This window comes from Streptomyces silvisoli (genome assembly GCF_029269905.1).
Taxonomy (GTDB): Bacteria; Actinomycetota; Actinomycetes; order Streptomycetales; family Streptomycetaceae; genus Streptantibioticus_A; species Streptantibioticus_A silvisoli_A.
Map to the genome: position 1 here is coordinate 113,110 of NZ_JARJBC010000015.1, position 56,515 is coordinate 169,624.

The 56,515-nt window shown below is 70.0% G+C and carries 55 protein-coding genes and 3 pseudogenes (2 of these 58 running past the window's edge); 29 read left to right on the plus strand and 29 right to left on the minus strand.

Translation table 11 applies throughout. From position 1 onward, the window contains the following. Positions 1-64: the end of a toxin glutamine deamidase domain-containing protein gene (locus tag P3G67_RS22975; RefSeq protein ID WP_276095154.1), read on the plus strand. It extends 458 nt beyond the left edge of the window; the window shows 64 of its 522 coding nt (coding positions 459-522); its start codon lies beyond the left edge, outside the window; it ends in the stop codon at positions 62-64. Between the two features lie 514 nt (positions 65-578). On the opposite strand, the gene P3G67_RS22980 is transcribed toward P3G67_RS22975, so the two are convergent. From P3G67_RS22980 to P3G67_RS22990, 3 genes are read right to left on the minus strand one after another with little or no spacing between them, the layout of a single operon-like run. Then, complete coding sequence (locus P3G67_RS22980; protein WP_276095155.1) at positions 579-1,796, minus strand: S8 family serine peptidase; 1,218 nt, start codon at positions 1,794-1,796, stop codon at positions 579-581. Between the two features lie 14 nt (positions 1,797-1,810). Next, complete coding sequence (locus P3G67_RS22985; RefSeq protein ID WP_276095156.1) at positions 1,811-3,244, minus strand: WXG100 family type VII secretion target; 1,434 nt, start codon at positions 3,242-3,244, stop codon at positions 1,811-1,813. A gap of 18 nt (positions 3,245-3,262) precedes the next feature. Further along, positions 3,263-3,724, minus strand: a complete 462-nt coding sequence (locus tag P3G67_RS22990; protein ID WP_276095157.1) for a hypothetical protein — start codon at positions 3,722-3,724, stop codon at positions 3,263-3,265. Positions 3,725-4,312: 588 nt separating this feature from the next. Between P3G67_RS22990 and P3G67_RS22995 the strand changes: the two genes are divergently transcribed. From P3G67_RS22995 to P3G67_RS23020, 6 genes and pseudogenes are all read left to right on the plus strand, one after another. Continuing rightward, positions 4,313-4,633 carry an SAV_915 family protein gene (locus P3G67_RS22995; protein ID WP_276095158.1) on the plus strand — a complete coding sequence of 107 codons (321 nt, stop codon included), beginning with the start codon at positions 4,313-4,315 and terminating at the stop codon, positions 4,631-4,633. Further along, on the plus strand, positions 4,630-4,932 hold the full coding sequence (locus P3G67_RS23000) for a DUF6317 family protein (RefSeq protein ID WP_276095159.1): 303 nt from the start codon (positions 4,630-4,632) through the stop codon (positions 4,930-4,932). Before P3G67_RS22995 ends, P3G67_RS23000 begins: the two co-directional genes overlap by 4 nt. Further along, positions 4,929-6,155, plus strand: a complete 1,227-nt coding sequence (locus P3G67_RS23005; protein ID WP_276095160.1) for a WXG100 family type VII secretion target — start codon at positions 4,929-4,931, stop codon at positions 6,153-6,155. Before P3G67_RS23000 ends, P3G67_RS23005 begins: the two co-directional genes overlap by 4 nt. 4 nt (positions 6,156-6,159) lie before the next feature. Then, positions 6,160-6,873: a hypothetical protein gene (locus tag P3G67_RS23010; RefSeq protein WP_276095161.1), complete on the plus strand. Its 714-nt coding sequence runs from the start codon at positions 6,160-6,162 to the stop codon at positions 6,871-6,873. A gap of 142 nt (positions 6,874-7,015) precedes the next feature. Beyond that, positions 7,016-7,896, plus strand: a pseudogene (locus P3G67_RS23015) (transposase); the annotation flags it as partial. A 366-nt stretch (positions 7,897-8,262) separates the two neighbouring features. After that, positions 8,263-8,577, plus strand: coding sequence for a hypothetical protein (locus P3G67_RS23020; protein ID WP_276095162.1), 315 nt, complete (start codon positions 8,263-8,265; stop codon positions 8,575-8,577). Between the two features lie 154 nt (positions 8,578-8,731). Here P3G67_RS23020 and P3G67_RS36350 read toward each other — a convergent pair. Next, positions 8,732-8,836, minus strand: a pseudogene (locus P3G67_RS36350) (IS982 family transposase); the annotation flags it as partial. A 678-nt stretch (positions 8,837-9,514) separates the two neighbouring features. On the opposite strand from P3G67_RS36350, the gene P3G67_RS23030 reads away from it, so the two are divergent. Then, entirely contained in the window at positions 9,515-10,141 is a 627-nt protein-coding gene (locus P3G67_RS23030; RefSeq protein ID WP_276095163.1) for a hypothetical protein, read from the plus strand. A gap of 277 nt (positions 10,142-10,418) precedes the next feature. On the opposite strand, the gene ychF is transcribed toward P3G67_RS23030, so the two are convergent. Then, the gene (gene ychF / locus P3G67_RS23035; protein WP_276095164.1) at positions 10,419-11,507 is read right to left on the minus strand and encodes a redox-regulated ATPase YchF; all 1,089 of its coding nucleotides are present in this window, start codon (positions 11,505-11,507) and stop codon (positions 10,419-10,421) included. A gap of 60 nt (positions 11,508-11,567) precedes the next feature. Further along, positions 11,568-12,917, minus strand: a complete 1,350-nt coding sequence (locus tag P3G67_RS23040; protein ID WP_276095165.1) for an APC family permease — start codon at positions 12,915-12,917, stop codon at positions 11,568-11,570. A 156-nt stretch (positions 12,918-13,073) separates the two neighbouring features. On the opposite strand from P3G67_RS23040, the pseudogene P3G67_RS23045 reads away from it, so the two are divergent. Both P3G67_RS23045 and ppgK read left to right on the plus strand, forming a co-directional pair. Continuing rightward, a pseudogene (locus P3G67_RS23045) lies at positions 13,074-14,127 on the plus strand (4-hydroxy-3-methylbut-2-enyl diphosphate reductase). A gap of 10 nt (positions 14,128-14,137) precedes the next feature. Continuing rightward, complete coding sequence (gene ppgK, locus P3G67_RS23050; RefSeq protein WP_276095166.1) at positions 14,138-14,872, plus strand: polyphosphate--glucose phosphotransferase; 735 nt, start codon at positions 14,138-14,140, stop codon at positions 14,870-14,872. Positions 14,873-15,039: 167 nt separating this feature from the next. Here ppgK and P3G67_RS23055 read toward each other — a convergent pair whose 3' ends face one another. Then, positions 15,040-15,507 (minus strand): DUF6542 domain-containing protein, encoded by a 468-nt coding sequence (locus tag P3G67_RS23055; RefSeq protein WP_276095167.1) that lies wholly within the window; start codon positions 15,505-15,507, stop codon positions 15,040-15,042. A 192-nt stretch (positions 15,508-15,699) separates the two neighbouring features. On the opposite strand from P3G67_RS23055, the gene xseA reads away from it, so the two are divergent. From xseA to P3G67_RS23070, 3 genes are read left to right on the plus strand one after another with little or no spacing between them, the layout of a single operon-like run. Then, positions 15,700-16,917: an exodeoxyribonuclease VII large subunit gene (xseA, locus tag P3G67_RS23060; RefSeq protein ID WP_276095168.1), complete on the plus strand. Its 1,218-nt coding sequence runs from the start codon at positions 15,700-15,702 to the stop codon at positions 16,915-16,917. A 55-nt stretch (positions 16,918-16,972) separates the two neighbouring features. Continuing rightward, on the plus strand, positions 16,973-17,233 hold the full coding sequence (locus P3G67_RS23065) for an exodeoxyribonuclease VII small subunit (protein ID WP_269853470.1): 261 nt from the start codon (positions 16,973-16,975) through the stop codon (positions 17,231-17,233). Then, on the plus strand, positions 17,226-17,840 hold the full coding sequence (locus P3G67_RS23070) for a malonic semialdehyde reductase (protein ID WP_276095169.1): 615 nt from the start codon (positions 17,226-17,228) through the stop codon (positions 17,838-17,840). Before P3G67_RS23065 ends, P3G67_RS23070 begins: the two co-directional genes overlap by 8 nt. Positions 17,841-17,880: 40 nt before the next feature. Here the strand turns inward: P3G67_RS23070 and P3G67_RS23075 are convergent, their stop codons facing one another. Continuing rightward, positions 17,881-18,390 carry a DUF4245 domain-containing protein gene (locus tag P3G67_RS23075; protein ID WP_276095227.1) on the minus strand — a complete coding sequence of 170 codons (510 nt, stop codon included), beginning with the start codon at positions 18,388-18,390 and terminating at the stop codon, positions 17,881-17,883. Positions 18,391-18,604: 214 nt separating this feature from the next. On the opposite strand from P3G67_RS23075, the gene glpX reads away from it, so the two are divergent. After that, the gene (glpX, locus tag P3G67_RS23080) at positions 18,605-19,636 is read left to right on the plus strand and encodes a class II fructose-bisphosphatase (protein WP_269853472.1); all 1,032 of its coding nucleotides are present in this window, start codon (positions 18,605-18,607) and stop codon (positions 19,634-19,636) included. A 72-nt stretch (positions 19,637-19,708) separates the two neighbouring features. On the opposite strand, the gene P3G67_RS23085 is transcribed toward glpX, so the two are convergent. Together P3G67_RS23085 and P3G67_RS23090 are read right to left on the minus strand one after the other, a co-directional pair. After that, complete coding sequence (locus tag P3G67_RS23085) at positions 19,709-20,062, minus strand: WhiB family transcriptional regulator (protein WP_391858322.1); 354 nt, start codon at positions 20,060-20,062, stop codon at positions 19,709-19,711. A 516-nt stretch (positions 20,063-20,578) separates the two neighbouring features. Next, complete coding sequence (locus tag P3G67_RS23090; protein WP_276095170.1) at positions 20,579-21,226, minus strand: DUF1707 SHOCT-like domain-containing protein; 648 nt, start codon at positions 21,224-21,226, stop codon at positions 20,579-20,581. Between the two features lie 208 nt (positions 21,227-21,434). Between P3G67_RS23090 and P3G67_RS23095 the strand changes: the two genes are divergently transcribed. The 6 genes from P3G67_RS23095 (at position 21,435) to P3G67_RS23120 (ending at position 30,112) form a co-directional block, all read left to right on the plus strand. Further along, on the plus strand, positions 21,435-23,135 hold the full coding sequence (locus tag P3G67_RS23095; protein WP_269853475.1) for a fumarate hydratase: 1,701 nt from the start codon (positions 21,435-21,437) through the stop codon (positions 23,133-23,135). Positions 23,136-23,211: 76 nt separating this feature from the next. Continuing rightward, on the plus strand, positions 23,212-24,606 hold the full coding sequence (locus tag P3G67_RS23100; protein WP_276095229.1) for a class II fumarate hydratase: 1,395 nt from the start codon (positions 23,212-23,214) through the stop codon (positions 24,604-24,606). 35 nt (positions 24,607-24,641) lie between these two features. Beyond that, entirely contained in the window at positions 24,642-25,352 is a 711-nt protein-coding gene (fomD, locus tag P3G67_RS23105) for a cytidylyl-2-hydroxypropylphosphonate hydrolase (protein ID WP_276095171.1), read from the plus strand. A gap of 207 nt (positions 25,353-25,559) precedes the next feature. Beyond that, the gene (locus tag P3G67_RS23110; RefSeq protein ID WP_276095230.1) at positions 25,560-26,243 is read left to right on the plus strand and encodes a class I SAM-dependent DNA methyltransferase; all 684 of its coding nucleotides are present in this window, start codon (positions 25,560-25,562) and stop codon (positions 26,241-26,243) included. A gap of 45 nt (positions 26,244-26,288) precedes the next feature. Further along, on the plus strand, positions 26,289-28,493 hold the full coding sequence (locus P3G67_RS23115; protein ID WP_276095172.1) for a SpoIIE family protein phosphatase: 2,205 nt from the start codon (positions 26,289-26,291) through the stop codon (positions 28,491-28,493). Positions 28,494-28,663: 170 nt separating this feature from the next. After that, on the plus strand, positions 28,664-30,112 hold the full coding sequence (locus tag P3G67_RS23120) for a catalase (protein ID WP_276095173.1): 1,449 nt from the start codon (positions 28,664-28,666) through the stop codon (positions 30,110-30,112). 165 nt (positions 30,113-30,277) lie between these two features. Here the strand turns inward: P3G67_RS23120 and P3G67_RS23125 are convergent, their stop codons facing one another. After that, positions 30,278-32,521: a transglycosylase domain-containing protein gene (locus P3G67_RS23125; protein ID WP_276095174.1), complete on the minus strand. Its 2,244-nt coding sequence runs from the start codon at positions 32,519-32,521 to the stop codon at positions 30,278-30,280. A gap of 276 nt (positions 32,522-32,797) precedes the next feature. Here P3G67_RS23125 and P3G67_RS23130 point away from each other — a divergent pair, with 276 nt between their 5' ends. From P3G67_RS23130 to P3G67_RS23150, 5 genes are all read left to right on the plus strand, one after another. Next, positions 32,798-33,754: an SPFH domain-containing protein gene (locus P3G67_RS23130; protein WP_276095175.1), complete on the plus strand. Its 957-nt coding sequence runs from the start codon at positions 32,798-32,800 to the stop codon at positions 33,752-33,754. Beyond that, entirely contained in the window at positions 33,751-33,999 is a 249-nt protein-coding gene (locus P3G67_RS23135) for a hypothetical protein (RefSeq protein ID WP_276095176.1), read from the plus strand. Before P3G67_RS23130 ends, P3G67_RS23135 begins: the two co-directional genes overlap by 4 nt. 89 nt (positions 34,000-34,088) lie before the next feature. After that, on the plus strand, positions 34,089-34,613 hold the full coding sequence (locus P3G67_RS23140; protein WP_269853481.1) for a PadR family transcriptional regulator: 525 nt from the start codon (positions 34,089-34,091) through the stop codon (positions 34,611-34,613). Continuing rightward, entirely contained in the window at positions 34,610-35,290 is a 681-nt protein-coding gene (locus P3G67_RS23145; RefSeq protein WP_276095177.1) for an ABC transporter ATP-binding protein, read from the plus strand. Before P3G67_RS23140 ends, P3G67_RS23145 begins: the two co-directional genes overlap by 4 nt. Further along, complete coding sequence (locus P3G67_RS23150; protein WP_276095178.1) at positions 35,287-37,647, plus strand: FtsX-like permease family protein; 2,361 nt, start codon at positions 35,287-35,289, stop codon at positions 37,645-37,647. The genes P3G67_RS23145 and P3G67_RS23150 overlap by 4 nt, the downstream gene beginning before the upstream one ends. Before the next feature lie 2 nt (positions 37,648-37,649). Here the strand turns inward: P3G67_RS23150 and P3G67_RS23155 are convergent, their stop codons facing one another. Continuing rightward, positions 37,650-38,603 carry a hydrogen peroxide-inducible genes activator gene (locus tag P3G67_RS23155; protein ID WP_276095231.1) on the minus strand — a complete coding sequence of 318 codons (954 nt, stop codon included), beginning with the start codon at positions 38,601-38,603 and terminating at the stop codon, positions 37,650-37,652. A gap of 132 nt (positions 38,604-38,735) precedes the next feature. Here P3G67_RS23155 and P3G67_RS23160 point away from each other — a divergent pair, with 132 nt between their 5' ends. Continuing rightward, a complete protein-coding gene (locus P3G67_RS23160) occupies positions 38,736-39,290 on the plus strand; it encodes a peroxiredoxin (RefSeq protein WP_276095179.1) in 555 nt (184 codons plus the stop codon). Positions 39,291-39,292: 2 nt separating this feature from the next. Continuing rightward, on the plus strand, positions 39,293-39,826 hold the full coding sequence (locus P3G67_RS23165; protein WP_269853502.1) for an alkyl hydroperoxide reductase: 534 nt from the start codon (positions 39,293-39,295) through the stop codon (positions 39,824-39,826). Between the two features lie 90 nt (positions 39,827-39,916). Here P3G67_RS23165 and P3G67_RS23170 read toward each other — a convergent pair whose 3' ends face one another. The 4 genes from P3G67_RS23170 to P3G67_RS23185 form a co-directional block, all read right to left on the minus strand. Beyond that, positions 39,917-41,263 carry an AI-2E family transporter gene (locus tag P3G67_RS23170; RefSeq protein WP_391858327.1) on the minus strand — a complete coding sequence of 449 codons (1,347 nt, stop codon included), beginning with the start codon at positions 41,261-41,263 and terminating at the stop codon, positions 39,917-39,919. Between the two features lie 203 nt (positions 41,264-41,466). Further along, entirely contained in the window at positions 41,467-42,162 is a 696-nt protein-coding gene (locus tag P3G67_RS23175; RefSeq protein WP_449343258.1) for an aggregation-promoting factor C-terminal-like domain-containing protein, read from the minus strand. A 452-nt stretch (positions 42,163-42,614) separates the two neighbouring features. Continuing rightward, entirely contained in the window at positions 42,615-43,955 is a 1,341-nt protein-coding gene (locus P3G67_RS23180) for a PhoH family protein (protein ID WP_276095182.1), read from the minus strand. Positions 43,956-44,361: 406 nt separating this feature from the next. Beyond that, positions 44,362-45,123, minus strand: a complete 762-nt coding sequence (locus tag P3G67_RS23185) for an isoprenyl transferase (protein ID WP_269853900.1) — start codon at positions 45,121-45,123, stop codon at positions 44,362-44,364. Positions 45,124-45,321: 198 nt separating this feature from the next. Between P3G67_RS23185 and mgrA the strand changes: the two genes are divergently transcribed. Further along, positions 45,322-46,365, plus strand: a complete 1,044-nt coding sequence (gene mgrA / locus P3G67_RS23190; protein WP_276095183.1) for an L-glyceraldehyde 3-phosphate reductase — start codon at positions 45,322-45,324, stop codon at positions 46,363-46,365. A 43-nt stretch (positions 46,366-46,408) separates the two neighbouring features. Here mgrA and P3G67_RS23195 read toward each other — a convergent pair whose 3' ends face one another. Continuing rightward, the gene (locus P3G67_RS23195) at positions 46,409-47,095 is read right to left on the minus strand and encodes a prepilin peptidase (RefSeq protein WP_269853506.1); all 687 of its coding nucleotides are present in this window, start codon (positions 47,093-47,095) and stop codon (positions 46,409-46,411) included. A 19-nt stretch (positions 47,096-47,114) separates the two neighbouring features. Next, positions 47,115-47,666 (minus strand): hypothetical protein, encoded by a 552-nt coding sequence (locus P3G67_RS23200; protein WP_276095184.1) that lies wholly within the window; start codon positions 47,664-47,666, stop codon positions 47,115-47,117. A gap of 535 nt (positions 47,667-48,201) precedes the next feature. Here P3G67_RS23200 and P3G67_RS23205 point away from each other — a divergent pair. Then, entirely contained in the window at positions 48,202-48,561 is a 360-nt protein-coding gene (locus tag P3G67_RS23205) for a DUF192 domain-containing protein (protein WP_269853508.1), read from the plus strand. 3 nt (positions 48,562-48,564) lie between these two features. On the opposite strand, the gene P3G67_RS23210 is transcribed toward P3G67_RS23205, so the two are convergent. The 11 genes from P3G67_RS23210 to P3G67_RS23260 form a co-directional block, all read right to left on the minus strand. Then, the gene (locus P3G67_RS23210; protein ID WP_276095185.1) at positions 48,565-49,185 is read right to left on the minus strand and encodes an OmpA family protein; all 621 of its coding nucleotides are present in this window, start codon (positions 49,183-49,185) and stop codon (positions 48,565-48,567) included. Between the two features lie 11 nt (positions 49,186-49,196). Then, a complete protein-coding gene (locus tag P3G67_RS23215) occupies positions 49,197-49,781 on the minus strand; it encodes a hypothetical protein (protein ID WP_269853510.1) in 585 nt (194 codons plus the stop codon). A 34-nt stretch (positions 49,782-49,815) separates the two neighbouring features. Further along, on the minus strand, positions 49,816-50,523 hold the full coding sequence (locus P3G67_RS23220; protein WP_276095186.1) for a pilus assembly protein TadG-related protein: 708 nt from the start codon (positions 50,521-50,523) through the stop codon (positions 49,816-49,818). A gap of 2 nt (positions 50,524-50,525) precedes the next feature. Then, complete coding sequence (locus tag P3G67_RS23225) at positions 50,526-50,759, minus strand: hypothetical protein (protein WP_276095187.1); 234 nt, start codon at positions 50,757-50,759, stop codon at positions 50,526-50,528. Positions 50,760-50,875: 116 nt separating this feature from the next. Next, positions 50,876-51,595 carry a response regulator transcription factor gene (locus tag P3G67_RS23230; RefSeq protein ID WP_276095188.1) on the minus strand — a complete coding sequence of 240 codons (720 nt, stop codon included), beginning with the start codon at positions 51,593-51,595 and terminating at the stop codon, positions 50,876-50,878. Continuing rightward, positions 51,592-52,938 carry a sensor histidine kinase gene (locus P3G67_RS23235; protein ID WP_313881066.1) on the minus strand — a complete coding sequence of 449 codons (1,347 nt, stop codon included), beginning with the start codon at positions 52,936-52,938 and terminating at the stop codon, positions 51,592-51,594. Before P3G67_RS23235 ends, P3G67_RS23230 begins: the two co-directional genes overlap by 4 nt. Continuing rightward, positions 52,935-53,825, minus strand: a complete 891-nt coding sequence (locus P3G67_RS23240) for a DUF5936 domain-containing protein (RefSeq protein WP_276095189.1) — start codon at positions 53,823-53,825, stop codon at positions 52,935-52,937. The genes P3G67_RS23235 and P3G67_RS23240 overlap by 4 nt, the downstream gene beginning before the upstream one ends. Positions 53,826-53,855: 30 nt before the next feature. Next, entirely contained in the window at positions 53,856-54,827 is a 972-nt protein-coding gene (locus P3G67_RS23245; RefSeq protein ID WP_276095190.1) for a type II secretion system F family protein, read from the minus strand. After that, on the minus strand, positions 54,824-56,167 hold the full coding sequence (locus tag P3G67_RS23250; protein ID WP_276095191.1) for a CpaF family protein: 1,344 nt from the start codon (positions 56,165-56,167) through the stop codon (positions 54,824-54,826). The genes P3G67_RS23245 and P3G67_RS23250 overlap by 4 nt, the downstream gene beginning before the upstream one ends. Then, positions 56,164-56,508 (minus strand): TadE/TadG family type IV pilus assembly protein, encoded by a 345-nt coding sequence (locus P3G67_RS23255; RefSeq protein ID WP_276095192.1) that lies wholly within the window; start codon positions 56,506-56,508, stop codon positions 56,164-56,166. Before P3G67_RS23255 ends, P3G67_RS23250 begins: the two co-directional genes overlap by 4 nt. Beyond that, a protein-coding gene (locus tag P3G67_RS23260; RefSeq protein WP_276095193.1) for a TadE/TadG family type IV pilus assembly protein crosses the window boundary here: on the minus strand, positions 56,505-56,515 show its 3' end. The gene runs 364 nt beyond the window's last position; 11 of the gene's 375 nt are visible here — the last part of the coding sequence; its start codon lies beyond the right edge, outside the window; it ends in the stop codon at positions 56,505-56,507. Before P3G67_RS23260 ends, P3G67_RS23255 begins: the two co-directional genes overlap by 4 nt.

Here is a 56,515-nt window from a genome sequence, read left to right on the forward strand (position 1 = left end):
GCTCGAACAGCATGGAATCAAGCAGCTGACACTGGCACGCTTCTACGGCGCTCCTTCAGAATGAGTCGGAGTTTCGGGCAGTGCGCGTATGAGGGCCAGGTCGCGCACCAGGGAGGTGTCGAGGCGCGCCAGTGACGACCTCAGGCCGTCCAGTAGGGCCACTTGGCCCTTGTCGTGTGCGCGTAGATCACGTTGCCGGTGGCCTCCTGGCCTGCGACTCGCGCCGCACCCACACCAGGCCTCGGGTGTCCGGATTCGGCTCGATGCCGGCCTTCACCATGTCGTTCCCCTCGCCGACCCGGACCCGCTCGATGTTGGGGAGGTAGCGCCGGTTCAGCCGGGCCCAGCAGCGGGGGCCTCGTCGGACGGGCGCCAAGACAGGGGGCGGACGGCGCGCCGCTTATCGCGAAGTGCAGGGCGACTACGCAGCCACGGGCGTGGATGCGTCGGGGCCAGCCTCAGCTCTGACGGCCGCCTCCTGCGGCGGGGCTGGCTCCAGATCCGCGAGCGGGGCGCTCGGTACCGGATGGGGCGCGGCTGGCTCGACGACGCCGCTGTGCTGTGTTGAGCGGCGACGCTCAAGTGGTTTGGGCGGTACGCCGCCGGACGAGGAACCCGACAATGGCTCCCGCGGCGACGATCACTCCCAAGCCGCCCAGCGCCCAAGGCATCACGCTGCTACCGCCATGGCTTCCGGCATCTGCCTCGACCTTCCCCTTATGCGCCGCGCTCTCAGGCTTGGGTGCCGCAGAGGCCGAGGAGTTGCCTCGGGCAGGGTTGGGCAGGGGGAAGACGTTGGCAGGCCCAGGATCCCCTTCATGGTCCAGGAGAACCATTCGGGGCCGTACGATCCCGTAGCCGAGGTACTCGCTGGGTACCTTGCCGTCCTGCGGCTTACCGGCGGTCTCGATCAGTGCGCGCAGCACCTGGTCGCCCGTCCAGTCCGGGTGAGCAGACCAGACGAGGGCAGCGGATGCGGAGGCGATGGCGGTGGCTTGGCTCGTGCCCCAACTGGAGCAATACCCTTGCCCGTTGGCGCAGCGCATGGGGATGTCGTCCCCGGGTGCCGCGAGGGCCACCTGCGGACCGTGGTTGGACCACTTCGTAACGCTGAGGTTCTTGTCCACAGCGCCGACGGCCACCACGCCGTACATAGAGGCGGGCGCGGTGATCACATTGTCCTTGTCGCCATGGTTCCCTGAGCCCGCGAACATCAAAACGCCTTTGGAGTTGGCGTAATCGACCGCCGACCGCATATCAGAGGTCTCACCTTTGAAGATGTACCCGAAGGACATGTTGATGATCCGAGCCCCGTGATCCACGGCGTAGCGAATGTACTTGGGGATCACCTCGCCACCAAACGGCACCTCGTAATACTTGAGAGGTAGGATCTTTGCCCGAGGCGCGAGGCCTTGGATACCGCCTCCCGCGCCCGTTCCCGCGATCAAAGCCGCCATCTCCGTGCCGTGGCCGTCGTCGCTCCCCCCAGGAGGCTTGCCCGTGTTCAGATCCGCGCTGGGCAGCAACTGACCCTGCAACTCCGGCCTTGACGCGTCGACCTCGCCATCGATAACGGCAACCGTCACCCCTTGCCCTGCGCTCACCTTCCACATGCTGTCGGCTTGCATGCGGTCCAGGTACCACTGATGAGAGCGAGCACCATCAGCAAACGCAGCTGGCGCGACAGCGCTTGAGAAGACCGTGAAGCCGCCGAGGACTACCAACAATGACGCCAGGCGATAACCCGCCTTCGCTGACGACGTTCGCATGGCGCCGTAGCCTCCCACCAGTCTCATGGCTTCCTTGTGGCTTACTCAATGACACGTGGCACGACGCCCTGTCGGCTCGCCTTCCACGTCTCTTCGTCTTCTTCGAGATAGTCCGGGCGAGCACGGGAGGTGCGTCGAGCAGAGCCTGTCGACCCTACGCCAGCCGATGGCATCATTCCGACACCCTGGCCTTCCCTCACCAGGCCGGCACCGCCAGGGGTGAACTCCCTCGCGGCCGGGCCCAGCTCGTGGGCCTCGCCCACGACTCCACCTACTTCGGAAGCCAGGCGGCGACCAGGACTCGTAGGAGCGCCTGGCGCTCGACCACCGACGTTCGCTACCGCGCCGGCGCCCATCGGCCCACGGAACATCGAGCCTGCAGCAGACGGCTCGCCTTCTCCGCCGATGACGGTTCCCCGAGGGAGTCGAGGCGAGGACATGGAGGCTCCGTTACGGCTGGGCATGCCCCCGACGATCCCGTCGCCACCCCCTTCGCTCGGCAAGCCGCCACTCGCCGGGACACGGTATCCGCCCAACCCACCGAGGCCTTTGGGTGCCTCGACAGCTCTCTCTGGGATAGGTGGAGTTATGTCGCCAAGGCCAACTCCGGGGGTGGTGGCCACGTGAGGAATGCCGATGCTCCTCGGCGGGGTGACCGAAGGTTCCAGCGGTGCATTACTGCCATGCGGCGCCAAGGGCGGCGCGGTGGGGGCATGAGCCACCGAGTCAATTGACGTATGCGGGCCAGCATCTCCCCGTGGCTCGCGCTGACGGACCTGTTCTGCCGTAGCCGCCGAGCCATTGCTCGACCTCATCGCCCCTGCCGGAGTATCGCCACTAACACCTTGGGCTATCGATGGCTCGTACGCTTCACCATACGGTGTGGTAGCGCTGGTCGTCGCGTCGGGCGAGGCGTAAGGGTGGTCGCTGAGTCCTCCACCGAATTTACCTGGCATCATGTTTGTCGGCATCGGCTGAAAGACCGGCTCCTCCTGCTGCGAGATCGTCTCAGTAGACGTCACGTAGTAAGAGGTCAGCTTGTTCATCTGGTTGATGGCCTCTTGGCGGTCCGACTCGCTCGCCTTGCCACCGCCCTTGGACAGTGAGTACATGGTCCCCGTCACCTCGGAGAGCGCCTGACCCGCCGCGAGGATGTGGTCGCCCGCTGTCCCCGTGTAGTTGGCCAACGTGAAGCTCTGCTTGGACAGTTGGTCGACCCACTCGTGAAAGGCGTCGGCGGCATTACTCTGCCACTCAACCCCTTGTCCGTACGTCTTGAGGTCGTTGGCGATGGACTCGACCTGCTTCTGAGCGGCCAGGAGGGCGTGGCCCGTGCTGGTGAGATCGCTCGGCATGGCGTTCGCCACCATGGCATGCATGTCCTCGAAGGACTTGCCCTCGAAGTCGGTCTTACCGCGATAGCACGCGGTGACATTCATCTGGCCAGCGGTGATGCCGTCGTTGCCCTGCCCCATCTGCTCCCCCCCCGGTGCCTAAATGCTGCCCGGAGCGGCGGTCTTACCCTGGCCCTCGGTCGACTGGTGGGTCGACGAAGCGGGCGACTGCGCACCGGATGCGCTTGACTTCGGGTTCTGGTAGAGCTGCTCGGTGCTCTGCTGGATCGCGATGAGCCGCTCCATCTGTTCCTGGTCGACGCCGCTGTAGCCGTCCTTGGCCATCTGGACGGCGATGCCAAGGGCCTCTATCTGGTCCCCAAACGCCTGCGACAGAGCGACGAGCCGACTGTGGACCTTGTCGTACAGGCCCGCCAGATCGCTTGCCTCAGCAAAGCCTTCGCCGTACGACGAGTGCGAGATCCCCTGCGTCCCGACGTTGGTGTGCGACGCCTGAGACTTCTCCAAGTCGCTGAGCATCTTGTCGACACGGCCCTTGAACACCGCAAGCGACTCGGCCTTGACTGCAAGAACCTTCGCATCATTGCTGGGCGCGACCACGGTGCCCTCCCCCTAACACCACCCTTACACCTGGCATCACTCTATCGACCCCCTCTGACAACGCCCAACCAAGTTGGCGACCGAGCAGCCCTCCAAGGCGCCAACCCTGGCGGCTGCCAGGCCACCTGATCGTCCGGGCCAGGGGAGCCGCTGATGCACGCACGCTTCGATCCCTCGCTGTGCCGCTTCGAAGGCCGACGCGAACCGCGTCGCGTGACCTACAGCAGATAGCTGCCAGTCGAAGCGATCAAACACTTCCGCGGCGACGGCATCGTTGAGAAGCCGTTGTCGTACCCGAATGCGACGGGTGCGTTGCCGCTGGTCGGGCGTGAGACCGCATGCGGTCCGGGAGGGACGGCGCGTCGCGTCGTCTTGCTGGAGGAGGTTGGCGGTGGCGTCGGTAGGGGGACTGCTGAAGGAGCGGGAGCTAGCTGCCCGGCAGCGGGTGGACGAACCGCGCGAGGAAGCGGAGCGGTTCACCCAACGTCCCGGTCGTACCGGGCACTAGCTGCTCTGACAGGCCTCGCCGCTCACTCGCCAGCGCCTCGTGTACGGTCCCATGACAGACAGGGGACGGGGGCGAGGGTAGTGACGCAACTGCCATGCGACACCGACATTTTGTGTGTACCTGCTCATCCGGTGCGCGAGGGTGACCTGCGAGGCGTGAACCTCGAGCTGCGGGTGATCCCTGGCCAGGGAAAGGTGGGCATCGCCTTCACCAGCCCCGACGCCCTGGTGACAGCACTGGGCGAGCATCAGCCGTGGATCGGGCTCCCGGCGATCGGCTTCAGCAAGTTGGCTCAACTCCATGGCGCGCAGCGGATCCTTATCGATCCCGTTATGGATCCGGACACTCCCCGTTGGAGCGCCGAGAACGTCCAAGCGGTCACCGCGATGGTGAGCCGATGAGCGCTGACTTCCAGGTCATCCACGCCGACATCATGGCCATGTCCAAGTGCTTCGGTAACGAGGCCGATGATTTGGACAAGCTCCGCCATTTGGTCGCTCCGACACCCACGACGACCGGCGACGCGGATCTCGACACGATCCTGGCGTCCCTTCTGACCGCGTTCGGTGCGTTGCACGAGGGAATAGTGCGCAAGCTTCACGGTCACGCCAGATCCCTGAAAACGGCCGGGGACCACTACCAGAGCAACGACGCGGACGTGGCCCGACTGCTCGACAGCATGATCAAGGACGCGGGATGACGATCAAGGGAGACGTGTCCGGTCTCTACGGGATCGGCTTCGACCTCGGCGGCGCGGTGCAGCCCATGCAGAGCATGGTGACGGCCATCAACAAAACCGTTGAGGCACTGGTATCCGACGCTGGGTGGCGCGGTGACGCGGCGGACTCCTTCCGTGCCGCTTGGGAAGCCGACTCCACCGCGATCGGTGTGGTCGCCAAGGCGGTGGGTGAGGCCGAAGGGGCCATCAACGAACTTGCGACGTCGCTCAGTTCGGCCATCAACGCGTTGAGCGACGCCAAAGACGCTGCGGTCGCCAAGGGGCTGAAGTTCGGGGCAGACGACATCCCGCTGCCGACCACGGACGGGGCCACCCTCACTACGTATGAAAACGCGGCGAAGGCTGCCATGAAGCAGGCCAGCGACGCGCGGGAACTCGCCAAGCAGAAGCTGTATCCGCTCTTGGCGCTCTGCGACCCGAGCACACCGGGTGGTGCCTCGCTTCTCGGGGATGCGGATGCGGCATCCCTGGCGGCCTTGCTGCACGACTACTTCTACCTGCCGGAAGGCATGGCGAAGTCTGCGCACGACAAACGGATCCGCCGGCTCCAGGCGAAATACGGGGACGCGAAGGAAGCCCGCAGGATCGAGACCGATCCCAAGATCCGCAAGCAGTTGACCCAGGATATGAAGGGCATTCGCGACGCTCTGAAGTCCGAACGGGCCGATCTCGCGGTCGCGGAGTTCTTCGGGAACGACGTCAAGCTCGGTAAGTGGTTCAATCGGACGCCCGCCGACCTGCTGAAGAACATGGGCGCGGTGGACCGTTGGGTGCGGATAGCCGACCAGGTGCCCTACCTCGACATCGCCGCAGCGACGTTCGGCACCTATGCCACGGCCCGGGAGGACCACAACCGGGGCTGGTCGTGGACGCATTCCATAGCCGCCGACGGCGGAGCCAACCTGGTGGGAATAGCGGCCGAGGTCGCGAGCGCGGAGACCGGCCCGTTCGCGCCGCTCATCGGCTACGCCGCCTCGTCCTTGGCCACCGAGTTCACGCACTCCACGCACTGGTCGAAGAACATCCATGACGACGGGGTCGTCCTGGGCGTGGGCTACAGCCTCGCCCAGGGCACATGGCACACGATCAAGAGTGACTTCGCCGACGAGGGCGCTAAAGTCATCAGCTCGATCGCGGACCCCGTAGGGACGGCCAAAGGCATGTGGCAAGGAATATTTGGGTGACGCCATGACGAGCGAAGAAAACCCGTGGACGGTTGCCTCCCGCATACAGGACGTCCGCGCTCGGCACGACGCATACGAACGTTTGCTTCTACCCGAGGAGCGACAGGCTGTGTACTTCCCGCGCTGGCTGCCCTGGCGGTCACGCGAGAAGTGGCAGTGGGCACTGGACGAGCTACGCGGCACCCGGCAGGCGGCGCGCCGTGAAATCCTAGTGAACCGCTACGCAGGGCAACAACGAGGACGCCCGCGGCTCGGAGTCATCGGTGAGAGCTGGGTTGAGCGAGGCGCCGGGTACTGGGCACGCCGGATTCCCTATGCGCTGATGTGGCTGCTGATCGCCTTGATGATGGACCTCCTCGCCGTCGAGGCCACGGTCATGCTCTTCGTCAAGGCGCACCTGCCGCTGGCACTGGAAATCGCCATCGTGCCGATCTGGTGGGCGCCGGCTGTGGCGTACTTCCTGAAGTTCTGGCGGAGGCTGGAGCTCCACGGGGTCGGCTCGGACGCGTCCACCAGCCCGCCCTTCACGTATGGCGCGATGCGGATACTGGCGCCTTTGGCCCTCGTCTTCCTCGCACCCTGCATCGCCGGAATGACACTGGCCATCTTCCTGTCGGCCCTGCGGAAGAACTTCCCCGGCGAATCCGTCGCCCGCGAAGCACTGCACAGGTACGAGACGTCCACAGGGCGCAAACGACGGAGCGGCAAGCGCCGTTGAGCGTAGGGGCCGCGGCCGCCGCTTACGCAGATCGGCTCACCGGCTGGGACTGGACCCCGGACAGCGAGCCCGCGCACCGCCGCACGGCACCCAACGGACGGCGCGCACCCGCCACGCTATGCGTCGAACTCGCCGACTTCGTCGGCGAGCGAGCACCCTGCCCGACGCGGTGCAGGTCACCGATCGAAGGCATGTGTGGCACAACCTGTGCGAAGCCGTCCTGAGCGAGGTGAAGGCGCACAGCAGTTGCTGGGCCTGTGTCCTGGACGCGCCCCTTTACGACGGGCCCCGCGCACGGACCACCCTGGAACGCTGGCACCAGGTCCACGGCCTGCTCGACCAGGGCGTGGGCCTGCTCGAGTGCGCCCGACGTCTGCAACTGGCCCTGAACACCGTCAAACGCTACGCGCGAGCCGATCGGCCCGAGCGGATGCTCCGAGTCCCCAAGTACCATGCCAGCCTTGTCGATCCCTACCGCGAGCACCTGCGCAAGCGCCGGGCCGAGGACCCCGCCGCCCCCATCAAGCACCTCTTCGAAGAGATCAAGGCCCTCGGCTTCACCGGCTGCCTGAGCCTCCTGCACAAGTACATCAACCAAGGCCGCGCGGACGCCGACCGCAGCCACATCTCCGCGCGCAGACTCGCCCGGATGCTCCTCACCAGGCCCGACAACCTCAAAGCCGAACACCACGACCTCTTGGCCCGGCTCACCGCTGCCTGCCCCGAATTGACCCAACTGGCCGCCTGCATCGGCGACTTCGCCCAGCTCCTGATCCCTCACGCAGGAAATGCCGACGCGCTCCCACACTGGATCGCCCGGGTCCGCGCGGCCGACCTGCCCCATCTGCACGCCTTCACCCGGGGCTTGGAGCGAGACCGCGACGCCGTGATCGCCGCGCTCATGCTCCCGTACAGCAACGGCCCGACCGAGGGTGTCAACACCAAGACCAAGCGGATCGCACGCCAGATGCACGGACGAGCAGGCTTCACCCTTCTTCGCCCCACCGCATCCTCCTCGGATAGCGACACTCTCCGTCACCACCGAAAGTGAGACAGGGCCATTGATCGGACAGACCCAACATCCACAAGAACGGCTACGTTATGGGTGTCCTGGATGGAACCGGTGACGTGTTCAGCAGACAGGCGGCGACTTCAAGCGGCTGGGAGAGGATGTGTGGGGTGGCATCCAGAGCATCTTCTGAGACAACGGCACCAGCACTCGTCGAGCTCCCGGGCCTTGGCACCACCTGGTACGCGCGCGGCATGCGGTACTGGCTGCGCCGAGCGACCACAGGGCTCATGTTGCTAGCCGTCATGGCCTTCGTATGTTTCATCGCCGTGAGCCTCTATCGCGGCTTCAGGACCGTCCTGCCGCCTACCGTGCGTTCCATGTGGGACTGGGCACAGATCGCGGGCTCCGGAGTGGCCCTGGTGTGGGGCTGGCGGGTACAACGCAAAGGCCACCGAGAGAAGCTGCTGGACCCGCCTACCCCAACCCAGGTCGCTGAGCGCAAGCGAGACGAGACACGTCGCACCCCTGGCCTGATAGCCGCCGGACGCGGAGCGGCACTCCTCGCAGCACCCGTACTACCCGCCCTCGCAGCATGGGCCATGGGCTGGGTATGCGCTGCGGTGACGGTACGCGAGTACCCCAGCGAGGTCGCCGCGCGGCGCGCGGCGCAGGAGCACCGACCCGCACGCTAAAGGACGCGTCGACCGGGGAGGATGCACCCTGGCGGCGTGCCCGCATCTGCCAGGACAACGTGGTGTGTCGCCGTGGCCGCACTTTGGTTCAATGTGGCGGGCGGCTCTTGCAGGCCGACTGCTGGGGCAGGTAGCGAAAGAGGTGCCCCAGTCAGGCGTGAGCGAAGCAGATCCAGTGCCGGGGCGAAGGGAAGCCCAGCACATGGTCGTCGATGAACACGGACAATGCCTCCAGAAGGGCGTCCAGGCCGGTAGTCACACACGAGCCAACGGGCGCCCTTCGTCACGGTCGCAGGCAGCACAAACATCTGGCTCATTCACCTAGACTGCGCTCTCTGCAACGGATGGCAACTCCCTAACGGCGCATAGCAGTTACCTCAGGGGATCCTGATCGGGGGAGTCATGGCGTGCGTGCGCAAGGGCAGGCCGGTCCACCGGCGCGCCCGGCCCACGTGCCGCCAGAGCCCGGCACCACCGTGCCCGGTCGGTCGTTCGGGCCGGGACCGGCGGGCAGCGAGGCGACCCGTCTGCCGTGCGCGGAGGTATACCTCGATCCGGGCTTCCGTGGCCGGGTTATCGAAGAACTCGTGGCGCACGAGGAACGCCCCGTTGCGCCGTCGCTCGGTATCGACGCCGTGCACTTCCCTCTACCGACCCGGGCTTCGGCGGGTCTTCCAGCGGCCCGTCGTTGCTCTCCCTGGCCGGTCTCGTCTCCTGGGCGGGCGTATGCCGGGCTCTGCCTGTGGCTGGTGGCATACGGCCAGCGGCTCGGATGGGGTGGGCCGTGGCGCACTCCGCATCACTCCTGCGGATCTCCTACGGCCCCGGCCATCGTGTAGGCAGCATTCTGCCTTGTGTGGCCGGATCGCTCCCTTGTGATCACTTCCTGTGCCTGTCACACAGTTGATAGGCGGACGACTGGGGGAGGGGACGCTGCATGGCTGTGTCAGGGGGCAACGGGAGCAGGCCGTCGGCTTGGGCGGTGCGCCGCTTTGGAGAGCAGGCTGACAGGATCGCTGCAGCAGTTCCGGTACAACTGGCCAAGGCGCACGCGAAGGCCCACGCCACACACCTCACAGCCGGGCTCAAGAAGCGAAGTCCATACGGTGTCACCCTCGCAGAAGCCGTACGCGAGAACCTCGCGGAGATGGCGCGCGAGCTGGGTGAGTCCGTACGAGAAGTACTGGGGTACGAGTACGCGGTGATCAACGATCACGCGCTCTTCCCCTTCAAGTACGCAGATAGGCCAAGGGCGCTCGATTGCGCCCGTTTGCCCGCGAAGGCTTCCCCCACACGACGCCGGATGTTCTGGGCGCACGGACCTGAGCCACGGGATGCGCTGTTCGACCTCGACGACGACCTGACAACAGAGGAGTACCTGGAGCTCCACGAAGCGTTCGAGGAGCTGGGAACCTCCACGAAACTCGTCTGTGTCTTCTTTACTGCCGACGTGGAGAGTGGCATCCATGCCATCCACTGGGGAGAAGCCCACCTAGAACCCGACCGCACCTTCACATGGCTTCACAGCGAACAGCTCCCGGTCGTTCGCCAACCGCTTGAGTGATCGACGGGGCCGACGCAGCCGGCACGCCGTCTGAGGCGTCGGCCGAATCCTGGGCCGCCTCTGTACCGTGCGAGGGCGCCTGCGGGCACTCAACAGCGGCCGAACAGAGGTGGCACAACCACCCGGCTGCCCGTCGGGTTTCTATAGAGCTGACGCCCCGTCACCCAATCCGGCACCGATCCAGCACCGGGCACGCGAACGGGGCCGGCCCCGACCAGGACCGACCCCGCCAGACGTGCACGTTTACCAAAGCGGCACGCCAACGCCGCAGCCCCGCCTACACGTTGAACCGGAACTCCACCACGTCCCCGTCCTGCATGACGTAGTCCTTGCCCTCCATGCGGGCCTTGCCCTGGGCGCGGGCCTCCGTGACCGAGCCGCATTCGATCAGGTCGCCGAAGGAGATGATCTCCGCCTTGATGAAGCCCTTCTGGAAGTCGGTGTGGATGACTCCGGCGGCCTCGGGGGCGGTGGCGCCCTTCTTGATGGTCCAGGCGCGGGCCTCCTTGGGGCCCGCGGTCAGGTAGGTCTGCAGGCCGAGGGTCTCGAAACCGACGCGGGCGAGGGTGGCCAGGCCGGGCTCGTCCTGGCCCATGGACTGGAGGAGCTCCAGCGCCTCGTCGTCGTCCAGCTCGATCAGCTCGGACTCGATCTTGGCGTTGAGGAAGATCGCCTCGGCGGGGGCGACCAGGGCGCGCTGCTCGTTCTTGAAGTCCTCGTCGACCAGTTCGTCCTCGTCGACGTTGAAGACGTACAGGAACGGCTTGGTGGTGAGCAGGAACAGCTCGCGCAGCAGCGCGGCCTGCTCGGTGCCGTTGTGGATGCCCGCGGAGAAGAGGGTGCGGCCCTCCTCCAGGATCTTCTGGGCGGCCTCGACGGCGGCGACCACCGCGGCCTTGTCCTTCTGCAGCCGGGCTTCCTTCTGCAGCCGCGGCAGGACCTTCTCGATGGTCTGCAGGTCGGCGAGGATCAGCTCGGTGTTGATGGTCTCGATGTCGTCCCTGGGCGAGATCTTGCCGTCGACGTGGACGACGTTCTCGTCCTTGAAGGCCCGGATGACCTGGCAGATCGCGTCCGACTCGCGGATGTTCGCCAGGAACTTGTTGCCCAGGCCCTCGCCCTCGGAGGCGCCGCGCACGATGCCCGCGATGTCCACGAAGTCGACGGTGGCCGGGAGCTTGCGCTGCGAGTCGAAGAGCTCGGCGAGCGTGTCCAGGCGCGGGTCGGGGACGCCGACCACGCCGACGTTCGGCTCGATGGTGGCGAACGGGTAGTTGGCCGCCAGTACGTCGTTCTTGGTCAGGGCGTTGAACAGGGTCGACTTGCCGACATTCGGCAGACCGACGATTCCGATCGTGAGCGACACGTGGCGACTTCCCAGAGCGAGGACGAATGGTTCGGTCCCAGCGGGGACCGATCCCCCAGTCTAAGCGGCCCGCATCGTACGCCCGCCGCGTTGCGCCAGCAGCACCAGCAGGCCCAGTACCAGCCAGCCGAGCCCGACCCACTGCGCGGTGCGCGCCGCCGCCTCGATCACCGCGCAGGTCACCGCGAGGCCCAGCACCGGCACCGCGATGTGCCGTACGACGCTGAACCCGGCGTCCCGGTGCCGTACCGCGAACCAGCCCACCACGGACAGGTGCAGCAGTGAGAACGCCGTCAGCGCGCCGATGTCCACCACCGAGACCAGCCAGGCCAGGCCGTCCGCCCGGCGCGCCGCCCACACCGCCGCGACCAGCGTCACCGCGGCGGCCGCCAGCAGCGCACGGCGTGGCACTCCGCTGCCAGGGTCGACCTTGGCCAGCGCACCGGGCAGCCGCCGCTCCCTGGCCATGGCGAACAGCAGCCGGCCGGCCGCCGCCTGCCCGGCCAGCGCCGCGAACGCGGCGCCGATCGCCTTGCTCACGGCGACCAGTTGGTGCAGCCAGTGGCCGACGCCCGCCTCCACCGCGTCGTAGAAGGCCGAGCCCTGCCGGGACGGGTCGGCGGCCAGCGCGGCGGAGGACCGCTGGGACAGCAGGGCGGCCAGATACGTCTGGACGACGAACAGCACCCCGGCCAGCGCCAGGCAGCACAGCACCGCCCGGGCCACCCGCCGCGGCCCTCCGCTGCTCTCCTCGGCGAACGCGGCGATCGCGTCGAACCCCAGGTAGGACAGCACCGCCACCGACACCGCGCCCAGCACCGCCGTGCCGGAGAACCCTCCTTGCCCGGTGAACGGCGAGGCCAGGCCGCGGCTGGCGCCGTGCCGTACCAGTACCGCCACCGCCGCGCCGACGAAGACCAGCAGTACCGCGATCTCCATGGCCAGCACCAGGAAGCCGACCAGCGCCGCCGCCCGTACCCCCGACATGTTCAGGGCCGTGGTCACCACCACGGCGGCCGCGGTGAAGACCCACTGCGAGACGGACGGGACGAGCGCGTGCAGCGCGATACCGGAGAACAGATAGGCGACCGCGGGAATCAGCACGTAGTCGAGCATCGCCATCCAGCCCGCGATGAACCCGGGCCCGGGACCCAGACCGGCCCGCGCGTACGCGAACACCGAGCCCGCCTGCGGCACCACCCGCACCATCAGCGCATACGAGTACGCGGTGAACCCCATCGCCACCGTGGCCACCACGTAAACCAGCGCTACCGCGCCGCGCGACCGCGCGTCCAGCGCGCCGAAGACCCCGACCGGCGCCATCGGCGCGATGAACAGCAGCCCGTAGACCACCAGGTCGCGCCCGCCCAGGGTGCGGCGCAGCGGGACGGGCTGCGGTGCGGCGGTCACGGGTGCCTCCTCGGGGCGGACAGGGCAGCGGGCGCGTACGCGCCTTCCCCTTGAGGGTGGCGGCGGGCTCGACGTCCCGATTGCACCACCGCGGGCGCCCCGGCGGGTACGAAGCCGCGCCCTGGGGGCGTCGGTGCGCGCCCTTACGATGGGGGCATGACTGCTACGACTTCCCGCCGGGTCCTGCTTGCCGCTCCCCGCGGCTACTGCGCAGGCGTGGACCGAGCCGTGATCACCGTCGAGAAGGCGCTTGAGCAGTACGGGGCGCCGATCTACGTGCGCAAGGAGATCGTGCACAACAAGTACGTCGTGCAGACCCTGGAGAAGAAGGGCGCGATCTTCGTCGACGAGACGGAGGAAGTGCCCGAGGGCTCCATCGTCATCTTCTCCGCCCACGGCGTCGCCCCGGTGGTGCACGAGGAGGCCGCCGAGCGCCGCCTGGCCTCCATCGACGCGACCTGCCCCCTGGTGACCAAGGTGCACAAGGAGGCCCAGCGGTTCGCGGGCGAGGACTACGACATCCTGCTCATCGGCCACGAGGGCCACGAGGAGGTCATCGGCACCATGGGCGAGGCCCCGGACCGCATCCACCTGGTGGACGGCCCGGAGGACGTCGCGAAGCTTGAGGTGCGCGACGAGAAGAAGTTGGTGTGGCTGTCGCAGACCACGCTGTCGGTGGACGAGACGATGGAGACCGTCGACCGGCTCAAGGACCGCTTCCCGGCGCTGGTCAGCCCGCCGAGCGATGACATCTGCTACGCCACGCAGAACCGTCAGGTCGCGGTGAAGCAGATCGGCGCGGACGCCGACCTGGTGATCGTGGTCGGCTCGCGGAACTCCTCCAACTCCAAGCGGCTGGTGGAGGTGGCGTTGCAGGCCGGTGCCAAGGACGCGCACCTGGTGGACTTCGCCGACGAGATCGACGAGGCCTGGCTGGACGGCGTGTCGACGGTCGGCGTCACCTCGGGCGCCTCGGTGCCGGAGATCCTGGTCGAGGGCGTGCTGGAGTGGCTGGCCGAGCGCGGCTTCGCGGACGTCGAGGTGGTGACCTCGGCGGAGGAGCACATCCAGTTCTCGCTGCCGAAGGAACTGCGCCGCGATCTCAGGAATCCGGAAGGCGCGTAGCGCATCCCTTCAAGGCGGTGGCGGGCGACGGGCGGCCCGAGGCAACTGGCAGGTCCGAGGGGTGACCGGGGCCGGGCGGCCTTAGCTTGGGTCCTATGAATGTCTTCGGTGTGGACATCGGCGGATCCGGGATCAAGGGCGCCCCGGTCGATCTGGAGCGCGGCGACCTGGCGCAGGAGCGCTTCAAGGTGCTCACCCCGCATCCGGCCAAGCCGGACGCGGTGGCCGCGAGCGTCAAGGAGGTCGTCGAACACTTCGGCTGGTCGGGCCCGGTCGGGGTGACGTTCCCCGGGGTGATCATGGACGGCGTGACCCGCACCGCGGCGAACGTGGACAAGGCCTGGATCGGACTGGACGCCCGCGCCATGCTCAGCGACACGCTGGGGCTGCCGGTCACGTTGATCAACGACGCGGACGCGGCCGGTATCGCCGAGATGTCCTTCGGCGCGGGCAAGGGCCACGACGGAACGGTGATCCTGCTCACGTTCGGTACGGGGATCGGCAGCGCGGTGTTCAGCGGTGGACAGCTGGTGCCCAACACCGAGTTGGGGCACCTGGAGCTGCACGGTCACGACGCGGAGAAGCGCGCCTCGTCCAAGGCCAAGGAAGACCACGACCTGAGCTGGAAGCACTGGGCGGCCCGGGTGGAGGAGTACCTGGCGCACGTCGAGATGCTGTTCTCGCCCGAACTGTTCGTGATCGGCGGCGGGGTGAGCCGCAAGGCGGACAAGTTCCTGCCGCTGGTCAACGGCATCCGCGCCCAGATCGTCCCCGCGGAGCTCCAGAACAACGCGGGCATCGTGGGCGCGGCCATGGCCTGCGGTCGGTGAGTGCCTGCGGCGCGCCAACTCCCCGGCGGCGGGCGGCGTTTGGGCCTGCCCGAGCGTGTCCCCACCGTGACGGCGAGCAACCCCGCCGGCGAAGGCGTCGGTGCCGGAAGCCCGGTCGGCGCACCCGGCTCGGTGACCCACCGCCACCCGGCCGTTGACCAACCTCCCTACGGCTGGTTACGGGCCCGCCCGGCACTCAGTTTGCGGGCGGCGGCGATGGCCGCCGCCAGCGCGGTGCCGCCGTAGAGCCATCCGGTGCGGGTCGCCAGCCCCGTCACGGTGCCCGCGACATGGCCGAGGAAGCTGCCGTCGCCGGACTCGCCGGTCACGCCCAGCGCCAGGGCGAAGGCGATGGGCGCGCTGACCGGCGCGGCCGCCAGGTCCGCGTTCCGTACCCACAGCGCTCCCAGCACGCTCGCGATCACGAAGACCACGCCGAACAACGTGCCGGGGCCGTCGGTGAAGACGTTGTCCAGTGAGCCGCCGATCACCGTGAGCGTGACGACCAGCAGCCCGGTGCCCAGCCCGGTGAGCCGGGCGCTCGGCCGCAGGACACGCCGCACCGCCGTCACCACTGGCGCGGGCAGCGACGCGCGACGACGCGCCCGGTAGCAGGTCGCGGTGGGCTCGGGCACGCCGCTTCGGGCTGCTCGCGGCGTGCGGGTGCTGGGTTGCTGCTCCACCGCACCAAATTGGCATCCCGCACGGGCGAAAGCGAGCAGATTCATGCTGAAGTCGGAAAATTCCAACTTAGGCCGGAGCCGGAACCCCGGGGCCGCGAGCCCGGACGCGCTCGGACTGTCAGTGCCGCCGGATAGTCTCGGCACATGGCACTGAGCACGTCAGCGGAAGCACCGATCCCGGTCGGCGAGGTGTCGCGGTTGATCGGGGGGTGGATCGACCGGCTGGGCGCGGTGTGGGTCGAGGGGCAGATCACCCAGCTGTCCCGGCGCCCGGGCGCGGGCGTGGTGTTCCTGACGCTGCGCGATCCGTCGCATGACGTGTCGATCAGCGTCACCTGCTTCCGCGCCGTGTTCGACGCGGTGGCCGACGTGGTCACCGAGGGGGCGCGGGTGATGGTGCACGCCAAGCCGGAGTGGTACGCGCCGCGCGGCCAGTTGTCGCTGCGGGCCGCCGAGATCCGCCCGGTCGGTGTGGGCGAACTGCTGGCGCGGCTTGAGCGGTTGAAGAAGTCACTGGCCGCGGAAGGGCTGTTCGACGCCGACCGCAAGCAACGCCTGCCGTTCCTGCCGCAGTTGATCGGCCTGGTCTGCGGTCGCGCCTCGGCGGCCGAGCGGGACGTGCTGGAGAACGCCCGGCACCGCTGGCCCGCCGTCCGCTTCGAGGTACGCAACGTGCCGGTGCAGGGCGTACAGGCGGTGCCGAGGGTCATCGAGGCGGTCCGGAACCTGGACGCGCACCCTGGTGTGGACGTGATCGTGGTGGCCCGGGGCGGCGGCAGCGTGGAGGACCTGCTGCCGTTCTCCGACGAGGAGTTGGTGCGCGCGGTGGCCGCCTGCCGTACCCCGGTGGTCTCGGCGATCGGGCATGAGCCCGACTCCCCGCTGCTGGACCTGGTGGCGGATCTGCGTGCCTCCACGCCCACCGACGCGGCCAAGAAGGTGGTGCCGGACGTCGGCGAGGAGCAGCTGCGGATACAGCAGCTGCGGGACCGGGCGCTGCGGACCGTGCGCAATCTGCTGGAGCGCGAGGAGCGGGGGCTGGCGGCCGCGGTCAGCCGTCCGTCGATGGCGCATCCGCACCGGATGGTGACGGAACGGGAGGCGGAGGTGGCCGCGCTGGTGGAACGTTCCCGCCGCTGTCTGGGCCATCTGCTGGACCGGGCGGACGCCGAGCTGGAGCACACCAGGGCCCGGGTGCTGGCGCTCTCCCCCGCCGCGACGCTGCGCCGCGGCTACGCGGTGCTCCAGCGCGCGGACGGTGCCGTGGTGCGGGCGGCCGACGAGGTGGCGGCGGACGAGAAGCTGCGCGCCAGGGTCGCGGACGGCGAGTTCAGCGTGCGGGTCGCCAAGGGCCCGGGATGAGCCGCGTCTCGCGCCGTTAACAGCGCTGTCGTACCCCGCGCCTAGGCTTGGTCCCATGGCAGATCAGGAGACGGCCGAGCGGGACACGCTGGGGTACGAGCAGGCGCGCGACGAACTGGTCGACGTCGTGCGGCGGCTGGAGGCGGGCGGCTCGACGCTGGAGGAGTCCCTCGCGCTGTGGGAGCGCGGCGAGGAGCTGGCGAAGGTGTGCCGCCGCTGGCTGGACGGCGCGAGGGCGCGGCTTGACGCGGCGCTGGCCGAGGACGAGGAGGGGACGGACGATGAGCGGTCCGGTCAGGAGGACGGCGATGAGTGATCAGCCGCCGAGCACGCCGCTCGCGCTCGACCCGGGCGCCCAGGAGCTGCTGTTCCGCTCCGCGCACACGGCGAACACGTTCACCGGGGAACCGGTGACCGACGAGCAGATCAGAGCCGTCTACGACCTGGTCAAGTACGCGCCGACGGCGTTCAACCAGTCCCCGCTGCGAGTGGTCCTGGTCCGCTCGGCCGAGGCCCGGCAGCGGCTGCTGACGCATCTGAGCGAGGGGAACCGGGCGAAGACGGCCGGCGCTCCGCTGACCGCGCTGCTGGTCGCCGACCACGATTTCCACCACGAACTGCCGCGACTGTTCCCGAAGATGCCGCAGGCCAAGGACGTGTTCTTCAGCGAGCGCGCCGACCGCGAGCGGTCCGCCGCGTTCAACGGCGCGCTGCAGATCGGCTATTTCATCGTCGGCATACGCGCGGCCGGGTTGGCCGCGGGGCCGATGAGCGGGTTCGACGCGGAGGGGCTGAACAAGGAGTTCTTCCCCGAGGGGGATCGCAGGGTGCTGGCCGTGGTCAACATCGGCAAGCCGGGCCCGGACGCGTACCGGCCTCGGGCCCCGCGGCTGGAGTACGACGAGGTGGTCAGCAGCGTCTGAAGGCGGGGATCTCCTGGGGGCGAACGCCCCCAACCCCGGCTCAGCCCCGCAGGGCGGCGGCCATCTGGGCCAGTTGGTCGTACGGCGCGGTGCCGAGGACCACCGTGGTCGCCCCGCCGTGCTGCCGCACCAGCGCGCGGTACCGTCCGCCGTCGTAGCGCTGCCAGGCCTGACCGGCCACCGTCTGAGAGCCGCCCTGCTGCGAGGACTGCTGCGTCTTGTCGGAGATGAACGTCTGCGGGTCGCCGTTGGTCTGCTCCACCGCGACGTACTGGTTCTCCGGGTCGATGAAGCCGAGGTGCCACTGCGAGTTCCTCGGGTCGGAACCGTCGTAGCTCACCGACGTCGCCCGCCACTGGCTGGACAGCCCCTCGGGCGCGGCCACCGGATACGGCGCCGCGCGCCGTGCCTGCCCCAGCTCCACCTGGTAGCTGACCGTCTTGACCGGGTTGCCCCCGGAGTGCGGGACGAAGACGTAGATGCCCGCGACGAGCACGCCGATCACCGCGATCGACAGCACCATGTCCCGTACGGTCTGCTTGCCACGCATGTTTGCCACGCCCCCTATCGTCCCCCATGGCCGTCGCCGTCGGCCCCAGGGGTGCCATGGCGGCGCTCCCACTTATGGCGTGCATACTCCGTGCGGCGTCATCATGGCTGGTGTACGCGCTCATGTGACGGGCGCCCTGCTCAAGGTGAGCGGGCTACCGATAAGGTCGCAACACCCTCGTTTCCGGCCGTCGCCGTACAGAAAGGTGCGCTCGATGACCGAGCACAACTTGCCGTCCCAACTCGAAGTGAGCCCGGAGGCCCCTGACCGCAACCTCGCGCTGGAACTGGTCCGGGTGACCGAGGCAGCCGCCATGGCCGCCGGTCGCTGGGTGGGCCGCGGTGACAAGAACGGCGCGGACGGCGCGGCGGTGAAGGCCATGCGCACCCTCGTCCACACCGTGTCGATGAACGGTGTCGTCGTCATCGGCGAGGGCGAGAAGGACGAGGCGCCGATGCTCTACAACGGCGAGCGGGTCGGTGACGGCACCGGCGCCGAGTGCGATGTGGCCGTCGACCCGGTCGACGGCACCACGCTGACCGCCAAGGGCATGCCCAACGCGGTCTCGGTGCTGGCGGTCGCCGAGCGCGGCACCATGTTCGACCCGTCCGCGGTCTTCTACATGGAGAAGCTGGCCGCAGGCCCCGAGTCCGCCGACGCGGTGGACATCACCGCCCCCGCCAGCGCCAACATCCGCGCGGTGGCCAAGGCCAAGGGCTGCGCCCCGGAGGACGTGACGGTCGTGGTGCTCGACCGGCCGCGCCACGACGGCCTGGTCAAGGAGATCCGCGAGACCGGCGCCCGGATCAAGTTCATCTCGGACGGCGATGTCGCGGGCGCGATCATGGCGGTGCGCGAGGGCACCGGTGTCGACCTGCTGCTCGGCATCGGCGGTACGCCGGAGGGCATCATCGCGGCGTGCGCCATCAAGTGCCTCGGCGGCACGTTCCAGGGGCGGCTGTGGCCCAAGGACGACGTCGAGCGCCGGCGTGCGCTGGACGCGGGCCATGACCTCGGCCGGGTGCTGCGGACCGAGGACCTGGTGGGCGGCGAGAACGTGTTCTTCGTCGCGACCGGCATCACCGACGGCGAGCTGCTGCGCGGGGTGCGGTACGGCGCGGAGACCGCGACCACCTCTTCGCTGGTGATGCGGTCGAAGTCGGGCACGATCCGGCAGATCGACTCCACCCACAAGCTGTCGAAGCTGCGGGCGTACAGCGCGATCGACTTCGACCGCGCGCGATAGGGACAACACGGGCGGGGGCCCCGCCGACCGGTTCGGCGGGGCCCCCGTCCCGTACTGCGTGGTGTGGCGGGACTAGCCCGCGGCGGCGATCCTCGGTGATCGCTGGAGTTCCGCGTCGCGGCGGCGGCGACGGGCCAGTACGACCCTGCGCTCCGCGGCGGTCAGACCGCCCCACACCCCATAGGGTTCCGGCTGTAGCAACGCGTGCTCCCGGCATTCCAGCATGACCGGGCAGCGTGCGCAGACCCGCTTCGCGGCTTCCTCACGGGACAGCCGCGCCGCGGTCGGTTCCTTCGACGGCGCGAAGAACATGCCCGCCTCATCTCGGCGGCACGCCGCCTCGGCGTGCCATGGTCCTGCCAGATCCCGGGGGTGACGGTACGGGGACGTGACGGTGTCCTTAACGGGCTCGATCGGTTGCAGCACGGGGTACTCCTGACGACGGCTTCGGCGTTCTGTCACCCTTGCCCGTCGCTGCGTACGACTGTCCCTACCGCATAGCTCCCCGCCCAGCCGTACGAGTGACGATGCACCAACCCTTACCCGCTGTGCGCTGGTTCATGCGGAGCGTACCCACCGGGGCTCCGCCCCGGTGGGGGTGGTGGTGCGAACGGGGCACTGCGGGGCCGGGCCCGGCGCCCCCTGCCGTCTACGCCCATATACCCCGGGGCTGCGCCGCTCACCCCGCTCCGACCAACGGGAGCACGGCGCCGCTCGCGCGCCGTGAAGCTCCGGCCCGCGCCGGGTCTCAACTCCCCTGGTAACGCCGCCAGTTCGGCACCACCGGTGGGACCTACCCGCGAGGCGGCGGCAAGTTGGCGCCGCGCGGCGGCGTGCGGCCCCGGACGAGGTGACCGGCGGGAACGGGGCGCCGTGGGCCGAGGCTCGCCGAGCCGGCGCCGAGGCTCGCCGAGTCGGCGCCGTGGCGCACCCCGGTAGGGCTCAGCCCTCCAGGCTGCCGCGCCCCCAGGCCTTCAGGCGCTTGCCGCGCCTCGGCTTGGCCTCGACGCCGCCGAAGAGGGCCAGGCCCGTGATGATCACTACGGGGGCGTCGGGGTCGGGGGCCTCGTGGGTCTTGACGTCGAAGCCGCCGAAGACGCCCGCGCCGTTGCCGCGCAGCGTCACGTTCTCCGGGACCTTGATCTCGACGCCGCCGAAGATCGCCACCGCGTTGATGGTGATCTCCCGCTGCTCGAACACCGCCTCCGTGAGGTCGATCTCCACCCCGCCGAAGCAGGCGAACGCGTTCGTCCGCCCACCCACCCGCCAGCGGCCCTTGCGGGTGGAGCCGCCGAAGACGGCGATCAGGTTCTCGGATGCGGTGGACGGCGGCTCCTCCACCGGCGCGGGCCGCGGCGCTGCCGTGGCCCCCCGTACCGGAAGGTCCCGTACGAGCGGCTCCAACTCGCCGATCGTCTTGGCCGCGTACGCGGCGTCGATGCGTTCGGAGTGCTCCTCGTGCGTCAGGCGCCCCTCGGCGAGCGCATCGCGCAGGATCTCGGCGATGCGGTCCCGGTCCACGTCCGACGCGCGCATCTCCGGCTCCGCGTACGGCTTCTGCTCTCGCTTCTGGAGCGACGACTCGTCCACGGCATCCACGATAGCCAAACGCGATAGATCGTGACTACTGGGCTTCGCCTCACGATGTCGCTCCAGCCGGGGCACCGGGGCCAGCCGCCCCGGGGAGCACACGGCCGAACGCGGACCCGGACCGGTGAGCCTTACCTCACAGACCGCGGCGCCCGGCCACGTCTTACGCTTGTTCCGCTTCGTCGATGTCGCCGAGTGAGGACCCCAGATGCCTGCCGCCTCCCGCCCGTCCAACCCCGAGTTCGCCTATACGGACCTCCTCCCGCTCGGCGAGGACACCACGCCGTACCGCCTGGTGACCTCGGAGGGCGTGAGCACCTTCGAGGCCGACGGCCGGACCTTCCTCAAGGTGGAGCCGGAGGCCCTGCGGCGGCTGGCCGCCGAGGCGATGCACGACATCTCGCACTACCTGCGCCCGGCCCACCTCGCCCAGCTGCGACGCATCCTGGACGACCCCGAGGCGAGCCCCAACGACCGCTTCGTCGCGCTCGACCTGCTGAAGAACGCCAACATCGCCGCCGCGGGCGTGCTGCCGATGTGCCAGGACACCGGCACCGCGATCGTCATGGGCAAGCGCGGCCAGAACGTGCTCACCGAGGGCGGTGACGAGGAGGCCCTCTCCCGCGGTGTGTACGACGCGTACACCAAGCTGAACCTGCGCTACTCGCAGATGGCGCCGCTGACCATGTGGGAGGAGAAGAACACCGGCTCCAACCTTCCCGCCCAGATCGAGCTGTACGCCACCGACGGCGGCGCGTACAAGTTCCTCTTCATGGCGAAGGGCGGCGGCTCGGCCAACAAGTCGTTCCTCTACCAGGAGACGAAGGCCGTCCTCAACGAGGCCAGCATGATGAAGTTCCTTGAGGAGAAGATCCGTTCGCTGGGCACGGCGGCCTGCCCGCCGTACCACCTGGCGATCGTGGTCGGCGGTACGTCGGCCGAGTACGCGCTGAAGACCGCCAAGTACGCCTCCGCGCACTACCTGGACGAGCTGCCCGCCGAGGGCTCCCCCACCGGACACGGCTTCCGGGACAAGGAGTTGGAGCAGAAGGTCTTCGAACTCACCCAGAAGATCGGCATCGGTGCCCAGTTCGGCGGCAAGTACTTCTGCCACGACGTACGCGTCGTACGCCTCCCCCGGCACGGCGCCTCCTGCCCGGTGGCGATCGCCGTGTCCTGCTCCGCCGACCGCCAGGCGCTGGCGAAGATCACCGCGGAGGGCGTCTTCCTGGAGCAGTTGGAGACCGACCCGGCGCGGTTCCTGCCGGAGACCACCGACGAGCACCTGGACACCGCGTCCAACAGCGGCTCCGCCGCGGGCGCGGTGCGGATCGACCTCAACCGTCCGATGGACGAGATCCGCGCCGAGCTCACCAAGCATCCGGTGAAGACCCGGCTTTCGCTCTCCGGCCCGCTGGTCGTCGCCCGTGACATCGCGCACGCGAAGATCAAGGAGCGGCTGGACGCGGGCGAGGAGATGCCGCAGTACCTGCGCGACCACGCGGTGTACTACGCCGGTCCCGCCAAGACCCCGGAGGGCTACGCCTCCGGCTCCTTCGGTCCGACGACGGCCGGGCGGATGGACGCCTACGTCGAGCAGTTCCAGGCCGCGGGCGGCTCCTTCGTGATGCTGGCCAAGGGCAACCGCTCCAAGCAGGTCACCGACGCCTGCGCCGCGCACGGCGGCTTCTACCTGGGCTCGATCGGCGGCCCCGCGGCCCGGCTCGCGCAGGACTGCATCAAGAAGGTGGAGGTCCTGGAGTACGAGGAGCTGGGCATGGAGGCCGTCTGGAAGATCGAGGTCGAGGACTTCCCGGCGTTCATCGTGGTGGACGACAAGGGCAACGACTTCTTCCAGGACCCGGCTCCCTCCCCGACCTTCACCAGCATTCCGGTCCGTTCCTCCTGATGGGCTGACCGGAAAATCCTGACGGATGACCGAAAAGGCAGTGCCCGGGAACAGATCACCGTTCCCGGGCACTGTCATGGGTATGAGCGACAAGTACCGGATCGAGCACGACTCGATGGGTGAGGTAAAGGTTCCGGCCGAAGCCAAGTGGCGTGCGCAGACCCAGCGCGCGGTGGAGAACTTCCCGGTGAGCGGTCAGCGGCTGGAGCGCGCCCACATCGCGGCGCTGGCCAGGATCAAGGCGGCGGCGGCGCGGGTCAACGCCGAGCTGGGGGTGGTCGACAAGGACGTGGCCGAGGCGATCGCCGAGGCGGCGCGGGAGATCGCGGACGGCCGCTGGGACGAGCACTTCCCGATCGACGTGTTCCAGACCGGTTCCGGCACCTCGTCCAACATGAACACCAACGAGGTCATCGCCACCCTCGCCAGCGAGCGCCTGGGCCGCCCGGTGCACCCGAACGACGAGGTCAACGCGAGTCAGTCGTCCAACGACGTCTTCCCGTCCTCCCTCCACATCGCCGCCACCTCGGCGGTGGTGAACGACCTGCTGCCGGCGCTGGACCACTTGGCCGCCGCGCTGGAGTGCAAGGCGGACGAGTTCGCGCGGGTCGTCAAGTCGGGCCGGACGCATCTGATGGACGCCACTCCGGTGACCCTCGGTCAGGAGTTCGGCGGTTACGCGGCGCAGGTGCGGTACGGCATCGAGCGGCTCAACGCCTCGCGGCCGCGGCTGGCCGAACTGCCGCTCGGCGGAACGGCGGTGGGCACCGGCATCAACACCCCGCCCGGCTTCGCGGCGGCGGTCATCGCCGAGGTGGCGCGGGAGACCGGGCTGCCACTGACCGAGGCCCGCAACCACTTCGAGGCGCAGGGCGCGCGGGACGCGGTGGTGGAGACCTCGGGGCAGCTGCGCACCATCGCCGTCGGGCTGACGAAGATCGCCAACGATCTGCGCTGGATGAGTTCCGGCCCGCGGGCCGGGCTGGCCGAGATCGCGCTGCCCGATCTGCAGCCGGGCTCCTCGATCATGCCGGGGAAGGTCAATCCGGTGATTCCGGAGGCGGTGGCGATGGTCGCCGCGCAGGTGGTCGGCAACGACGCCACCATCGGCTGGGCGGGCGCGTCCGGCAACTTCGAGCTGAACGTGATGCTGCCGGTGATCGCGGCGAACGTCCTGTCCTCGATCCGGCTGCTGGCGAACGTCTCCCGACTGCTGGCGGACCGCACGGTCGACGGCATCACCGCCAACGTGGAGCGCTGCCGGGAGTACGCCGAGTCGTCCCCGTCGGTGGTCACCCCGCTCAACCGCTACATCGGCTACGAGGAGGCCGCGAAGGTCGCCAAGCGGGCGCTGGCGGAGCGCAAGCGGATCAGGGACGTGGTACTGGAGATGGGCTATGTGGACCGCGGGCTGCTCACCGAGCAGCAGTTGGACGAGGCGCTGGACGTGCTGCGGATGACACGCCCGTAACCCGTACGCAAGGCGCCGGTCCGTAGGATCCGTGCATGACAGCCGACTCGACCGCCCTCAACGGAGGCCCTCCGGGCCGCGGGCATGATGACGCGACCGGTGCCGGGCGCTGGGCGCCTGGCACACAGGTGCTCTGGCGCTACCGGGGCAACGGCGCGCGTTACCGCGCGCAGGTACACATCGCGCGCCCGGTGACCGTGGTGCGCGATGACGCCGAGGTGCTGGCGGTGTGGATGGCGCCGGGCACACCGTGTGTGAGGCCGGTGCTGGCCGACGGCACGTCGGTGCACCGCGAGCCGCTTTCCACCCGTTATCTCAAACCGCGCGCCACCCGGGTGGAGAGCTGGCACGGCACCGGGGTGCTGAAGCTGGCCCGCCCGGGCGAGCCGTGGTCGGTGTGGCTGTTCTGGGAGCCGGGCTGGCGGTTCAAGAACTGGTACGTCAACCTGGAGGAGCCGCGGCGCCGTTGGTCGCACGGAGTGGACTCCGAGGACCACTTCCTGGACATCTCGGTCGGTCCGGACCGCGGTTGGAGCTGGCGCGACGAGGACGAGTTCGCACAGGCGCAGGTCGACGGGCTGGTCGACGCCGAACTCGCCGCCCGGGTGCGGGACGCGGGGGCACGGGCGGTCCGGGTGATCGAGGAGTGGGGCTCGCCGTTCCGCGACGGCTGGGAGCAGTGGCGGCCGGATCCGGCCTGGCCGGTACCGCCGCTTCCGGACGACTGGGACCGTCCCGTGGGCTGAGACCCTCGTCTCAGTGGTGCCCGGCAACCCCTGTGGGCACAACGCGGAAATCCCCGTTGCTCCGCCGTGGAAATCCGAAAGACTCTTGATGCCCCCCTCCCCACCAACCGTAGGATCGTCCTCCGCAACATCGCGAAAAAAAGCAAGCGCACACCAATGCTTGACGCTGAGTCAGGGGAGTCCGTGGGAACCGGCGGATACGAGGGCATGGGCATCTCCCATGCCGTGAGCCAGGGGCGGGACCGCACCGGGCAGGCCGAGGCGTTCGACGCCATCGGCGACCGGTACGACGAGGCATTCCCGCACAAGGATGGGCAGTTGCGGTCCGGCGCCTGGCTCGCCGCGGAACTGCCCCCCGGTTCACGGGTGCTGGACATCGGATGCGGTACCGGACTGCCCACCGCGCGGCAACTCGCCGACGCGGGGCATGACGTGGTCGGCATCGACCTGTCGGGCGTGATGATCGAGCTGGCCCGCAAGCACGTACCGGAGGCGGATTTCCACCAGTTGGACATATCCGAGCTGCGGCCCGGCGGCTCCGGCGCGCGGACCGTGGGCGTCCCGGGGCACTACGAGGGCGTCGCGGCGTTCTTCTCGCTGCTGATGCTGCCGCGCGCGGAGATCCCGTTCACGCTCCGGCTGATCCGTGAACTGCTGGTGCCCGGCGGGTTGCTGGCACTGTCCATGGTGGAAGCGGATGTGGATGATTTCGCTATTCCGTTCCTTGGAAACACGATCCGGGTATCCGGATACCTGCGGGACGAATTGCGACGCGTCGTACGGGAAGCGGGCTTCGAGATCACCGAGGAGTCCTCGTACTCGTACGCACCGGCGAGCACCGATGTGCCCCCGGAGGAGCAGGTCTTCCTGCACTGCCGCCGACTGGCCTGACCGCCTGACGGCGGCGCACGGACGGATACGGATGGAACCCCTAGCGTGACCGAGCACCGCGCCGCCTGGCGGGCGGCCGAGGAGACGAACGCGCCGAGCGGCGCTGCCGCGCGCCCGCACGAGCCGGGCACGCCGGGAGCCGGGCAGCCGGTACCCGCGACGGCCGCGGCCGGGCCCGGCGAACACCCCGAACACGTACGGCACGGTCCCCACCGTGAGCACGAAACGAGAGGCCAGGCCACGGAAACTCCCGGCGCACTACCGCTCAACAGCCCGCGCGGCGAAAGCCGTCCGCGCGGCGGTGACGGCGGGCGCGGCGACGTCCCGCCACCCATGGGCGACGCCCCCGGCGGGCGTCCCCGCCCCCTTCCGGGCACCCCGGCGGACAGCCCGGGCGCGCCCGGTGCCACCGTGCCCGGCATCCCGAGTGCCCGCCCGGCGGCCGACACCCCGGTACCGCGTCCGTCGGAGCCCGCGGCCCGACCCCGGCCGGACGGCGGAACCCGGCCGGAGAGCGAGTCGGCGGAGAGCCTGCGGCTGCGCTACGTCGGGGCGGCGACCCGGCGGATCGCACGCGGCATCGACCTGGACGAGATCGTGCTGGGTCTGTGCCGGTCGGTGGTGCCGACGTTCACCGACGCCATCCTGGTCTATCTGCGCGATCCGCTGCCGGTCGGCGACGAGCGGCCGGTGGAGCCGCTGGTGCTGCGGCTGCGCCGGACCGACCGCATCCCGGAGGAGCCCACCGAGACCCCGATCCCCGAGATGCCGGGGGCGGGCGCCCGGCTGCCGCTGGTTCCGGCGCCCGAGGTGAGCGGTGCGGCGGAGACCACCCGGGTGCGGATGGACGGGCCGCTGGCCGAGGTGCTGCGCGGGGTGCGGCCGCTGTTCGCCGAGTCCCCGCAGGCCGCGGCGGCGCTGGCGGAACTGGTCAACACCGACGTGCCGAGCGGGCGGCGGGCGATCCTGGCCCCGCTGCGCGGTCGGCGCCGGGTGATCGGCGCCGCGGTGCTGCTGCGCCGCCCTGACCGGCCGCCGTTCGAGAGCGACGACCTGCTGGTGGCCGCCCAACTGGCCACCCACACCGCGCTCGGTGTCGACAAGGCGGCGCTGTACGGGCGGGAGGCGGACATCGCCGACCAGTTGCAGCGCGCGATGCTGCCCGACTCACTCCCCCAGCCCACCGGCGTCCAGCTCTCCAGCCGCTACCTGCCGGCCGCCGAGACCGCGCGGGTGGGCGGCGACTGGTACGACGCGCTGCCGCTGCCGGGCAGCCGAGTGGCGCTGATCGTCGGTGACGTGATGGGTCACTCGATGCAGTCGGCCGCGATCATGGGCCAGCTGCGCACCACCGTACAGACCCTGGCGGGGCTGGACCTGCCGCCGCAGGAGGTGCTGTACCACCTGGACGAGCAGGCCCAGCGGCTCGGCCACGACCGCATGGCCACCTGCGTGTACGCGGTGTACGACCCGATAGCGCACCGGCTGGTGGTGGCGAACGCCGGGCATCCGCCGCCGGTGATGCTGCACGGTGACGGCCGCACCGAGGTGCTGCGGGTGCCGGAGGGCGCGCCGATCGGGGTGGGCGGGGTGCCGTTCGAGGCGGTGGAACTGCCCGCACCGGCTGGTGCCACGCTGCTGCTGTACACCGACGGACTGGTGGAGTCGCGTACCCGCGACGTGTGGTCCGGGATCGAGCGGCTGCGGGAGCGGCTGGCCGCGGTGGGCTCGATCGTCTGCCCGCCACCGCTTGAGCCGCTGTGCGACGAGGTGCTGGACATCCTCGGCCCCGGCGACCGGGACGACGACATCGCGCTGCTGGCCGCGCGGTTCGACGGGATCGCGCCGAGCGACGTCGCGTACTGGTTCCTGGAGCCGCACCCGCAGACCGCCCGCCGGGCGCGGCGGCTGGTGCGTCGGGCACTCCAGCGCTGGGGGCTGGAGGAGTTGGCCGACGCGGTGGAGCTGCTGGTCAGCGAGGTGGTCACCAACGCGGTGCGGTACGCGGGACGGCCCATCACGCTACGGCTGCTGCGCACCGACGTACTGCGCTGCGAGGTGGGCGACGACGCGCCGCAACTGCCCCGGATGCGGCACGCGGCGCCGCAGGAGGAGACCGGGCGCGGACTGTTCCTGGTGCACCGGATGACCCAGCGGTGGGGGGCGACCCGGCTGAGCGCGGGGAAGGTGGTCTGGTTCGAGCTGCCGTTGCCGCCGTCGTCACCGCATCCGTTACCCATCGGTCCCTGACTCTGGCTCCGCGTGGCAGCAGACGCCGAGAAATGGTGGACAGAACACCCATAAGACCCATATCAGGTTTAGGCTTGGACCGAGTCCAAGCTGTTGCCGATATGTCGTCGCGGCGGTTGACTGCTGGGGTGGACATAGCGGCCTGAACCCCATCGTTGGGAGGACGCCCGATGAGCACCCCCTACACCACCAACAACGCGGGCATCGCGGTGGAGAGCGACGAGCATTCGCTCACCGTGAGCCCGGACGGGCCGATCCTGCTCCAGGACCACTACCTCATCGAGAAGATGGCCCAGTTCAACCGGGAGCGCGTCCCGGAGCGTGTCGTACACGCCAAGGGGGCGGGCGCGTACGGGGTCTTCGAAGTCACCAATGACGTCAGCCAGTTCACCAAGGCCAGCCTGTTCCAGCCCGGCATGCGCACCGAGATGCTGGCCCGCTTCTCCACCGTCGCGGGCGAGCAGGGCAGCCCGGACACCTGGCGTGACCCGCGCGGCTTCGCCCTGAAGTTCTACACGGACGTGGGCAACTACGACCTGGTCGGCAACAACACGCCGATCTTCTTCGTGCGGGACACCATCAAGTTCCAGGACTTCATCCGCTCCCAGAAGCGCCGCCCGGACAACGGTCTGCGCGACAACGACATGCAGTGGGACTTCTGGACCCTCTCCCCCGAGTCCGCCCACATGGTCACCTGGCTGATGGGCGACCGCGGCGTCCCCAAGACGTACCGCCACATGAACGGGTACGGCTCGCACACGTACATGTGGATCAACGGCGCCGGGACCAGGCACTGGGTCAAGTACCACTTCAAGACCGACCAGGGCATCGACTTCCTCACCCAGGCGGAGGCCGACGAGCTGGCGGGCTGCGACCCCGATGTGCACCGCCGCGACCTGTGGCAGGCCATCGACTCCGGCAACGCGCCGTCGTGGACGCTGTATGTGCAGGTCATGCCGTTCGAGGACGCGGCCGACTACCGCTTCAACCCGTTCGACCTGACCAAGGTGTGGCCGCACGGCGACTACCCGCTGATCGAGGTCGGCCGGATGACGCTCAACCGGAACCCCGAGGACTACTTCATCCACATCGAGCAGGCGGCGTTCGAACCGGCCAACATGGTCCCGGGCGTCGGACCCTCTCCCGACAAGATGCTGCTGGGCCGGCTGTTCTCGTACCCCGACACCCACCGCTACCGGATCGGCCCCAACTACGCGCAGCTGCCGCCGAACCGGCCGCACGTCCCGGTCAACTCGTACGCCAAGGACGGCCCGATGCGGTACGAGCCGAGCAACACGGCCCGCCCCTACGCGCCCAACTCCTACGGCGGCCCCGCCGCCTCGCCCGAGGCGCACCAGGACATCGCGGGCTGGCGGACGGCGGGCGAGATGGTGCGCGAGGCGTACACGCTGCACCGCGAGGACGACGACTTCGGCCAGCCGGGCACCATGGTCCGCCAGGTGCTGGACGACGACGCCCGCACCCGTTTGGTCTCCAACGTCTCCGGCCACCTGAAGCAGGGGGTCACCAAGCCGGTCCTGGACCGCGCGCTGCAGTACTGGCGCAACATCGACAAGAAGCTGGGCGACCGCATCGCGGCGGAGGTCAACGGCCTCTGACCCCAAAAGACCGCAGCCCCGCGCACGTGACTGCCCTCCGTGCCCGGGGCTGCATGTCGTCCTCCGGCGGATTTCGCCGATCAGGTTCGCACCGCCGGGCTCCGCCGCTGTGGTTGCCCACCGTCGCGGCGGATCCCGGCGGTGCCGGGTCCGGCTTGGCCGGACCTAACCGCCCTGCGGCAAACGCCCTGGCGCGTCAAGGTTGTTGGGCCCGCCACCCTGCGTCGAGCCGTCGGCGCTGTCCGGCGGAGAGGACGTGCCGCCACCGGTCACCGGCGGCGACGGGATGTGCGACCGGCTCGGGCCCGGGTTCACCGGCGGCACGCTGTGCGACGGCGAGGTCGACGGCGATGTGGACGGCGAGGTCGACGGCTTGGTGGACGGCGGGGCCGACGGCGGGGCCGAGGCGGACGGCGCCGTCGACGGAGCGTCCGACTGCACCGCCGCCCCCTGGTCCGTCTGCAGGTCGAACTGCTGCGGCGACTCGTTGCTGAGCGCGGCCCGGGTGTACGAACCCCAGATCTGCGCCGGGAAGCCACCACCGTTGACCCGATCGACGCCACCCACGCCGTACAGCGGCACCTGGCTGTGGTTCTTCGCGTCCTCGCCGAACAGCCCGACCGAGGTCACCAGGTCCGGGGTGTACCCGGTGAACCAGGCCGACCTGTTGCTGTCGGAGGTACCGGTCTTGCCCGCCACCTGGCTGTCCTGCTGCGCGGCCGAACCGGTACCGGAGTTGACCACACCGGTCAGCACGGAGGTCACCGCGTCGGCCGTGGAGCGGCTGATCACCTGCCCGCCGATCGGGTTCTTCAGATCGGGCTTCTGGCCGCCGCGCTCCACCGACTTCACGATGGTCGGGGTGACCAGCTTCCCGTGGTTGTCCAGCGTCGCGTAGATCCCGGCCATCTCCAGCGGGCTGCCGCCCATCGTGCCGAGCGCGATCGCCGGTCCGTCGTGCAGGCCCGCGGTCTTCGCGGGCATGCCCAGCTTGACCGCGGTGTCGGCCACCTTGTCCAGGCCCACGTCCACCGCCATCTGCGCGAAGACCGAGTTGACGGAGTCGTCCATGGCCTTCTGCACGGTGATGTCGCCGTAGTTGACGTGGTCCTCGTTGGACGGGCCGAACGGCTGGGCGGAGCCCTGCACCACCCGGCCACTGGTGCCGTCGTAGAGCGTGTTGGCGGTGATCTGCCGCCCGTCCTGGGTCTGGGCGTTGTTCTCCAGCGCCGAGGCGAACTCGATCGGCTTGAAGGTGGAGGCGACCTGGTAGTCCTGGCGGGTCGCGTTGTCCAGGAAGTGCTTCGGCGGCCCGTCGCCGCCGTAGAGCGCCACGACGTAACCGGTCTTGGGGTCGACCGAGGCGGCGCCCGCCTGGACGTTGGCGTCGACCTTGCGTGCGTTGGGGTCGAGCTGGCTGGTCAGCTGCGTCTTGACCGCGTTCTGCAGAGCCCGCTGCTTGGTGGGGTCGATGGAGAGCGTGATGGTCCAGCCGCCGGCCGCCAGGTCCTGGTCGGAGATGATGTTGTTGCTGGTCAGCTCGTGGTTGGCCTCGTCGATGAAGTAGGCCGTCTGACCGCTCTGACCGGGGGTGCCCTTGGGCTGGATCGGCTGCGGGAACTTCGCCTGGGCGCGGGTGCCCGCGTCCAGCCAGTGCATGCCCACCATGTTGTTGAGGACGTAGTTCCACCGGCCGAGGGCCAGTTGCTTGCCCTCGGGGGTGGCGGTCGCCACGTCGTACTGGCTGGGCGCCTGGACCAGGGCGGCGAGGTAGGCGCCCTGCGGCACGGTGAGCTTGCTGACGTCGACGCCGTAGTACGCCTGGGCGGCGGCCTGGATGCCGTAGGCACCGCGGCCGAAGTAGACGGTGTTGAGGTAGCCCTCGAGGATCTTGTCCTTGCTCATCTCCTGGTCGACCTTCAGGGAGATGAACAGCTCCTTGAACTTCCGGCTGATCGTCTGCTGCCGGGTGAGGTAGTAGTTCTTGACGTACTGCTGGGTGATGGTCGAGCCGCCCTGGGTGCCCTTGCCGGCCACGGTGTTGTAGATGCCTCGGGCCATGCCCTGTACGTCCACGCCGCTGTCGGAGTAGAACGTCTTGTTCTCGGCCGCGACGAACGCGTGCTGGACGCCGACGGGTATCTGGCTGATGTCGACGTTCTCCCGGTTGACCGTGCCGGACCGGGCTATGACCTTGCCGTCGGCGGTCTTGTAGACGTTCGCCTGGAGGGTGGCCGAGGCGTTGGCGGCTGGCAGCTGGACCGTCTCGTACAGGTAGACGAAGGCCGCCATGCCGAGCAGCAGCACGCCGAGGGTGCTGCCGAGCACCCACCGCAGCCAGCGGCGACGTGGCTTGCCGTTGGCCTTGACTCTGCCCTTGGCCGGCTTGGCCTTGCTTCTACTGCCCACGTTCCGGTCTCCTCACCCCGCCCAGTGGTCACTGCGCGCACTGGCGACTCCCCAGTACATGCGCGCGACCGACGAAGCTAGCACCGGTAGCTGTCCTTATTTGGCCAAAGTCGCACAATTTCGGTACGTGAGAAGGCACACGCTGGTAGCCGGGAACCAAATCGGCAAGTTTCAACAACCCCGTAATGTGATATCACTTTGCTAGGCGCGTGACAGCGCGCCACAGCCCGGCCACCCACCGCGCGGCGAGGGGCCGACCACCGAAACGGGGGAGCCATGACCCAAGTACAGGACCCGCACCAGGCCGCCGAGGCCGACATTCCCGAGATGCCCCGACCGCGGATCACCGAGCGGCGCGCGGTCGGCATGCCGGGCCTGCCCTTCCTGGTGGTGGCGCTGGTGGCACTGGGCATCGGCATCCGCCTGATGGTGATGGGCGGCGACATGGCCGGCGGCGGCCACAAGGGCACCGCCTCCACCGCGCTGATCGCGGGCGGGGCGGTGCTGATCGCCGCCGTGCTGCTGACGCTGCGCGGCCTGACCCAGGTCGCCCCCGGCGAAGCGCGGGTCTGCCAACTGTTCGGCCGGTACCAGGGCACGATCCGGCAGGACGGACTGCGCTGGGTGAACCCCTTCACCTCGCGCCGCACGATCTCCACCCGGCTGCGCAACAACGAGACCGAGGTGCTGAAGGTCAACGACGCCTACGGCAACCCGATCGAGATCGCGTGCGTGGTGGTCTGGCAGGTCGAGGACACCGCCCAGGCGGTCTTCGAGGTGGACAACTTCGTCGACTTCGTCTCCATCCAGACCGACACCGCGGTCCGCCACATCGCCACCAAGTACCCGTACGACGCCCACGGCGACGGCGAGTTGAGCCTGCGGGAGAACGCCGAGACGATCACCGAGCAGCTCTCCGCCGAGATCTCGGCCCGGGTGGACTCCGCGGGTGTCAAGATCGTCGAGTCCCGGGTCACCCACCTCGCGTACGCGCCCGAGATCGCCTCCGCGATGCTCCAGCGCCAGCAGGCCGGCGCCATCGTCGCCGCCCGGCAGAAGATCGTGGAAGGCGCGGTGGGCATGGTCGAGTCCGCGCTGACCCGGATCGCCGAGCAGGACCTGGTGGATCTGGACGAGGAGCGCAAGGCCGCGATGGTGAGCAATCTGCTGGTGGTGCTGTGCGGTGACCGCGCGGCCCAGCCGGTACTGAACACGGGCACCCTCTACCAGTGACGGAGCTCGCCGAGGGCGCGGACGAGCCGCGACGGCCGAACGGACGCGCCGAGCGCAAGAAGGTGCTGCTACGGCTCGACCCCGCCGTCCATGACGCGATCGCCCGCTGGGCGGCGGACGACCTGCGCAGCGCCAACGCCCAGATCGAGTACCTGCTGCGCAGGGCGTTGTCAGAGGCCGGCCGGCTGCCGGGCGCGGCGAAGCCGATTCCACGCCGCGGCAGACCACCGAGGTCACAGGACTGATTCGCGAAGCGGGCCTGGGGATGGACCCCAGGCCCGCTATACGGTCCACGTATACACACGGTGTATACGCATGAGGTAGAGTCCTCGGCATGTCAATCGGCCACACCTTTCTGGGGCTCCTGGAGTCCGGCCCCCGGCACGGCTACGACCTCAAGCGGACCTTCGACGAACGGTTCGGACACGACCGCCCCCTGGCGTACGGGCAGGTGTACTCCACGCTGGCCCGGCTGCTGAAGAACGGGCTGGTGGAGGTGAACGGCATAGAGCCGGGCGGCGGCCCCGAGCGCAAGCGGTACGCGATCACGGCGGCCGGGATCACCGATGTCGAACAGTGGCTCGCCCACCCGGAGAAGCCCGAGCCGTACCTGCAGAGCACCCTCTACAACAAGGTGGTGCTCGCCCTGCTCACCGGCCGCAGCGCCGCCGATCTGCTGGACACCCAGCGCTCCGAGCACCTGCGGCTGATGCGCGAGCTGACCCGCCGCAAGAGCGGCGGCGACCTCGCCGACCAACTCGTGTGCGACCACGCGCTGTTCCATCTCGAAGCGGACCTGCGGTGGCTGGAACTGACCGCCGCCCGACTGGACCAGCTGGCCAAGGAGGTCAGGAAATGACCGAACTGCTGCTTGTGGCCACGGGCCTGCGCAAGTCGTACGGCCAGACCGCCGCGCTGGAGAACGCCGACTTCTCCATACGCCCCGGCGAGGTGGTCGCCGTGATGGGCCCCTCGGGCTCCGGCAAGTCCACGCTGCTGCACTGCCTGGCCGGAATCGTGCGCCCCGACGGCGGCCAGGTGCGGTACCGGCACCGGGAGTTGTCAGAGATGTCGGACGCCGAGCGCAGCGCACTGCGCCGGGACGAGTTCGGCTTCGTCTTCCAGTTCGGCCAACTGGTACCGGAGTTGACCTGTGTGGAGAACGTGGCACTGCCGCTGCGGCTCAACGGCGTCAAGCGCAGGGAGGCGGAGCGCCGGGCCACCGAGTGGCTGGACCGTCTTGAGGTCACCGATGTCTCCGCCAAGCGCCCCGGCGAGGTCTCCGGCGGCCAGGGCCAGCGGGTCGCGGTCGCCCGCGCCCTGGTCACCGGCCCCCGGGTGGTGTTCGCCGACGAGCCGACCGGCGCCCTGGACTCGCTCAACGGCGAACGTGTGATGGAACTGCTGACGGCGGCCGCCCGCGACACCAGAGCCGCCGTCGTCCTGGTGACCCATGAGGCACGGGTCGCCGCGTACTCCGACCGCGAGGTCGTGGTGCGCGACGGCAGGGCCCGCGACCTGGAGCACGCCGCGTGACCGCCGCCCCCCACACCTCCCGCACCTCCCGTACGTCCCTGCGCACCTGGGCGCGCGATCTGGCGCTCGGCGCCCGGTTCGCCGCGGGGAGCGGCACCGAGGGCTGGACCCGCACCCTGCTCACCGCGGTCGGGGTGGCGCTCGGCGTCATGCTGCTGCTGGTCGCCGCCGCGGTACCGGCGATGCTCAACAACCGCACCGACCGCTCCTACGCCAAGGAGGCCGCGTACCCCGCCGGTGGGACCAGGCCGGCCGCCAACACGCTGCTGGTCAAGGACGCCAACACCACGTTCCGCCAGGACCGGATCAGCGGCAGCCTGCTCCAGCCGGAGGGCCCGAACGCCCCCGTCCCGCCCGGCGTGCCCAGGCTGCCCGGCCCGAACGAGATGGTGGTCTCCCCCGGGCTCGCCAAGCTGCTGAACGCCCCGGACAACGATCTGCTCCGGCAGCGACTGCCCTACCGGGTCGTCGGCACCATCGGCTACCAGGGCCTGACCGGTCCCGATGACCTCTCGTACTACGCGGGCACCAGGTCGCTGTCCGGCGACACGGACGGCAGCTTCCGGATCGACCACTTCGGGCTGAAGCGCGAGTCCAGCCCGCTCAACCCGATCCTGCTGCTGCTGGTCGTCATGATCTTCGTGGTGCTGCTGATGCCGGTGATGGTGTTCATCGGCACCGCCGTACGCTTCGGCGGCGAGCGACGGGACCGCAGGCTGGCCGCGTTGCGCCTGGTGGGCGCGGACGTGCCGATGGCCCGGCGGATCGCGGCCGGGGAGGCGCTGTTCGGTTCGCTGATCGGGCTGGTCGCGGGCGGCGGACTGTTCCTCGTGGTACGGCAGTTCGTCGGCTCGTTCAGCATGATGGGCGTCGGCGTCTTCCCCTCGGACGTGACGCCGAGCGCCGCGCTCGTGGCGCTGATCGCCCTGGCGGTGCCCGCGGCGGCGGTCGCCGTGACGCTGTTCGCGCTGCGCGGGGTGACCATCGAGCCGCTGGGCGTGGTGCGCGCCGCGACGCCGCGTGCGCGGCGGCTGTGGTGGCGGCTGGTGCTGCCGGTGCTGGGCCTCGCCCTGCTGTTCCCGCTGATCGGCAGGGTCGGCATGCGCGGCTCGGTCAACCAGTACCAGATCGCCGCGGGTACGGTGCTGCTGCTGGTGGGTCTGGCGTCGACGCTGCCGTGGCTGGTGGAGGCAGTGGTGCGGCGCTTCCAGGGCGGCCCGCTGCCCTGGCAACTGGCCACCCGCAGGCTTCAGTTGAGCAGCGGCACGGCCGCCCGGATGGTCAGCGGGATCACCGTCGCGGTGGCCGGGGCGATCGCGCTGCAGACGCTGTTCGCCGGGGCCGAGCACTACTTCACCTCCAGCACCGGCCAGGACCCGGACCGGGCGCAGATCATCGCCAGGGTGCACGTGCGCGACGGTACGCGGGCCCAGCGGGTCATCACGGCGTTCCGTACCACGCAGGGGGTGCGCTCGGCGCTCGGCACCACGGAGGCGATGGCCGCGGGCGACAGTTCCAACGACCGCAGGGTCCCGGTCACGGTCGCCGACTGCACCACGCTGCGGGAGATCGCCCAGGTCGGCGACTGCGCGCCGGACAGCGTGTTCGTCGTCAAGGAGCCGGACAGTGACCCGTCCGCCCAGTACGCCATGCCCGGCAAGCGGCTTGACCTCAACGTCCCCGACATCGGCGCGCCTCGCCCCGGCGGGCCACGACCGTGGACCATTCCGGCCGACGCCCGGATCGTGCAGCCGCGCCAGGACGCCGCGGGCATGCAGCACTACGGCGTACTGGCCACCCCTGGCGCCCTGAGCGTCAGCGAACTGGCCTCCCCGCTGGCCAGCGTCGCCATGACGCTGGACCCGAACGATCCGGAGGCGGCGGACCGGGTGCGGAACACCGGCACCCGCCTGGATCCCTCGGATCCGACGATGATGCTGACCTCCACCTCGCAGGACCGGACCTTCTCCAGCATCCGGCGCGGCCTGCTGGCCGGGGCCACCGCGACACTCCTGGTGATCGGGGCGAGCATGCTGGTGTCCACGCTGGAGCAACTGCGCGAGCGCAAGCGGCTGTTGGCGGTGCTGGTGGCGTTCGGCACCCGGCGCGGCACACTGGCCCTGTCGGTGCTGTGGCAGGCCGCGGTGCCGGTGGTCATCGGCCTGGGGCTCGCCCTGGTGGGCGGGCTGGGGCTGGGCACGGTGCTGCTGAAGATGGTGAAGGCACCGGTGCGCTTCGACTGGGCGGGCGTCGCCGGCATGACCGGCGCGGGCGCGGCGGTCGTCCTGCTGGTGACGGTGCTGAGCCTGCCCCCGCTGTGGCGCATGATGCGCCCGGAGGGGCTGCGCACGGAGTGACGTTACGGCTGGGCCTCCCCGGCGATCCGCACCGGGAGGCCACGCAGGGCGCCGCGCAGCGCCGAGGCGAACTCCTCGAACTCCTCGGCACGCGCGGCGCCACCGCGCATGACGAGCGCGATGCGCCGCGAGGGCGCGGGCTCCTGGAAGTACCCGGTGGCGAGGTGCCCGCTGCGCCCGGTCTCCACCCGTACCGCGGTGCGCGGCAGCAGCGTCAGGCCCAGCCCGCCCGCCACCAGCTGCACCAGGGTGGACAGGCCGGCCGCGCTGGTGGTCATCGGGGCGCCCTCCGACCGCCCGGCCTCACGGCAGATGTCCAGCGCCTGGTCCCGTAGGCAGTGCCCCTCCTCCAGCAGCAGCAGGTCGAGGTCGCGCAGCACCTCACGGGGGATTTCACCGCGCCCGGCGAGCCGGTGCCCCTCCGGCATGACCAGTACGAAGTCCTCGTCGAACAGCGGCAGTTCGGTGAGTGACGGCACGCCGAGCGGCACCGCGAGCAGCAGCAGGTCGAGCCGCCCCGCGGTCAGCCCCTCGACCAGCGAGGCGGTCTGCTCCTCATGGACCTGGAGGTCCAGGTCCGGATAGCGGTCATGCACCAGCCGCAGCACCGTCGGCAGCAGATACGGCGCCACGGTCGGGATCACGCCGAGTCGCAGCGCCCCGGTGAACGGCGCCCGGACCGCCTCGGCCTCCTCCATCAGTGAGCCCACCGCGTCCAGCACCGCGTGCGCCCGCACCGCCAGCCGCTCCCCGGCCGCAGTGAGCAGCACCCTTCGGGTGGTACGTTCCACCAGCTGCACACCGAGCACTTCCTCCAGCGCGGCGACCGCCCCGGACAGCGCGGGCTGGCTGGTCCCGATGGCGGCGGCGGCATCACGGAAGTGCAGATGGTCGGCGACGGCGGCGAACGCCCGTAGCTGGGCGAGGGTCGGCTGGCGCTGGCTATTGATAAGTATCTCCGATCAAGATCACGACTCGCGGCTATTTCACTGATCAATGCACTCTATGGCACTGTGGATCACGTCCAACCCTCCGGAAGTCCCCTATAGCACCTGTAAGGGATTTTCCAGCCCCTCGAAGGAGAGCGCGTGCTCACTGTCGGTGAAAAGTTCCCCGAGTACGACCTGACCGCCTGCGTCGACCTGGACGCTGACAAGGCGTTCGCCCAGATCAACCACAAGAGCTACGAGGGCAAGTGGCGTGTGGTCTTCTTCTGGCCCAAGGACTTCACCTTCGTGTGCCCGACCGAGATTGCCGCGTTCGGCAAGCTGAACGACGAGTTCGCGGACCGTGACGCGCAGATCCTCGGTGTCTCCGGTGACTCCGAGTTCGTCCACCACGCCTGGCGCAAGGACCACAAGGACCTGCGCGACCTGCCGTTCCCGATGCTGGCCGACTCCAAGCACGAGCTGATGCAGGCGTGCGGCGTCGAGGGCGAGGACGGCTTCGCGCAGCGTGCGGTCTTCATCGTCGACCCGAACAACGAGATCCAGTTCACCATGGTGACCGCCGGTTCCGTCGGCCGTAACCCCAAGGAGGTCCTGCGGGTCCTCGACGCGCTGCAGACCGACGAGCTGTGCCCGTGCAACTGGAGCAAGGGCGACGAGACCCTGGACCCGGTCAAGCTGCTGGCTGGTGAGTGACCATGGCGCTCGATGAGCTGAAGTCCCAGCTCCCGGAGTACGCCAAGGACCTGAAGCTGAACCTCGGTTCGGTGATCGGCAACAACGACGCGCTGACCCAGCAGCAGCTGTGGGGCACCGTGCTCGCCTGCGCGATCGCCTCGCGCAGCCCGATCGTGCTGCGTGAGCTGGAGCCGGAGGCCAAGGCCAACCTCAGCCCCGAGGCGTACACCGCGGCCAAGGCCGCGGCGGCCATCATGGCGATGAACAACGTCTACTACCGGACCCGGCACCTGCTGTCGGACCCGGAGTACGGCAACCTGCGCGCGGGCCTGCGGATGAACGTCATCGGCAACCCGGGCGTGGAGAAGGTCGACTTCGAGCTGTGGTCGCTCGCGGTCTCCGCGATCAACGGCTGCGGCATGTGCCTCGACTCGCACGAGCAGGTGCTGCGCAAGGCGGACGTCTCACGCGAGACGATCCAGGAGGCGTTCAAGATCGCGGCGGTCCTCCAGGCCGTCGGTGCGACGCTTGACGCCGAGGCGGCGCTCGCCTGATTCGGCCATGAAGGCGCCCTGGGACCTTTCGGTCCCAGGGCGCCTTCGTGCATATCGGTTCGCTTCCGGGGGACTTCGCCCCCGGACCCGTCAGGTGGCCTCGTCTCCCGAAGCCCCCGGCTGGACCGGCGCCACCTCCACGGCGGTGGCCCCGTGCGGCCCGGGAGCCGCCCGCAGGGCCGCCTCCTGGGCGTGGACGCGCAGGTAGCCGACCACCGTGTTGGTCACCGCGACCAGCGGGACCGCCACCACCGCGCCGCCGATGCCCGCGATGAGCGAACCCGCGGCCACCGACAGGACAACGCCCAGCGGATGGACCCGTACCGCGCGGCCGAGGATGAACGGCTGGAGGACGTGGCCCTCGATCTGCTGCACGGCGAGCACCACCACCAGCACCATCAGCATGGTGAACGGCCCCTGGGTCACCAGCGCCACGATCATCGCCAGCGCGCCCGAGGCCACCGCGCCGACCAGCGGGATGAACGCCCCCAGGAAGATCACCACGGCGAGCGGCACCGCCATCGGCACTCCGAGGAAGTAGATGCCGACACCGATGCAGACGGCGTCGATGAAGGCCACTATCACCGTGCCGCGCACATACAGCGTCAGCGTCCGCCAGGCACGCGGACCGGCGCCCACCAGCCCCTCCCGGGCGTCCCGGGGAAAGAGCTTGAGCACCCACTGCCACACGTTCCGGCCGTCGTAGAGGAGGAACAGGGTGGAGAACATCGCCAGGAAGATCCCGGTGAACACCTCGATCACCACGGTGACCCCCTGCAGGCCCGCCGAGGTGATCTGTTCGGCGTTGGTGCCGATGGCGTGCTGGAGGTTCTTGGCGATCTGGTTGATCTGCGTCTCGGTCACATGGAACGGGGAGTTGAGCAGGCCCTTCTTCAACTGCCCGATGCCGTCCTGGAGTTGCTGGGACAGCATGTCGGTGTTCTCCATGACCTGCCAGGCCACGAACCAGCCCACCAGTCCCATGATCACGAAGCCGCCGATGAAGGTGACCGCGGTGGCCAGGCCGCGCGGCAGTCCGGCGCGCTTGAGCATGGCGACGGTCGGCTGGAGCAGCGCGGTGGTCAGCAGCGAGCCGACGAAGGCGAGCACCACCAGCTCCACCGCGCTGATGACCCGCATCAGGACGTAGAGCGCGCCCGCCAGGATCAGGAAGCGCCAGCCGACCTCGGCGGCCACCCGCACGCCCCACGGCACGGCGTGCACCGGGTCGCGCGGCGCGGAGACCGCGGGGGCGTAGGACGGGGGCGGGGGTACGTAGTCGGTCTGCGGCTCCCGCTCCGCCGCGGCGACCCGCTCGCCCTCCTCGCCGGGGAGGCCCTCCTCACGCTCCACGGCCGCGCGGCGCTCTTGGAGGCGGCCGGCGAAACTCGCCAGATTCGCGGCGAAGCCCGCTCCCCATCGGCGCATCTGCGACATTGCCTTCCCCATCCCCAGTACCGAACCTGTGAGGAGGACGACGTTACCCGGGCTCAGGGTTGCCTCATGCGTGTGCCCCCACCCGGACGGATCCGGGCGGGGGCACAGAGCTGGAAGGCGAGGCTCCGCCGTGGAGGGGGCCCGGGGGCGAGCCCCCGGACCGGACACTTCCACGGCACCCCCGTTCGGGGAAGCCCGGCGGCCTAGTACCAGCTGTTGGCCTGCCAGAAGTCCCAGGCGCCGCACGGGCTGCCGTAGCGGCTGTCCATGTAGCTGAGACCCCACTTGATCTGGGTGGCCGGGTTGGTGCGCCAGTCGGCGCCGGCCGAGGCCATCTTGTAGCCGGGCAGCGCCTGCACCAGACCGTAGGCGCCCGAGGAGGCGTTGGTGGCCTGGTAGTTCCAGCCGCTCTCGTTGTTCACGATGTGCGAGAAGCACTGGAACTGCGAGGCGTCGCCGATGATCTGCTGAGCCATCGCCTGGATGCCCGACACGGAGTAGTCACCGCTGCTCAACACCGACAGCGAGTCACGCGAGTCGCTGCGGCTGGCGGACTGCTGCGCGTCGTGCTCCGCCTTGGCCTTGGCCGCTGCCGCGTCGGCGGCGGCCTTCTTCTTGGCAGCGTCCGCGGCGGCCTGCTTGCGGGCGTTCTCCGCGGCCTGCTGCTTGGCGGCTGCGTCCGCGGCGGCCTGCTGCGTCTGGGCCTGCTCGGTGAGCGAGGCAGCCTGAACGGTGGCCTGCTGACCGGCGTCGATGTTGTCCAGCGCCGTGGTGTCGGCGACAGGCTGCATGGCGGCGGCCGTCGGCTCGCTGCCGGAGGCGACGCCGACGACCGCACCCACGGTGGTGACCGCGGTGGCGGACGCTACGGCGATTCCCCGGACGGAGATCCGGCTCACTCGGTTTCCTTCCAGCATCGCCCGCGTGGTGACCGCGCGGACGCAATCGTGCCCCTGACGCTGGCCTCCCCTTGGTTCGGACCTTTCGGCCCGACTGGTCACGGGAGGCGCTGGCCCGGTGCGATCCCCGGTACTTGGGGTCCGCGTGGTGCTGGGCGGCTTACGGCGCAACGCTGTTCAGTTCTGAGGTTCCCCATCACTGGGGGTGTAGGAGTGCCGTAAGCGGGGCCTGACAGCCTCACACCCTGCCCGACGGCGACGCGCCAAGGCAATTCTCCGTTGCGTGGCAAACGTCACACCAGGTTTGGACCTGCGATTTCACGGAAATCTCGGCGCGTCGCACCCGGGCACGACTAGGCTGCTGCGCCCTCGTTGGGCGCAGCAGCCCCAGAAGTAGTGCCGTTTCCCGTTGTAGCCAGGTGATTTCGGGCGCATTCGCCCCCGAACCCCCGTCAGATGTGGACATCCTCCAGCATCTCGGTCACCAGTGCCGCGATCGGGGAGCGTTCGGAACGAGTCAGGGTGACATGGGCGAACAGCGGATGTCCCTTCAACTTCTCGACAACCGCGACCACCCCGTCATACCGCCCGACGCGCAGGTTGTCCCGTTGCGCCACGTCATGGGTGAGAACCACGCGCGAACCAGCGCCAATACGGGACAGAACGGTCAACAGGACGTTGCGTTCGAGTGATTGGGCCTCGTCCACGATGACGAACGCGTCGTGCAGCGAGCGACCGCGGATGTGGGTGAGCGGCAGCACCTCCAACATCCCGCGCTCCACGACCTCCTCGATCACATCCGCCGAGGTGACCGCGCCAAGGGTGTCGAAGACCGCCTGGGCCCAGGGGCTCATCTTCTCCGACTCGTTGCCCGGTAGATAGCCCAGCTCCTGTCCGCCGACCGCGTACAGCGGGCGGAACACCATCACCTTGCGGTGCTGCCGCCGTTCGAGCACCGCCTCAAGCCCCGCGCACAGCGCCAGCGCCGACTTGCCGGTGCCGGCCCGGCCGCCCAGCGAGACGATGCCGACGTCCGGGTCGAGCAGCAGGTCGAGGGCGATGCGCTGCTCGGCGCTGCGGCCGTGCAGCCCGAACGCCTCGCGGTCGCCGCGTACCAGCCGTACCCGGCCGTCCTCGGTGACCCGGCCGAGCGCCTTGCCGCGTTCCGACTGGAGCACCAGACCGGTGTGCACCGGCAGTTCGGCCGCGAGGGGGAGCGCGACCGGCTCGTCGGTGAACAGCGCGTCGATGTCGTCGGCGGCCACCTGGAGTTCCGCCATTCCGGTCCAGCCGGAGGTGATGGCCAGTTCCGCCCGGTACTCCTCGGCCAACAGGCCCACCGAGGACGCCTTCACGCGCAGCGGAAGGTCCTTGGAGACGACGGTGACGTCGTACCCCTCGGCCTGGAGGTTGCGGGCGACCGCCAGGATGCGCGAGTCGTTGTCGCCGAACCGGCCGCCCGCCGTCTGGGGGAGCATGCCGGGCGGCAGTATGGCGGGGTCCGAGTGGTTGAGCTCGACCCTGAGCGTTCCGCCGAGGTCGCCGATCGGGATGGGGGCGTCCAGTCGCCCGTGCCTGATCCGGTACTCATCGAGCAGCCGCAGCGCCTGGCGGGCGAAGTAGCCGAGCTCGGGGTGGTGGCGCTTGGCCTCCAACTCGGTCACCACGACGACCGGGAGCACCACTTCGTGCTCGTCGAACCGTGTGATGGCGTTGGGGTCAGCCAGCAGCACGCTGGTGTCGAGAACATAGGTGCGCCGGTCGTGCTCCCGGCGGTTCTTGCTGGTCACCACGGGTGGACGAACCCCCTCGGGAAGGGTTGGGTGCGACGGCGCCGCAGGCATCGCGTGCGTCGCGCGGTACTGGGCCGGGGACGGCCACGGGGGCCGGACCACGACCCTCCGTCATGACGCGGCCGCTGCCGTCTGCTGACAGCACGTCCGTGCGCAAGGGGCCTCCCGGGCGGGCGGCACCCTGCCACCCGCTTCTTCCGACGCCCGTGGCTCGGGTGTCGGCCTGAAGGGGGTATTCCCTCGAAGGTGGTCGCCTATACGCCTCCCGCGTGGGGGTTTACGGCGCGGGGCTCCGTGTCTCCTCAGGAGGGTCACAGATTCCACCTTTTGGCGGCACATCCCCCAACCACCCTCTTGGGGCAAGCACGGGGGCCTGCCCGTACTGGGAAAGCGCCCCCGGCGACGGTCAGTTGCCGTATCGCCTGTGCCGCGCGGCGTAGTCCCGCAGTGCGCGCAGGAAGTCCACCTTGCGGAGCGCGGGCCAGAAGACCTCGCAGAAGTAGTACTCCGAATGGGCGCTCTGCCAGAGCATGAATCCGGACAGCCGCTGTTCGCCGGAGGTGCGCAGGATCAGGTCGGGGTCGGGCTGACCCCGGGTGTAGAGGTGCTCGGCGATGTGCTCCACGTCGAGGATCTCCGCGAGGTCCTCGATGGACGTGCCGCGCCCGGCGTGTTCGAGCAGCAGCGATCGCACCGCGTCGGCGATCTCCTGCCGTCCGCCGTAGCCGACGGCGACGTTGACCAGCAGCCCGTCCAGCCCGTCGGTGGCCTGCTCGGCCTCCTTCAGCACGCCCTGCATCCGGGCGGGCAGCAGGTCGAGCTGGCCGACGTGGTGCACCCGCCAGCGGCCGGTGGCGGCCAGGTCGGTCACCGCGCCCTCGATGATGCCGAGCAGCGGGTTGAGTTCCTCGGCCGGACGGTTGAGGTTGTCGGTGGACAGCAGCCACAGGGTGACCACCTCGACACCGGTCTCCTCGCACCAGCCGAGCAGTTCGGCGATCTTGTCGGCGCCCGCCTGGTGGCCCTGCTCCGTGGTGCCGCCCGCGGCCCGCGCCCAGCGCCGGTTGCCGTCCAGGATCACGCCGATGTGCTTGGGCACCTGCCGCTGGTCCAGGTGGGACTCGACCCGATGCGCGTAGAGACCGTAGACCAGGTCCCGCAGCCGCAGGTCGCGCAGTCTCATTTCCAGCCCCTCGAACCCTCAAACCCTAACGACGTCCCGTCTCGCCACCATACTGCGGTGAGCCGGGCGACTACGACCCGGGTGCACGCGGCAACTGGCGGCCACCGGCGCGTCCCCTCCCGTCATACCGCGGTGCGCGCCCGGTACGCCGCCGGGTCACGCCGCCGTGATAAGGAGAGGCGCATGAACGTACGCTCCCCCTACCGCGCCGCCGACGAGCGCTACGAGTCCATGGAGTACCGGCGTACCGGCCGTAGCGGGCTGAAGCTGCCCGCCGTCTCCCTCGGTCTGTGGCACAACTTCGGCGACGACCGCACCCTGGACTTGCAGCGCGCGATCCTGCGCCGCGCGTTCGACCTGGGCGTCACCCACTTCGATCTGGCCAACAACTACGGGCCGCCGTACGGCGCCGCGGAGGCCAACTTCGGCAAGCTACTGTCCCAGGACTTCCGCCCGTACCGTGATGAACTGGTCATCTCCACCAAGGCCGGTTACGACATGTGGCCGGGGCCGTACGGCGAATGGGGGTCGCGCAAGTATCTGACGGCCAGTCTCGACCAGTCGCTGAAGCGGATGGGCCTGGAGTACGTCGACATCTTCTACTCGCACCGGTTCGACCCGGACACCCCGCTGGAGGAGACCATGGGCGCGCTGGCGTCCGCGGTCCACCAGGGCAAGGCCCTGTACGTCGGCGTCTCCTCCTACAGTGCGGCGCGCACCGTGGACGCGGCGCTGCTGCTGCGCGAGATGGGGGTGCCCGCGCTGATCCACCAGCCGTCGTACTCGATGATCAACCGGTGGATCGAGGACGACGGGCTGCTGGACGCCCTGGAGGCGGAGGGCATGGGCTGCATCGCCTTCGCACCGCTGGCGCAGGGCATGCTGACCGACCGCTACCTGCACGGCATTCCGCAGGGCTCACGGGCCAGCCAGGGCAAGTCGCTCGACCCCCAGCTGCTGACCGACGAGGTGGTGGCGCGGCTGCGCGGGCTGAACGGGATCGCCCAGCGGCGCGGCCAGTCGCTGGCCCAGCTCGCGCTCAGCTGGGTGCTGCGCGACCAGCGGATGACCTCGGCGCTGGTCGGGGCGTCCAGCGTCGCGCAGTTGGAGTCCAACGTGGCCGCGGTGGGCGCTCCCCCGCTGACCGACGAGGAACTGGCCGAGATCGACTCGCTGGCCAAGGTCGCCGGCGACGTCAACATCTGGCACCGCAGCAGCGAGGCGTAGTCCTGTCCCGGCACCACCGCGGCGGCGCGGCTCGGCGCGGGCCTCAGCCCGCGCCGAGCAGTACCCCCGCGAGTGCGCCGACCAGCATGAACGGTCCGAAGGCGATCGTCGTCCGCCGGTCGGCGCGCCGGGTGGCGAGCAGCACCAGACCGGTCACGCCGCCGAGCGCGAACCCCAGGAACGTTCCGACGAACAGCACCGGCCACCCGTACCAGCCCAGCACCAGCCCCAGTGTGGGCGCCAGCTTCACGTCGCCCAGGCCCATGCCGGCCGGATTGGCCAGCAGCAGTACGAAGTAGCCCGCGCCCAGCACCAGACCGCCGAGCAGGGCCCGCGGCCAGGACCCGGTATGACCGGGAAGCAGCGCCGCCGCGCCCAGCAGCAGCACCGTCCCGGCGGCGGCCGGAACCGTCAGCACGTCCGGCAGCCGCCGTACCGCGAGGTCCACCCTGGCCAGCAGCACGGCCAGCGGCACCAGCAGCAGCCACACCGCCAACTCCGGCCGTACGCCGGCGCGTTGGGCGAGCATCGCGCAGATCACGGCGGCCAGTACGGCGGGCCAGCCGTCGCGCACCGTCGACGGCGGCCCTATCCAGCCGCGCCACCCCGGCCGTTCACCGGGCCGACGTTCCTGACCCGGCCGCACCGCGAGCCGGTGCGCGGCGCGCGGCACGGCGGCACCGGACGCCAGCCCCCACAGGGCGGCGGTGGCGACGAGAAGTGCGTGCACCCGGCAGACGCTACCGGGATCAGCCCTTGAGGAGGTTGCCCTTGCCGATGGTGCCGACCTGGATGCTGTTGGCGATCCGGTTCATCGTGTCGAGGGTGAGGTCGGAGGTAGTACCGCTGATCCTGACCTGCACCGGCTTGCCCTTGGCGTTGCGCGCGGTGATGTCCAGGACGCGCAGCCTGGGGCTGTCCAGGCTCGGGCGGTAGGTGTAGCTGACCTGGGCGGCGGGCTTGCCGCCGAGCTTGAAGTCGGCGCTGTTCTTGACCTTCACGCCCACGGGCCGCTGCAGCTTGGCGTCGGACAGCACCTGGACCACGCCGACCTGCTCACCGTCCTGCTTCCACACGGCGGAGGCCAGCACGCCCTTGGGCAGTCCGCTGGCGGGGAGCGCCTTCCAGTCCTTGGGGACGGCGAAGGCGATGCCCTGCGCGTTGACATACGTCCAGCCGTCCGGCGCGCCACGGCCCACACCGCAGCCCACCGCTGCCGAGCCGAGCAGCAGCACGGCACCCACGGCACCGAGGGCTCTGCCCCACCGCTTGGTTGAGCCGACCGAGCTGTTCACACTCACCCTCACACAGGCATCCGGAGCGCGGTACGACCATTCGCGCAGATCTCCACCGTATCCGTCCTAACGTTACCCGCGGAGACGCGCGAACCACGGGTGCGAACGGGCGCCGCGACAGCGGGAACACCAGCGCGGCGGGCATCCCGCCACGTTCGGTGCGCCAACGTTTCCGCTGCTCGCGCCCGATGCGCCCGGCGAGCACCGGAGCACGGCGGCGGCGCCGCGGTGCTCCACCGTCCCGTACCGCCGTGTCCTAATCGCAACGAGTGGATGAAGCCGACGGCGACGGGAGGCGACGCGGGGACGATCCGGCCTGTGACGGCCGCCACAGTGCGAGCACAGAAAACGGGCCGATCCGCGGGGTGGGTTGCGGATCGGCCCGAGGGGGGGACTTTCACTGTAGCGCGCTCCGGTCCTCTTGGCGGCCCTCCGACACCGGATTAGGGGGATGGCCGGTTCTGACGGGGCCGGAAGGGGGCGAAGCGGGGGGATGACGGAACGGACGCGGATTGACGCGGTTGGCGCGGGGAGGATCGCGATGGGACGACGGTGGCGCGACGGGGCCGGCACTTTGCGGGTGGTCGGCGCTGACGGCGGGCCGGTCCGCCTGGAGATCGCGGCCTCGTACCGCGCCCGCACCCGCGGACTGCTGGGCCGGGACGGCATCGAGGGCGCGCTGCTGCTCACCCCGGCGAGCGGGGTGCACACCTTCCGGATGGGTTTCCCGATCGACGTCGCCTACCTCGACCGGGGCCTGCGGGTGCTGGCGGTGCGCACCATGCCGCCGGGGCGCCTCGGGCTGCCCCGGCCGCGCTCCCGGCACGTGCTGGAAGCGGCGGCCGGTGCGCTCGCCGGGTGGGGGGTGCGGCCCGGTGCGGTACTGGAGATCGAGGGCTGACGGTCAGCCCTGCGCCTTGGGGAAGGTGATCTCCACCCGGCGGTTCTTGCGGCGCCCGTCCTCGGTGGAGTTGTCGGCGATGGGGAAGTCCTCGGCGTATCCGCGCACGTCGAACTGGATGCCGCCGTCGGCCGTCAGGTCCTGGGCGAGCACGGTGTAGACCGCCTCGGCGCGCTGCTTGGACAGTTCGAGGCCGTGCTCGTGCGAGCCGAGGTTGTCGGTGAAGCCGAAGACCTGCACCGTCCTGGCGTTCTGCCGGGTGATCTCGTCCGCGATGGCCTGGACGCGGGAGCGGGCGTCCGCGCCGAGCGCGGAGCTGTCCTTGTCGAACAGCACCTCGGACTGGAGGGAGAACGTCACGTCGGCGGGCGTGTCGGAGCGCCGCTCGTCCCCGTTGGAGTCCTCCACCACGGTCTTGATGTCCAGCACCTTGGCTGCGGCGAGGGTGGCGCCCGGCATCAGCTTCAGCCCGGGCGCGTGCGGGTCCACCTGGGCCGACGGCGCCGACGACGCGGACGGCAGCGGCTCGGCGGACGGGGAGTCGGCGCGGGCGGGCGAGCCGCCGAGGCCGCTGGCGGCGGTGAACAGCAGGGCCGCGGCGGTGGCGGTGACGAGGTGCTTCATCTCGGCCGTCCTCACTGCGAGATCACGATGGACGCGGTGGGGAGGGTCGGCAGGTCGAAGTCCACCTGTGTGGTGGTCGCGGGCGGCGCCGGGAACTGCGCGAAGACCGGCATGGTGGCGCCGGGCTGGATGATGTCCAGCCCGGTGGAGCACAGGCAGCGGCCCTCGGTGTCGCGCAGCACGTAGTAGCGCTTCTTGCCGAGGGTGTCGACCAGGGTGGCGCCGGCCAACGAGCCGCCGTTCTTCTGGAGTTCCTCCTCGTCGCCGCGCCAGGAGCCCGCCTGGCTGAACGGCTGGCTGCCGGTGTTCTTCACGGTGCCGGTGACGGTGACGAAGCCGCCGGTCTCCCGCTTGGCCGAGTTGATGGTCAGCACGATGCCGTCCGGCCCCTTGATGGTGGCGAGCACCTGGGTGGGATCCTGCGGCGCGGCGGGGGCACCGCTCGCGGTGCCGGCGGGACCGGTCGAGGAAGTGGCCGACGCGGTCTGGGACTTGGCGCCACCGCTGCCGCACCCGGCCAGGGCGAGGGCCAGCGCGGCGGCGAGTACCGCCGCGGTCGCACGAGAGCCGGTGCGCTTCGTCTGCCCAGTCCTCATATGCCGTTCCTTCGGTCGTCCGGTGTGTGCGGGGTCAGCGGGTCAGATGGACGGAGAACAGCTCCGCCGCGGACGGAAAGAGCGTGAGGTTCGACGGGTCGACCACCCAGTTCCGCCCGTCGCACAGCAGCGTGCCCGGCGACGGCGTACCGCTGGGCGACGGAGTCGGCCCCACCGGAGGGCCGGGCGGAGGCGTGGGCGTCGGGGCCGGGCTTGCCGGAGGACTTGCCGAAGTCGTGGGCGAGGCGCCCTGCCACTGGCACAGCGGCTCGATCGCGGCGGTCGCGTCGGCGTGTGCCGTCCGGCTCTCGGTACCGGGCACCACCGAGGTGCCGACGGTGTAGTTGGTCTCGACGGAGGCGGTGTAGCCGTTCAGTCCGCCGTCGGTGCGCACCGGGCGGCAGTCGGTGGTGTGCGCCTTGTTGGCGGCGGCGAAGGAGTCGGCCTGCTGGCACGGGTCGTCCCGTACGACGAGCAACTGCCCGCCCAGCAGGGCGCCGAGGTCGTCGAGCCGCCCGGAGCGGAAGGCGGCGAGCAGCGCGTCGCGCAGTTGGGCGCGGGTGTCCTGGGCGGCGGCGAGCGCCGCGGCGTCGGCGGCGGTCTGCGCGCCGTTCCTGGTGGCCGCTGCCTGGCCGACCGCGAAGTACGCGAACGCGAGCAGGAGCAGGGCGCCGATCACCGTGAGGTAGACGGGCAGGGCCTGCCCCCGGTCGCGTCGGGCGCCGGTCGGGCCGGGCCGCATTCCTACTTGGTGACCTTGGCGATCTCCGAGGTGATCGCGTTGTAGATGGTCTGGCCGATGTTGGTGCCCAGGATCGCGGCGACGATCAGCACCACCACGCCGATGATCCCCAGGTACTCCACCGAGGTCTGCCCCCGGTCCGAGCGGGACCTGATCGCGGCGACCGCGGTGTCCCTCCAGCCGCTGACCCGGATCCGGGTGGCGGTGACCGCCTTGAGCCCGAGGTTCTTCGGCACGTTGACCCCTTCCAGCGACGGGTGCGACGCGCGCACGGTACGGCGCCGCGCCGGTACCGCCCAAGGGTCCTGGGGCCCAATCACGGGCCCAGTCAACGGATTTCACGCCGTCGCGGTCAGCCATGGCGCACCGGTCCCCGTACGGTCCCGAGCCATACGGCGATGGCCTGGCTGCGGTTGTCGGCGTGCAGTTTGGCGAAGATCCGGTTGATGTGGTTCTTCACCGTCTTCTCGCTGATGAAACAGGCCGCGGCGATCTGGTGGTTGGTCATCCCACCCGCGATCAGCTCCATGACCTCTTCCTCCCGTTGGCTGAGCCCGTACTGGGCCCGGTCCACCCCGGTGCCCATCGACTGTGCCATATCTGGTTGCAGTTGCAAAGGGGCGTATTGCGATTGCAAAGATCGCGCCGGGGTGCGCGCCCTGGTGTGGGCCATGAGCGAGGTCGCCGCCGACGTGGTCAGACAGGCACGGCCCTCGCTGATGTCCCGTACCGCGCACACCAGTTGCTCGACGGTGAACTCGCCGTGCACCAGATAGCCGCCCGCGCCACCGCACACCGCGGCCCGCACCACCTCGTCCTCCCGGCTGTACGTCAGCATCAGCACCGGTGCGATCGGCACCAGACGCGGTAGCGCCGCCAGGCCGTCCAGTACCGGCATCCGCACGTCGAGCAGCACCACGTCGGGCCGGTGCTCGGCCGCCGCCGCGCACGCCTGGCGGCCGTCCGCCGCCTCGGCCACCACCTCGATGCCGTCCTGTGCCGCCAGCAGCGCCGCCAACCCGGCCCGCACCACCGGGTTGTCATCGGCGACCAGCACCCGCACCGTGCTCATGGCGCCCCCCTGGGTCGTTCCGGTACCGGCGCATCCGCTGCGTCGAGCGGGAGTTCCAGCCGAACCTCGGTGCCGCCACCGGTCTCACCGGTGCCGATACGCAGCCGCGCGCCGATCGCGGCGGCCCGCTCGACCATGCCCACCACCCCGAAGTGCCCCTTGCTGCGCAGCGTTTCCAGCGTGGTACCGGGCGGCAGGCCGCGACCGTCATCGGTCACGCTGACCCGCAGAAGCAGCCGGTCCACGATGCCGACGGTCACCTCGACACGGCTGGCGCCCGAGTGCCGGTGCGCGTTCTCCAGCGCCTCGGCGACAACGCCGAGCAGCTGGCGGACGACCGGCCGCGGAACGGACGGCAGCGGGGCATCGCCCAGCCTGTTGAGCCGGACGGGAAGTCGGGTACGGGCCCGGAAGGCGTCCAGTTGGACCGCGAGCTCGTCGGCGAGCGGCGCCGCCAACTCGTCCGGGCTGCTGCGCAGTTCGCCGAGCAGTTCCCGGGATTCGGTCGCCGCGCGGCGGGCGGCCCTGGCGATCAGCTCGGCCTGCTCGCGCACCGCGCCCGGGTCCAGCCGGTCGGCGCGGGCGGCCAGCGCCTCGGCGGCCATGGTGACCCCGTGCAGCGTCTTCGCCACCGAGTCGTGCATCTCCCGGGCCAGCCGGGCCCGTTCGGCGACAGCGGTCTCGGTGACCGCCAGCCGGTAGCGGGTCTCGGTGAGCGCCCTGGTCGCCTCGCCGAAGCCGAGCACCAGCCGACGCAGGCTCACCCCCGCCACGCCGAAGACCACGCAGAAGCCGGACAGCAGCAGCGAGTTGGCGACCGTGGCGTGCTCACGCACGTCGACCGAGGCGGCACCGGCCACCACCAGCACCTGGATGGTGGTGAACAGCGCCGAGCCGCGCCAGCCGTAGACCAGACCGGCGAGCAGCGGTGTGCTGACCGTGACGTACGCCAGCGGGCTCTCGGTCGTGCCGACGGTCAGCAGCACCGCGGCGAACAGCGTGTCCACCGCCAGCAGCGCCGGATGCCGCAGCAGTAGCGGGCCGAACCGCTCCCAGTCGCGGAACAGGACGTACGCCCCCATGAACGTGATGACCACGGCGGAACCGGCGATCCAGGCGGTCGGCCCGGGCGCCACCCCGAGCAGGGCGATCGGCGCCGCGAGGGCCAGCACCGCCAGCCGGAAGCCGAAGACCTGGCGGCACAGCGCCTGGAGGGCGGATATCTGCAACGTCATAGCCGGGTTGACCGGGGTCGCGGCCGTGCGCTCAACCGGCACGCGGGCCCGTACGCGTACCGGCCGTAACCCGCCGAAGACCCGCACCGCGTCGCCCGATCCGGTCATTTGCCCAGCACCTGTCCGAAGCTCACGTTGTTGCCCAGGAACAGCACGGCGAGCAGCAGGATCATCGTCGCCGGAACCATGAACGTGGTGATCACCACCGTTGACTTGGGCACCGCGCGGGCCGCCCGGCGGCGGGCGTTCTGCGCGTCGGTGCGGCGCATGTCCTTGGCGATCTGGATCAACGTGTCGGCGATCGGCGCGCCCAGTTCCTCGCCCTGCTGCAGGGCGGTGGTGAACTGGGCGACCTCTTCGGAGTCGTTGCGCCTGCGCAGCTCGTCGAAGGCCTGGCGCCGGCTGACCCCCATGTCCATCTGGTGCAGGGTGATCCGGATCTCGTCGGCCCACGGCCCCTGGTAGTTGTCGGCCACCCGCTCCAGCGCCTGGCGGAAACCGAGCCCCGCGCTGACCACCACCGCGAGGACGTCGAGGAAGTCCGGAAGGGTGCGCTCGATCTCGTCCCTGCGCTGCCGGATCGCCAGCCGGATGCCGACGTCCGTCCACCACACGCCGAACGCGAACAGCACCAGGGTGAGGATCCACTGGCCTTTGAGCAGCAGGACCAGCCCGCCGCCGAAACCCAGGAGCCCGTAGACCGCGCGCCGGGCCGCGTAGCGGTCGACGGTCAGGCCGCCGGGGTTCCCGGCGAGGTCGAGCCTGCGGCGCAGCCGGGCCACCCGTAGCGGTCCCATCAGCCGCAGCACGGTGGGCGCGTAGCGCATGCCGAGCCGGTCGATCACCGAACCCACGGCGGTGGTGCGGGTCGCGCCCACCTCAAGGGCGAGGGCGAGGTCGTCGGGGAGCCGGGCCGGGCGGCGGTAGAGCGCGACGCCGCACCCGGCGCCCACGACGGCGAGTCCGCTCAGCGCGGCCAGCAGCAGGGCCGTCAACTGGCCCTCCCGGCCGCTCGGTTGGGGTGCCTAGACATCGATCTTCGCCATCCTCCGGATCAGCAGGAATCCGACCCCGTACAGCACCATCGACACGATCACCGCCAACTGGCCGAGGAACCTGCCGGTCATGGCGTCCAGCGAGCCGGGCGCCATCCGGTTCATCAGCAGCAACGTGCCGAGGCCGATCGCCGGCACGGCGTAGGAGGTGATGGTGACCTGGCTGAGCGTGGTGCGCACCTCACGCCGGGTCTCCTTGCGCTCCTCCAACGTCGTGGTCAGGTTGCGCAGTGACTCCACCAGGGTGCCGCCCGCGCGGCTGGAAAGCACCAGTGTGGTGACGAGTACCGCCAACTCCCTTGACGGCAGGCGCTCCTTGAGGTCGTTCAGCGCGTCCTCCAGCGGATGGCCGACGGCCAGCGCGTCCGCCACCCGGGTCAGCTCCTCGCCGGCCGGGGAGTCCAGCTCGTCGGCGGCCATGCCGATGGCGGTGCGCAGCGCCAGCCCCGCCTGGGACCCGTTGGCCAGCAGGCGGGAGAGTTCCGGCAGCTGCCCGATGAACCGTTCGATCCGCTTCTGCCGCCGCCAGGCGAGAAAGGCGTACGCGGACCACACCGCGACCGCCCCGGCGATCGGCCCGAAGAACGGTGCGAGGGCCGTGGCCGCCAGCAGCCACAAGCCCACCACCGCGGCGGCGAGGCAGAGGCTGAACTCGCCCGCGCTGACGCCGAGCCCGGTAGCGGCGAGCCGCCGCTCAAGCCACCGCCCGCCCCGGGTCCGCCGCACGGCCGCGTCAAGCCCGGCGAACCGCACGCGCCGCGCGACAACGGCCTCTTCCTGTGCGGTGAGCCGCTCGATGACCGCCCGCCGCGCGGCCCGCCCGGCCGCCCACGCGTGCAGGCCCCACACGCCCAGCGCGCAGGCGCTCAGCGCACCCCCGAGGACTACCCATCTGATCAGGGGGGTTTGGAGGGCGGAGCCCCCCAGGGAAAGAACGCTCATCCCTGCACGCTCCTGACCGTCAGGTGGTCCTCCGCCGTCGCGACGCCGAACGCGGGTGGGATCGCCTCACCGGCGAGGTGCAGGCGGTCCGCCACCCGCCGCGGCAGCGGGAAGTGGCTGAAGCGGCCGCGGACCACCCGGTCCGCGGCCATCGGCTCGGCCTGGAAGCGGGAGACCGTCGCGAGCTGGTAGGCCTCCCGCGAGCGGGACCCCAGCATGGCGATCTCGGTGACCCGCCGCGCTCCGTCGGGGCTGCGGGTGAGCTGGACGATCACGTCCACCGCGCTGTTGATCTGGTCCCGCAGGGCCTCGAACGGGACCTTCACCTCGCTCATCGACGCCAGTGTCTGCAACCGCATCAGCGCGTCCTCCGCCGAGTTGGCGTGCACGGTGGCCAGCGAACCGTCATGCCCGGTGGACATCGCCTGGAGCATGTCCAGGGTCTCCCCGCCGCGCACCTCACCGACGATGATCCGATCCGGCCGCATCCGCAGCGAGTTGCGCACCAGGTCGCGAATGGTGATCTGGCCCTTGCCCTCCACGTTCGGCGGACGGCTCTCCAACCGGATCACATGCTCCTGCTGGAGCTGGAGCTCCGCCGCGTCCTCCACGGTGATGATCCGCTCTCCGCCCGGGATCAGCCCGGACAGCGCGTTGAGCAGCGTCGTCTTGCCCGAGCCGGTGGCGCCGGAGACGATCACGTTGAACCTGGCGCTGACCAGCCCGGACAGCAGCAGAACCATCTGCTCGTCCAGCGAGCCGAGTTCGAGCAGTTCGCCCAGCGTGTAGCTGCGCGGGAAGCGGCGAATGGTCAGGGTGGGCCCGGTCAGCGACAGCGGCGGGATGATGACGTTGACCCGCTCGCCGGACGGCAGCCGCGCGTCCACCATGGGGTTGGACTCGTCCACCCGCCGGTTGACGGTCGACACGATGCGCTCGATGGTCTGCATCAACTGCTCGGTGCTGGCGAACCGCGCGCCCACCAGCTCCACCCGCCCGGCCCGCTCCACGTACACCTGGTCCGGGCCGTTGACCATGATCTCGGTGATGGAGGCGTCCTCCAGCAGCGGCTCCAGCACACCGAGGCCGAGCGCCTCGTCCACCACGCGCCGGATCAGCGAGGTCCGCTCCCGGGTGGACAGCACCGGCCCCTCACGGCTGATGATGTGCCCCAGCACCCGTTCGAGCCGGGACCGCCGCTCGGCCATCGCCAGCGCCGACATCTCCGCGAGGTCGATCTCCTCCAGCAGCTTCGCCCGGTAGACGGCGATGAGTTGGGCCTCCTGGTGCCGACCGCCGTTCTCCTCGGGCACCGCGATCCGGGCTCGCAGACTGCTCATGGCGCACCGTCCCTGGGCATGGTGGCGCTGCGCGTCACCGGACCGAACAGGCTGACCCCGGGGAACACCGACGGGATCGGGATGGTGGCGGTGGCCTGGACCGCGTCACCACCGTCCGAGACCGCGACGTGCGTGCCGCCGCGCAACCAACCGCTGACCGCCGTCGTGCCCGCGCCCGGATCGTCGGTACGCGCCGCGGTACGGGCGGCCGTTCCGGCCTGCGTGCCCACGTAGGCGACCAGCCCCAGCTGTACGCCCGCCAGCGCGACCAGCAGCAGGATCGGCAGGAAGCCGAGGAACTCGATGGACGCCGAGCCGCGGTCCGCTCCGCGCCGCCTCATCGCCGCT

What these genes read in the sequence shown, in the direction of transcription:
- P3G67_RS23120 (WP_276095173.1), top strand. Translation starts at nt 28,664, where the DNA reads ATGAGCACCCCCTACACCACCAACAACGCGGGCATCGCGGTGGAGAGC.
- P3G67_RS23065 (WP_269853470.1), top strand. Translation starts at nt 16,973, where the DNA reads ATGGCAGATCAGGAGACGGCCGAGCGGGACACGCTGGGGTACGAGCAG.
- glpX (WP_269853472.1), top strand. Translation starts at nt 18,605, where the DNA reads ATGACCGAGCACAACTTGCCGTCCCAACTCGAAGTGAGCCCGGAGGCC.
- P3G67_RS23165 (WP_269853502.1), top strand. Translation starts at nt 39,293, where the DNA reads ATGGCGCTCGATGAGCTGAAGTCCCAGCTCCCGGAGTACGCCAAGGAC.
- P3G67_RS23245 (WP_276095190.1), bottom strand. Translation starts at nt 54,827, where the DNA reads ATGAGCGTTCTTTCCCTGGGGGGCTCCGCCCTCCAAACCCCCCTGATC.
- P3G67_RS23030 (WP_276095163.1), top strand. Translation starts at nt 9,515, where the DNA reads ATGGCTGTGTCAGGGGGCAACGGGAGCAGGCCGTCGGCTTGGGCGGTG.
- P3G67_RS23130 (WP_276095175.1), top strand. Translation starts at nt 32,798, where the DNA reads ATGACCCAAGTACAGGACCCGCACCAGGCCGCCGAGGCCGACATTCCC.
- P3G67_RS23100 (WP_276095229.1), top strand. Translation starts at nt 23,212, where the DNA reads ATGGGTATGAGCGACAAGTACCGGATCGAGCACGACTCGATGGGTGAG.
- P3G67_RS23255 (WP_276095192.1), bottom strand. Translation starts at nt 56,508, where the DNA reads ATGAGGCGGCGCGGAGCGGACCGCGGCTCGGCGTCCATCGAGTTCCTC.
- P3G67_RS22980 (WP_276095155.1), bottom strand. Translation starts at nt 1,796, where the DNA reads ATGAGACTGGTGGGAGGCTACGGCGCCATGCGAACGTCGTCAGCGAAG.
- P3G67_RS22985 (WP_276095156.1), bottom strand. Translation starts at nt 3,244, where the DNA reads ATGGGGCAGGGCAACGACGGCATCACCGCTGGCCAGATGAATGTCACC.
- fomD (WP_276095171.1), top strand. Translation starts at nt 24,642, where the DNA reads ATGACAGCCGACTCGACCGCCCTCAACGGAGGCCCTCCGGGCCGCGGG.
- P3G67_RS23005 (WP_276095160.1), top strand. Translation starts at nt 4,929, where the DNA reads ATGACGATCAAGGGAGACGTGTCCGGTCTCTACGGGATCGGCTTCGAC.
- P3G67_RS23210 (WP_276095185.1), bottom strand. Translation starts at nt 49,185, where the DNA reads ATGAAGCACCTCGTCACCGCCACCGCCGCGGCCCTGCTGTTCACCGCC.
- P3G67_RS23075 (WP_276095227.1), bottom strand. Translation starts at nt 18,390, where the DNA reads ATGCGTGGCAAGCAGACCGTACGGGACATGGTGCTGTCGATCGCGGTG.
- P3G67_RS23110 (WP_276095230.1), top strand. Translation starts at nt 25,560, where the DNA reads ATGGGCATCTCCCATGCCGTGAGCCAGGGGCGGGACCGCACCGGGCAG.
- P3G67_RS23230 (WP_276095188.1), bottom strand. Translation starts at nt 51,595, where the DNA reads ATGAGCACGGTGCGGGTGCTGGTCGCCGATGACAACCCGGTGGTGCGG.
- P3G67_RS23235 (WP_313881066.1), bottom strand. Translation starts at nt 52,938, where the DNA reads ATGACCGGATCGGGCGACGCGGTGCGGGTCTTCGGCGGGTTACGGCCG.
- P3G67_RS23070 (WP_276095169.1), top strand. Translation starts at nt 17,226, where the DNA reads ATGAGTGATCAGCCGCCGAGCACGCCGCTCGCGCTCGACCCGGGCGCC.
- P3G67_RS23140 (WP_269853481.1), top strand. Translation starts at nt 34,089, where the DNA reads ATGTCAATCGGCCACACCTTTCTGGGGCTCCTGGAGTCCGGCCCCCGG.
- P3G67_RS23170 (WP_391858327.1), bottom strand. Translation starts at nt 41,263, where the DNA reads ATGTCGCAGATGCGCCGATGGGGAGCGGGCTTCGCCGCGAATCTGGCG.
- P3G67_RS23095 (WP_269853475.1), top strand. Translation starts at nt 21,435, where the DNA reads ATGCCTGCCGCCTCCCGCCCGTCCAACCCCGAGTTCGCCTATACGGAC.
- P3G67_RS23020 (WP_276095162.1), top strand. Translation starts at nt 8,263, where the DNA reads ATGTGGGACTGGGCACAGATCGCGGGCTCCGGAGTGGCCCTGGTGTGG.
- P3G67_RS23215 (WP_269853510.1), bottom strand. Translation starts at nt 49,781, where the DNA reads ATGAGGACTGGGCAGACGAAGCGCACCGGCTCTCGTGCGACCGCGGCG.
- P3G67_RS23145 (WP_276095177.1), top strand. Translation starts at nt 34,610, where the DNA reads ATGACCGAACTGCTGCTTGTGGCCACGGGCCTGCGCAAGTCGTACGGC.
- P3G67_RS23010 (WP_276095161.1), top strand. Translation starts at nt 6,160, where the DNA reads ATGACGAGCGAAGAAAACCCGTGGACGGTTGCCTCCCGCATACAGGAC.
- P3G67_RS23205 (WP_269853508.1), top strand. Translation starts at nt 48,202, where the DNA reads ATGGGACGACGGTGGCGCGACGGGGCCGGCACTTTGCGGGTGGTCGGC.
- P3G67_RS23220 (WP_276095186.1), bottom strand. Translation starts at nt 50,523, where the DNA reads ATGCGGCCCGGCCCGACCGGCGCCCGACGCGACCGGGGGCAGGCCCTG.
- P3G67_RS23250 (WP_276095191.1), bottom strand. Translation starts at nt 56,167, where the DNA reads ATGAGCAGTCTGCGAGCCCGGATCGCGGTGCCCGAGGAGAACGGCGGT.
- xseA (WP_276095168.1), top strand. Translation starts at nt 15,700, where the DNA reads ATGGCACTGAGCACGTCAGCGGAAGCACCGATCCCGGTCGGCGAGGTG.
- P3G67_RS23000 (WP_276095159.1), top strand. Translation starts at nt 4,630, where the DNA reads ATGAGCGCTGACTTCCAGGTCATCCACGCCGACATCATGGCCATGTCC.
- mgrA (WP_276095183.1), top strand. Translation starts at nt 45,322, where the DNA reads ATGAACGTACGCTCCCCCTACCGCGCCGCCGACGAGCGCTACGAGTCC.
- ppgK (WP_276095166.1), top strand. Translation starts at nt 14,138, where the DNA reads ATGAATGTCTTCGGTGTGGACATCGGCGGATCCGGGATCAAGGGCGCC.